The organism is Nocardia sp. NPDC003726 (assembly GCF_053586955.1).
The window spans coordinates 57672-115342 of the sequence record NZ_JBSFNF010000013.1; the positions used below are offsets into that span (position 1 = coordinate 57672).

At 68.6% G+C, this 57671-nt stretch carries 46 protein-coding genes (2 of these 46 cut by a window edge); 37 read left to right on the forward strand and 9 right to left on the reverse strand.

The window, feature by feature from the left end; translation table 11 throughout:
• The 18 genes from ACWDMM_RS18890 to ACWDMM_RS18975 all read left to right on the forward strand — a co-directional run.
• Nucleotides 1-593, forward strand: the final stretch of a protein-coding gene (locus ACWDMM_RS18890; protein ID WP_357106718.1) for a SidA/IucD/PvdA family monooxygenase. Its footprint begins 694 nt before the window's first position; only the last 593 of its 1287 coding nucleotides appear in the window; its start codon lies beyond the left edge, outside the window; its stop codon occupies nucleotides 591-593.
• 43 nt (nucleotides 594-636) lie between these two features.
• Entirely contained in the window at nucleotides 637-1575 is a 939-nt protein-coding gene (locus ACWDMM_RS18895; RefSeq protein WP_449938618.1) for a methionyl-tRNA formyltransferase, read from the forward strand.
• A 9-nt stretch (nucleotides 1576-1584) separates the two neighbouring features.
• Nucleotides 1585-5697 carry an amino acid adenylation domain-containing protein gene (locus tag ACWDMM_RS18900; RefSeq protein WP_449938620.1) on the forward strand — a complete coding sequence of 1371 codons (4113 nt, stop codon included), beginning with the start codon at nucleotides 1585-1587 and terminating at the stop codon, nucleotides 5695-5697.
• The gene (locus ACWDMM_RS18905) at nucleotides 5694-6689 is read left to right on the forward strand and encodes an ABC transporter substrate-binding protein (protein ID WP_195080358.1); all 996 of its coding nucleotides are present in this window, start codon (nucleotides 5694-5696) and stop codon (nucleotides 6687-6689) included. The genes ACWDMM_RS18900 and ACWDMM_RS18905 overlap by 4 nt, the downstream gene beginning before the upstream one ends.
• A 12-nt stretch (nucleotides 6690-6701) precedes the next feature.
• Nucleotides 6702-8333 (forward strand): condensation domain-containing protein, encoded by a 1632-nt coding sequence (locus ACWDMM_RS18910; protein ID WP_195080359.1) that lies wholly within the window; start codon nucleotides 6702-6704, stop codon nucleotides 8331-8333.
• Nucleotides 8330-12622: a non-ribosomal peptide synthetase gene (locus ACWDMM_RS18915; protein WP_449938623.1), complete on the forward strand. Its 4293-nt coding sequence runs from the start codon at nucleotides 8330-8332 to the stop codon at nucleotides 12620-12622. Before ACWDMM_RS18910 ends, ACWDMM_RS18915 begins: the two co-directional genes overlap by 4 nt.
• A gap of 143 nt (nucleotides 12623-12765) precedes the next feature.
• Complete coding sequence (locus tag ACWDMM_RS18920; RefSeq protein ID WP_449938625.1) at nucleotides 12766-16221, forward strand: non-ribosomal peptide synthetase; 3456 nt, start codon at nucleotides 12766-12768, stop codon at nucleotides 16219-16221.
• Nucleotides 16222-16263: 42 nt separating this feature from the next.
• Entirely contained in the window at nucleotides 16264-22386 is a 6123-nt protein-coding gene (locus tag ACWDMM_RS18925) for an amino acid adenylation domain-containing protein (RefSeq protein WP_449938710.1), read from the forward strand.
• A 7-nt stretch (nucleotides 22387-22393) separates the two neighbouring features.
• Complete coding sequence (locus ACWDMM_RS18930; RefSeq protein ID WP_357106701.1) at nucleotides 22394-23146, forward strand: thioesterase II family protein; 753 nt, start codon at nucleotides 22394-22396, stop codon at nucleotides 23144-23146.
• Nucleotides 23146-24465, forward strand: a complete 1320-nt coding sequence (locus ACWDMM_RS18935) for a beta-ketoacyl [acyl carrier protein] synthase domain-containing protein (RefSeq protein ID WP_449938628.1) — start codon at nucleotides 23146-23148, stop codon at nucleotides 24463-24465. Before ACWDMM_RS18930 ends, ACWDMM_RS18935 begins: the two co-directional genes overlap by 1 nt.
• Nucleotides 24458-27544 carry a nocobactin polyketide synthase NbtC gene (gene nbtC / locus ACWDMM_RS18940; protein ID WP_449938630.1) on the forward strand — a complete coding sequence of 1029 codons (3087 nt, stop codon included), beginning with the start codon at nucleotides 24458-24460 and terminating at the stop codon, nucleotides 27542-27544. The genes ACWDMM_RS18935 and nbtC overlap by 8 nt, the downstream gene beginning before the upstream one ends.
• 124 nt (nucleotides 27545-27668) lie before the next feature.
• A complete protein-coding gene (locus ACWDMM_RS18945; RefSeq protein ID WP_449938633.1) occupies nucleotides 27669-28640 on the forward strand; it encodes an ATP-binding cassette domain-containing protein in 972 nt (323 codons plus the stop codon).
• Nucleotides 28637-29416, forward strand: a complete 780-nt coding sequence (locus ACWDMM_RS18950; RefSeq protein WP_357106691.1) for an ABC transporter permease — start codon at nucleotides 28637-28639, stop codon at nucleotides 29414-29416. Before ACWDMM_RS18945 ends, ACWDMM_RS18950 begins: the two co-directional genes overlap by 4 nt.
• Entirely contained in the window at nucleotides 29413-30180 is a 768-nt protein-coding gene (locus tag ACWDMM_RS18955; protein WP_195080366.1) for an ABC transporter permease, read from the forward strand. Before ACWDMM_RS18950 ends, ACWDMM_RS18955 begins: the two co-directional genes overlap by 4 nt.
• Nucleotides 30181-30222: 42 nt before the next feature.
• Entirely contained in the window at nucleotides 30223-31332 is a 1110-nt protein-coding gene (locus ACWDMM_RS18960) for an MAB_1171c family putative transporter (protein WP_357106687.1), read from the forward strand.
• Between the two features lie 16 nt (nucleotides 31333-31348).
• On the forward strand, nucleotides 31349-32398 hold the full coding sequence (locus ACWDMM_RS18965) for a DUF6545 domain-containing protein (RefSeq protein ID WP_449938635.1): 1050 nt from the start codon (nucleotides 31349-31351) through the stop codon (nucleotides 32396-32398).
• A 98-nt stretch (nucleotides 32399-32496) separates the two neighbouring features.
• Nucleotides 32497-34227 carry an MFS transporter gene (locus ACWDMM_RS18970; protein ID WP_357207749.1) on the forward strand — a complete coding sequence of 577 codons (1731 nt, stop codon included), beginning with the start codon at nucleotides 32497-32499 and terminating at the stop codon, nucleotides 34225-34227.
• 60 nt (nucleotides 34228-34287) lie between these two features.
• Nucleotides 34288-35403 carry an MAB_1171c family putative transporter gene (locus tag ACWDMM_RS18975; protein WP_449938638.1) on the forward strand — a complete coding sequence of 372 codons (1116 nt, stop codon included), beginning with the start codon at nucleotides 34288-34290 and terminating at the stop codon, nucleotides 35401-35403.
• Nucleotides 35404-35475: 72 nt separating this feature from the next.
• Here ACWDMM_RS18975 and ACWDMM_RS18980 read toward each other — a convergent pair whose 3' ends face one another.
• Both ACWDMM_RS18980 and ACWDMM_RS18985 read right to left on the reverse strand, forming a co-directional pair.
• Nucleotides 35476-35865 (reverse strand): cupin domain-containing protein, encoded by a 390-nt coding sequence (locus ACWDMM_RS18980; protein ID WP_195080370.1) that lies wholly within the window; start codon nucleotides 35863-35865, stop codon nucleotides 35476-35478.
• 100 nt (nucleotides 35866-35965) lie between these two features.
• Nucleotides 35966-37414, reverse strand: coding sequence for an MFS transporter (locus ACWDMM_RS18985; protein ID WP_357207689.1), 1449 nt, complete (start codon nucleotides 37412-37414; stop codon nucleotides 35966-35968).
• Nucleotides 37415-37465: 51 nt separating this feature from the next.
• Here ACWDMM_RS18985 and ACWDMM_RS18990 point away from each other — a divergent pair, with 51 nt between their 5' ends.
• Nucleotides 37466-38143, forward strand: a complete 678-nt coding sequence (locus ACWDMM_RS18990; protein ID WP_323124521.1) for a TetR/AcrR family transcriptional regulator — start codon at nucleotides 37466-37468, stop codon at nucleotides 38141-38143.
• A 48-nt stretch (nucleotides 38144-38191) separates the two neighbouring features.
• On the opposite strand, the gene ACWDMM_RS18995 is transcribed toward ACWDMM_RS18990, so the two are convergent.
• Nucleotides 38192-40240, reverse strand: a complete 2049-nt coding sequence (locus tag ACWDMM_RS18995; RefSeq protein ID WP_449938643.1) for a M13 family metallopeptidase — start codon at nucleotides 40238-40240, stop codon at nucleotides 38192-38194.
• A gap of 337 nt (nucleotides 40241-40577) precedes the next feature.
• On the opposite strand from ACWDMM_RS18995, the gene rplN reads away from it, so the two are divergent.
• The 5 genes from rplN (at nucleotide 40578) to ACWDMM_RS19020 (ending at nucleotide 43973) form a co-directional block, all read left to right on the forward strand.
• Nucleotides 40578-40946, forward strand: coding sequence for a 50S ribosomal protein L14 (rplN, locus tag ACWDMM_RS19000; RefSeq protein WP_067807954.1), 369 nt, complete (start codon nucleotides 40578-40580; stop codon nucleotides 40944-40946).
• A 1-nt stretch (nucleotide 40947) separates the two neighbouring features.
• The gene (gene rplX, locus ACWDMM_RS19005; RefSeq protein WP_039795507.1) at nucleotides 40948-41265 is read left to right on the forward strand and encodes a 50S ribosomal protein L24; all 318 of its coding nucleotides are present in this window, start codon (nucleotides 40948-40950) and stop codon (nucleotides 41263-41265) included.
• Between the two features lies 1 nt (nucleotide 41266).
• The gene (gene rplE / locus ACWDMM_RS19010) at nucleotides 41267-41830 is read left to right on the forward strand and encodes a 50S ribosomal protein L5 (RefSeq protein WP_067807951.1); all 564 of its coding nucleotides are present in this window, start codon (nucleotides 41267-41269) and stop codon (nucleotides 41828-41830) included.
• 4 nt (nucleotides 41831-41834) lie between these two features.
• Nucleotides 41835-42020 (forward strand): type Z 30S ribosomal protein S14, encoded by a 186-nt coding sequence (locus ACWDMM_RS19015; RefSeq protein ID WP_067807946.1) that lies wholly within the window; start codon nucleotides 41835-41837, stop codon nucleotides 42018-42020.
• A 399-nt stretch (nucleotides 42021-42419) separates the two neighbouring features.
• Complete coding sequence (locus ACWDMM_RS19020; RefSeq protein WP_195080372.1) at nucleotides 42420-43973, forward strand: acyl-CoA carboxylase subunit beta; 1554 nt, start codon at nucleotides 42420-42422, stop codon at nucleotides 43971-43973.
• Between the two features lie 267 nt (nucleotides 43974-44240).
• On the opposite strand, the gene ACWDMM_RS19025 is transcribed toward ACWDMM_RS19020, so the two are convergent.
• The 3 genes from ACWDMM_RS19025 to ACWDMM_RS19035 all read right to left on the reverse strand — a co-directional run bounded on the left by ACWDMM_RS19025 (nucleotide 44241) and on the right by ACWDMM_RS19035 (nucleotide 46819).
• Complete coding sequence (locus ACWDMM_RS19025; protein WP_195080373.1) at nucleotides 44241-44900, reverse strand: hypothetical protein; 660 nt, start codon at nucleotides 44898-44900, stop codon at nucleotides 44241-44243.
• 592 nt (nucleotides 44901-45492) lie between these two features.
• Nucleotides 45493-46149 carry a hypothetical protein gene (locus ACWDMM_RS19030; RefSeq protein ID WP_449938647.1) on the reverse strand — a complete coding sequence of 219 codons (657 nt, stop codon included), beginning with the start codon at nucleotides 46147-46149 and terminating at the stop codon, nucleotides 45493-45495.
• Nucleotides 46150-46336: 187 nt separating this feature from the next.
• The gene (locus ACWDMM_RS19035; protein ID WP_281916614.1) at nucleotides 46337-46819 is read right to left on the reverse strand and encodes a DUF4352 domain-containing protein; all 483 of its coding nucleotides are present in this window, start codon (nucleotides 46817-46819) and stop codon (nucleotides 46337-46339) included.
• 579 nt (nucleotides 46820-47398) lie between these two features.
• Between ACWDMM_RS19035 and ACWDMM_RS19040 the strand changes: the two genes are divergently transcribed.
• The 6 genes from ACWDMM_RS19040 to ACWDMM_RS19065 all read left to right on the forward strand — a co-directional run bounded on the left by ACWDMM_RS19040 (nucleotide 47399) and on the right by ACWDMM_RS19065 (nucleotide 51818).
• Nucleotides 47399-47719, forward strand: a complete 321-nt coding sequence (locus ACWDMM_RS19040) for a hypothetical protein (protein ID WP_357106665.1) — start codon at nucleotides 47399-47401, stop codon at nucleotides 47717-47719.
• A gap of 3 nt (nucleotides 47720-47722) precedes the next feature.
• Nucleotides 47723-49150 carry a WXG100 family type VII secretion target gene (locus tag ACWDMM_RS19045; RefSeq protein WP_281916616.1) on the forward strand — a complete coding sequence of 476 codons (1428 nt, stop codon included), beginning with the start codon at nucleotides 47723-47725 and terminating at the stop codon, nucleotides 49148-49150.
• Between the two features lie 60 nt (nucleotides 49151-49210).
• A complete protein-coding gene (locus ACWDMM_RS19050; protein ID WP_357106661.1) occupies nucleotides 49211-49807 on the forward strand; it encodes a hypothetical protein in 597 nt (198 codons plus the stop codon).
• Nucleotides 49808-49968: 161 nt separating this feature from the next.
• Nucleotides 49969-51126 (forward strand): helix-turn-helix domain-containing protein, encoded by a 1158-nt coding sequence (locus ACWDMM_RS19055; RefSeq protein WP_357106658.1) that lies wholly within the window; start codon nucleotides 49969-49971, stop codon nucleotides 51124-51126.
• Nucleotides 51127-51293: 167 nt separating this feature from the next.
• A complete protein-coding gene (locus ACWDMM_RS19060; protein ID WP_449938650.1) occupies nucleotides 51294-51455 on the forward strand; it encodes a hypothetical protein in 162 nt (53 codons plus the stop codon).
• Nucleotides 51456-51464: 9 nt separating this feature from the next.
• Nucleotides 51465-51818, forward strand: a complete 354-nt coding sequence (locus ACWDMM_RS19065) for a hypothetical protein (protein ID WP_449938651.1) — start codon at nucleotides 51465-51467, stop codon at nucleotides 51816-51818.
• 187 nt (nucleotides 51819-52005) lie between these two features.
• Here the strand turns inward: ACWDMM_RS19065 and ACWDMM_RS19070 are convergent, their stop codons facing one another.
• Genes ACWDMM_RS19070 through ACWDMM_RS19080 form a run of 3 tightly spaced genes read right to left on the reverse strand, consistent with a single transcriptional unit; the run spans nucleotide 52006 to nucleotide 53376 of the window.
• On the reverse strand, nucleotides 52006-52464 hold the full coding sequence (locus tag ACWDMM_RS19070; RefSeq protein ID WP_449938653.1) for a type II toxin-antitoxin system VapC family toxin: 459 nt from the start codon (nucleotides 52462-52464) through the stop codon (nucleotides 52006-52008).
• On the reverse strand, nucleotides 52461-52709 hold the full coding sequence (locus ACWDMM_RS19075) for a CopG family transcriptional regulator (RefSeq protein WP_449938655.1): 249 nt from the start codon (nucleotides 52707-52709) through the stop codon (nucleotides 52461-52463). Before ACWDMM_RS19075 ends, ACWDMM_RS19070 begins: the two co-directional genes overlap by 4 nt.
• A gap of 55 nt (nucleotides 52710-52764) precedes the next feature.
• The gene (locus ACWDMM_RS19080) at nucleotides 52765-53376 is read right to left on the reverse strand and encodes a Uma2 family endonuclease (protein ID WP_449938656.1); all 612 of its coding nucleotides are present in this window, start codon (nucleotides 53374-53376) and stop codon (nucleotides 52765-52767) included.
• 325 nt (nucleotides 53377-53701) lie between these two features.
• On the opposite strand from ACWDMM_RS19080, the gene rpsH reads away from it, so the two are divergent.
• From rpsH to secY, 7 genes are all read left to right on the forward strand, one after another.
• A complete protein-coding gene (rpsH, locus tag ACWDMM_RS19085) occupies nucleotides 53702-54100 on the forward strand; it encodes a 30S ribosomal protein S8 (protein WP_159839642.1) in 399 nt (132 codons plus the stop codon).
• 13 nt (nucleotides 54101-54113) lie between these two features.
• Entirely contained in the window at nucleotides 54114-54653 is a 540-nt protein-coding gene (rplF, locus tag ACWDMM_RS19090) for a 50S ribosomal protein L6 (RefSeq protein ID WP_063021307.1), read from the forward strand.
• 2 nt (nucleotides 54654-54655) lie between these two features.
• Complete coding sequence (rplR, locus tag ACWDMM_RS19095) at nucleotides 54656-55063, forward strand: 50S ribosomal protein L18 (protein ID WP_323124516.1); 408 nt, start codon at nucleotides 54656-54658, stop codon at nucleotides 55061-55063.
• Between the two features lie 70 nt (nucleotides 55064-55133).
• Entirely contained in the window at nucleotides 55134-55793 is a 660-nt protein-coding gene (gene rpsE, locus ACWDMM_RS19100; RefSeq protein ID WP_039795557.1) for a 30S ribosomal protein S5, read from the forward strand.
• Nucleotides 55793-55972: a 50S ribosomal protein L30 gene (gene rpmD / locus ACWDMM_RS19105; RefSeq protein ID WP_039795559.1), complete on the forward strand. Its 180-nt coding sequence runs from the start codon at nucleotides 55793-55795 to the stop codon at nucleotides 55970-55972. Before rpsE ends, rpmD begins: the two co-directional genes overlap by 1 nt.
• Before the next feature lies 1 nt (nucleotide 55973).
• Nucleotides 55974-56417 carry a 50S ribosomal protein L15 gene (rplO, locus tag ACWDMM_RS19110; protein WP_039795561.1) on the forward strand — a complete coding sequence of 148 codons (444 nt, stop codon included), beginning with the start codon at nucleotides 55974-55976 and terminating at the stop codon, nucleotides 56415-56417.
• 173 nt (nucleotides 56418-56590) lie between these two features.
• A protein-coding gene (gene secY, locus ACWDMM_RS19115) for a preprotein translocase subunit SecY (protein ID WP_195045194.1) crosses the window boundary here: on the forward strand, nucleotides 56591-57671 show its 5' portion. 242 nt of this gene lie beyond the right edge of the window; only the first 1081 of its 1323 coding nucleotides appear in the window; it begins with the start codon at nucleotides 56591-56593; its stop codon lies beyond the right edge, outside the window.

Below are 57671 nucleotides of genomic sequence, written 5' to 3' on the forward strand. Positions count from 1 at the left end.
TCTCCCCGGCGGCCACGATCTACACCCGCGGCGAGAGCTTCTTCGAGAACTCGCTCTACAGCGATCCGGCCAAGTGGCGGGCGCTGAGCCTGGGGGAGCGGCGGGATGTGGTGCGGCGCACCGATCGCGGCGTCTTCTCGGTGCGGGTGCAGGAGAATCTGCTCGCCGACAGCCGGGTCCATCATCTGCAGGGCCGGGTGGTGCGGGTGGCCGATCAAGGTGATGGGGTCGCGTTGACCCTGCGCAACGATCTGCGCCCGGATCAGGTGCACGCGTTCGACTTGGTGGTCGACGCGACCGGCGGGCAGCCGCTGTGGTTTCTCGAACTGTTCGATTCCGACGCCGCCGATCTGCTGGAGCTGGCCATCGGCGGGCCGGTCACCCAGGCGCGGCTGGAGGCGGCCATCGGCCACGACCTCGCCGTCTCCGGACTCGAGGCGAAGCTCTATCTGCCGAATATGGCGGGGCTGGCACAGGGGCCGGGATTCCCGAATCTCAGCTGCCTGGGCGAACTTTCGGATCGAGTGCTGGCCGGTGCGCCGGTGCGCTCGACCACAGTGCGCCACTTCGGAGCGAACTCGGCATTTGCATAGGCTAGGCTAGCCTTACTTAGAGTTCGTCGAGGATAGGTTCGGTATGCGCATCGTGTCGTTCGGCTTCCAGACCTGGGGCCGCAAAACCCTGCAGGCCCTGATCGATTCCGGTCACGACGTGGTGCTCGCGGTGACGCATCCGGCCAGCGAACAGTCCTACAAGGCCATCTGGTCGGATTCGGTCGAGGAACTGGCGCGCGAGCACGGGATCCCGGTGCACCTGACCGAGCGCGCCGACGCGGAGACCATCGACCTGGTCAAGCGGGCCGAGCCGGACGTCATCGTGGTGAACAGCTGGTACACCTGGATGCCGCTGGAGCTGTACAACCTGCCTCCGCACGGCACGCTCAACCTGCACGATTCGCTGCTGCCCAAATTCACCGGCTTCTCGCCGGTGCTGTGGGCGCTGATCAGCGGGGAGACCGAGTTCGGGCTGACCGTGCACCGGATGGACGAGCAACTGGACACCGGCGACATCCTGGTGCAGCATTCGCTGCCGATCGGCCCGGAGGCCACCGGCACCGAACTCGTGCTCGCCGGAATGGAACTGATTCCCGGGGCCGTGCGGGAAGCGTTGCACGCGCTGGAGACCGGCACCGCGGTGTGGCGGCCGCAGGACAAGACGCAGCGAACCTACTTCCACAAGCGGTCCGAGCGCGACAGCCGCATCGACTGGCGCACCCACGCGGTCGATCTGGAGCGGTTCGTCCGCGCCCTCTCCGAGCCGTACCCGCGCGCGTTCAGCTACTACCGCGGCGAGAAGATCGAGGTGCTGGCGGCGCGCGTGTCGGAGGCGCGCTACGGCGGCACGCCCGGCCGGGTGATCGTGCAGGAGGGCGGCGGCACCGTGGTCTGCGGGCCGGACGCCTACCGGGGCAACCCCGGCTTGGTGCTGACCCGGGTGCGCACGTCGGACGGGGTGGAACGGTCGGGAGCCGAATTCTTCACGCGCGGGGGCTATCTCACCGATTCGCCGGAGTGATCCGCCGCCATGTCGACCATCGCCGATTCCGCGCGTCTACGCGACGGCGCGGAGCCCGCCCGCGCCGGTGACGAGCGGGTTCCGCTGTCCTCGGGCCAGCGCCGGGCCTGGTTCCTGCAGACCAGGGACCCCGACGACGCCACCCTGAACATCTGTTTCGCCTACCGGCTGACCGGCCCGCTGGACGCGGCCCGGCTGCGCGCGGCCGTCGATCGCGTGGTGGCGCGGCACGACATCCTGCGCACCACTTACGGATCCGGCCCGGACGGCGAGCCTTACCAGCTGGTCCACGACGATCTGTCCGCACCGTGGCTGGAAGTCGACATCGCCGATCTCCCGGAATCCAGCCGCAACCGCCGGGTCGAGGTGCTGGCGCGCCGCGCGGTCGGCGAACCGTTCGACCTCACCCGCGCCGCGCCGCTGCGGCTGCTGCTGTTGCGCACCGGCCCGGCGGAGTTCGTCTTCGTGCTGGTCATCCACACGATCTGCTGGGACGACGACTCCTGGAGCGTGTTCCGCGCCGAGGTCAACGCCGCCTATCGCGGCGCGCCGGCGACGACGCCGACCCAGTACGTGGACGTCGCGGTGCACGGCACCACCGGTGAGCCGGAGGACGCCGCCGTCGAGTTCTGGCGCCGCACGCTGCGGCCGCTGCCGGAACCACTGGAACTGCCGAACCGATCCCCGCTCGCGGGCACGGGGAACCGGCAGGCGGGCCACCGAGTGCTGGACGTGCCCGCCGAACTCGTGGACCAGGTGTACGCCTTCGCGGGCGACTACGACACCAAGCCGTTCGCGGTGCTGCTGGCCGCCTACTACACGGTGATCCACCGCTACACCGCCGCGACGGATTTCCTGGTGGCGGTGCCGGTGTCCAACCGAGGTCCCGCCGCGGTGTCGGCCATCGGGTACTTCGGCAACACGCTGCTGCTGCGCGCCGGGTTCGCTCCGGAACATTCCTTCGCCGATTTCGTCGCGCTCGTAGCCGAGAGCTGCGCGGCGGGATTCGCGCACCAGCATGTCGGCATCGATCGCGTTGTCCGTGAGGTCAACCCGGATCGCGCCGACGGACGCGACGGGCTGGAGCAGCTGGTGAGCGTCGGTTTCGGGGTGCGCGAGAGCGCGCGCGGATTCGACTTCGACGGCGTCACCGCGCACGGAGTGCAATTCGGCGGGTCGGTGGCCCAGTTGCCGCTGCGCCTGAACGTGGTGCTCGACGAGCGGGGCGTGCACCTGGAAGCCGAATATGCCGCGGACCTGCTGCCGGACGCGGTCGTCGAGCAGTTGCTGCGGCACTACCTGCATCTGGTCGGCGCGGCGGTGACCGAGCCGACCCGCGCGGTGGGCGATCTCGAGTTGTTCCCGGCGGCGGAGCGGGAACGCGTCGCGGCGCTGTCGCACGGCGAACTGGTCGGCACGCCGCCGACCACCGTGCCCGCGCTGCTGCAACGGCGCGTGGCCGCCACCCCGGACGCGGTCGCGATCATCGCGCCGGGCTTGGCGAACACGGCGCCGGTCACCCTCACCTACGCCGAGCTGCACAGCCGGGCCAACCGGCTGGCGCACTGGCTGATCCGGCAGGGAATCGGGACCGAGGACGTCGTCGTGCTGCGACTGACCACCTCCGTGGAGTTCGTCGTCGCGGTGCTCGCCGTGCTCGCGGCGGGCGCGGCCTACCTGCCGATCGACCCCGCCGACCCGGCCGATCGAGTCGACGCACTCGATCGCGCGGCCGGTCCCCGCCTGCGGCTCGGGCAGCACGAGCTGGCGGCCGCCGAGCAGGCCGCCGAGGGCCTGCCGTCGCACGCGCCGACCGACGCCGAACGCGTGCGCCCGCTGCGGCCGGACAATCTCGCCTACGTGCTCTACACCTCCGGCTCGACCGGCAAGCCCAAGGGCGTGCCGGTGCCGCACGCGGCGCTCGCCGAGCACCTGACCGGCTTCGCCGCGGAGGGCGGCATCACCGCGGCCGACCGGCTGCTGCAATCGGCGCCGCTGAGTTTCGACGCCTCGCTGCTGGACATCTTCGTGACCCTCACGGTAGGCGCGAGTCTGGTGATCCCCAAACCCGGTGCCTTCCGGGACATCCCGTACGTGGCGGACCTGATCGAACGCTGCGGTGTGACCGTGCTGCACATGGTGCCCTCCCAGTTGAGCACGTTCCTGATGCTGCCGGAAGTCAGCGAGTGGCAGGCGCTGCGCTACGTCCCGGTCGGCGGGGAAGCGCTGCTCGGCGAGGTCGCCGACCGATTCGCGGGTGTCTTCGATGCCGAGTTGCGCAACCACTACGGACCCACCGAGGCGGTGGTGTCGGCGACGCACTTCACCGTCGACGGCCCGCAGGGCACCGGGATCGTGCCGATCGGCGTGCCCAACCGCAACGTCCACGTCTATCTGCTCGATGCTCGCCTGCACCCGGTGCCCTCCGGCGTCGTCGGCGAAATATATCTGGGTGGAACGCAATTGGCGCGCGGATATCTCGACCGGCCGGGATCGAGCGCGGAGCGGTTCGTCGCCGATCCGTACCGGCCGGGCAGCCGCATGTACCGCACCGGCGATCTGGCCCGCAGGGACGAGGCGGGCGTGCTCGAATTCGTCGGCCGCGCCGACGAACAGGTGAAGGTGCGCGGTCACCGGATCGAACTCGGCGAAGTGCGGGCCGCCATCGCGGGCCATCCCGCGGTGGCGCGCTGCGAGGTCGTCGCGGTGACCGACGCCGCGATCGGTCCGATGCTCGCCGCCTACGTGGTGGCGGCCGAGGACGACATCGATCTCGACCAGATCCGGGCGCACGCGGCGGCCGTCCTGCCCGATCACATGGTGCCCGCCGCTTTCGCGGTCCTGGCGGAGATTCCGCTGACCGCGCACGGCAAGCTCGATCGCCGCGCGCTGCCGGAGCCGGTGCGCGGCGCGGCGCACGCGTACCGGGAACCGAGCACCGCAGGCGAGATCCGGCTCGCCGAGCAGTACGCCAGGATTCTCGGCCTGGACCGAGTGGGCGCGGACGACTCGTTCTTCGAACTCGGCGGGCATTCGCTGCTGGCCAATCGGCTGCTGGCCTGGATAAGGGAGGAGTTCGGCGTGGAGATCGATGTCCGCGTGCTGTTCGACACCCCGACGGTCGCCGAGCTCGCCGCCGCGCTGGAAGCGAGTTCCGCGGGAACGCGCGACGATCTGAGCGGGGAGCAGCGCAGGCGGGTGCTCGGCGAGTGGGCCAACGGCGTCGCGCTGTCGGACGTGCCGGGCGTCGAAGAGTTGATCCGCTCGGCGCGCACCGTTCCAGGCCCGCGTCGCGCCCTGCTGTGCGCGGGCGAATCTCTCACCTACGACGCGCTCTTCGAGCGACTGGCCGCGCCGCGCGCGACGTCGACGCATCCGGTGGACACGCTGGTCGCCTTGCTCGCGCGCACGATCGCGCACGGCGAGGACGACGCGCTCGCGGCCGCGGTCGCCGATCGCCGCGCCGTCGCCGCGCACCAGCGCTCGCGCAGCGCCGATCCCGCCTTCGCCGCGCCCGACGTGCGGCTGCTCGCGGTGACCGGCGACGCGCGGCGCGCCGTTGTGGAACTGCTCGCCGCGCTCGCCGACGGCGCCAGTCTGCTGGTCGCCACCGAGGCGCAACGGGTCGATCCGGTCGCGCTGGCCGAACTCGTCGCCGCGCACGCGGTGACCCACGTGGTGCTGGCGCCGGTGACCGCGGTCGCGCTCGCGGACGAACTGCCGCAACTGCCCAGTGTCCGGCGCTGGGACGTGGCGGGCGTCGACGCGCCCGCGACGCTGTCCACCCGGCTGGCGGCGATGTCGGCGGATTCGGTCGCGGTCGCCTGCTACGGCGTGCCCGAATACGCCGGGCCGGTGGCCAGGGGACCGCTGGACGGCAGCGGCCGGGTCAGGCCGATTCCGGGTGCGCGGGTGCTGGTGCTCGACGCCGCGCGGCGTCCGGTGCCGCCCGGGGTGATCGGCGATGTCTACGTGGGCGGAGCCGGGCTCGGCGCGCCGGCCGACGCGGCGCGGTGGGTCGCCGACCCCTATCTGGTGGGCGGCCGGCTGGTCCGCACCGGTGATCGCGGCTGGTGGGACACCGACGGGTGGCTGAATCTCGACAAGGAGCTGACGAAATGAACACGGTCCGAACTACGGGGCGTCCGCGCCGGGGCACGCTCGGCCGGATGGGTCTGGCCGCGCTCGCGCTGAGCCTGGTCTGCTCGCTGGCGGCCTGCGGCTCCAGCACCGGCGACGACAGCGCCGACGGCGCGGTGAAGATCACGCACAGCCTGGGGGAGACCGAGGTTTCCGGCACCCCGCAGCGCGTGGTCACCCTCGGCAACCAATGGCTCGACGCCACGCTCGCGCTGGGGGTGACGCCGGTCGGTTTCGCCGACAACATCTCCATCGGCGCGCAGTCCAAGCCCCCGTGGGCGCCGGACTCGCTCGCGCAGGCAAAGGCGCTGAGCATGGGCGGCGACATCGTCGAACAGATCGCGGCGCTGGAGCCGGACCTGATCCTGGTGCCCGGCTTCATGGTCGACAAAGCGATGTACGACAAGCTGTCCAAGCTGGCTCCGACCATCGGCCCGGTGACGCCGGGCGCGCAGGTCGACCGGTGGGCCGATCAGGTGAACACGCTCGGCAAGGTGCTGCACCGGGAAACCGAGGCGAGCAAGGTCGTCTCCGACGTCGAGGCCCGCATCGACGCGGTCGGCGCCAAGTACCCGAAGCTGCGCGGCAAGACCTTCTTGACCTGCATGCTGACCGGTCCCGCCCAGTTGATGGTGCTCGCCGACCCGAAGGACGGTTCGGCGGCGCTGTTCACCCGGCTCGGCATGGACATCCCCCAGAAGATCGCGCAGGAGGCGCCCGCGGGCGGCCGGTTGGCCCTGTCGCCGGAGCGGCTCGGCGACCTCACCTCCGACCTGCTGATCTGCGGCGCGATGCCGGTATTCGCGGAGAAGTTCAAGCAGCTGCCCGGATACGCGGAGCTGCCGTCGGTGCGCAACAACGGCATCGCGTTCGTCGACGTGACCACCATCAGCGCCATCAACACCCCCACGGCTCTTTCGGTGCCGTACGTGCTCGACAAGCTCGACCCGACGTTCGCGGCCGTCGGTAAGTAAGGAAGGAACGCAATGTCGGATTCGTCCGTGAACGGGGCCACCACCGGTGACCGGGGCACGCCGCTGTCGCTCGCACAGCAGGCGGCGCTGCTGCCCGAACGGTTGCGCCGGGTGCCCGCAGCCAATCTGTTCGTCGCGCTGGAGATCACCGGTGAACTCGACGGAGACGCCTTCGAGCAGGCCGCGGCCGCGCTGCTGGCCGAGCACGAGATTCTGCGCAGCGTCTTCCCGGACGACCGGCGCATGCCGTATCAGCGTGTGCTGCCGGTGCCGGACACGGTGGTCGAGGTGGTCCACGCCGACGCCGCCGCGCTCGGCCCCGCGCTGCACGCCGACGCCGAGCACCGATTCGACCTGGTGCGCGGCTTGCCGATCCGGATTCGCCGCTACGACTCGGGCGATCGCGCCGTCGTCTCGATCGCGGTGCATCCGGTGGCCGCCGACGACCGCAGTCTCGAACTGCTGACCGAGGCGCTGTTCGCGGCCTATGAACTCGGCACCGCGCAGCCGGCGACCTCGCAGTACCGCGCGTACGTCGCCACGCAGCTGCGCGCCCTGGCCAATCGGGACGCGCCCGAACTGGCCTACTGGACCGAACGGCTCGCGGAGCTGCCCGAGCGGGCTGTGCCGGTGCCGGGCGATGCCACCGGCCCTACGCGGCACAGCTTCACGGTTCCCGCCGCGACGCTGTCGGCGCTGCGCGGCGAGCAGGAGACGACGGCGGCGTTCGCCGCGGTGCTGGCGCGGGCGCTGCGGGACGCGGGCCTCGGTGATGACGTCCTGATCGGCGTCATCGATCCGGCCCGCACCGATCAGACCGAGCACAGCCTCGGCAATTTCGCCAATCACCTTGTGCTGCGCCTCGATCCGACCACAGGACCGCGCGAACTGCTGGCGGTCGCCGGGCAGCGCCTCGCCGAGGCCCGCGCGCACGCGACGGCCCGCATCGAGCGGCTCACCCACGAACTGAAGGGCGCGGCGGCGGTGACGACCGGTGCGCTGTTCCAAGCGCTGCTCGGGGTGCGCGCCGAGCGGCCCGGCATCGTGACCGCCGACTTCGCTGTGCGGGAGACGATGCGGCGCTCCGGCCGTCCACACGGCGTCGATCTGGTCGTCGACGTCGTGACCGGCGCGCAGGACGCCACCGTGACGATCGAGTTCACTTCCGCCTTCGCGGCGGCGGGCGAGTTCGCCGCCCACCTGGAGGCGCTGTGCGCCGCCTTCGCGCAGGGCCGCGACGAGCAGGCCGAGATCGCGCTGTTCGCGGCAGCGGCAGCGGGTGACGGGTTCGGCGGACCTGGTCTCGGCGGCCCGCCGCAGACCGAGGCGGAGACCTTGATCGCGGCGGCGATCAGGAAGGTGCTCGAGTTCGACGACGATGACGAGATCGGCCGCGCCGACACGTTCTTCGCACTCGGCGGCGACTCCATCGCCGCGTTGCGCCTGGTCACCGAACTCGGGGAGCAGGGGTACGCGCTGGACGTGCAAACAGTGTTCGCGCATCCGTCGATCCAGGAGCTGGCGTCGCAGCTGACCGACGCGGCGCCGGCGCAGCCGCAAACCGCCACTGTCGCGCCGATGGCCGCCTCCGGCCTCGATCCCGCGGCGCTGGCCACCCTCGGCAAGAGATTCGGCGCGTCGTGAGCGCACCGCGAATCCTCGATGTCGTAGCGCTCTCTCCGCTGCAACGCGGTCTGTACTCGGTCAGTTCCCTGTCCGGCCCGGTGGACCCGTATCTGGTCACCTTCGCGGTCCGGATCGAAAACCTGGCCGACATCGCGCCGCTGCGGACCGCATTCGATCAATTGCTGACCCGCTATCCCCATCTGGGCGGCGCGGTGGTCACCGACGGCCTGCCGCATCCGGTGCTCGTGATCACCTCGGCGGGCCGGATCGGCTGGCAGGAGGTGGATCTGCGCGACGCCGACGATCCCGCCGCCGCCGCCATGCTGCTGTACTGGGCGGAGGGCCGCAAGCGCATCGACCTGGACAACGGCCCCTTGTTCCGGGTGACCGCGGCACGGGTCGGCGCGCGCGACTACGAGCTGATCTGCACCGCCCATCACATCGTCGTGGACGGCTGGTCGATCCCGCTGCTGTTCGCCGACCTCATCGCACTGCACGCCGGGGCGGGCGCGACCCTGCCGCCCGCTCCGCCGCTGCGCGACCACGCGGCATGGCTGGCCTCGCGCGACACCGCGGAGTCGGTGCGGGCGTGGAGCGAAGCGCTCGCGGGGCTGGCCCCCATGCCGATGCTGGCCCCGCCCGCCCAGGCCGATATCCCGGTGCTGGGGCAGACCCGGCTGGATCGCGCGTCCACCGCGACGGTCACCGGCTGGGCGCGGCGCAACGGCCTGACGCTGAACACCGTGCTGCAAATGGCCTGGGCGCGAGTGCTTTCCGGGCTGACCGGCCGCGACGATGTCGTCTTCGGTCAGACCACCTCCGGCCGCGACGCCTCGTTGCCCAACGCCGACCGGCTGGTCGGCGCGCTGGTCACCACGATTCCGGTCCGGGTCCGCGCCGACGAGCGCGCGCCGGCGGCGATCGGCGCGCAACTGCAGCGCGAGGTGGCCCTGCTGCGCGCACACGAGTATCTGGGGGTCGCCGAGATCACCCGTCAGGCCGGTATCGGGCAGCTCTTCGACACCCTGCTGGTCTTCGAGAACACGCCGCTGGGCGCCGTGACGGAACGGATGCCGATGGCGGGCGGCGCGACGATGCTGCCGCGGCGGGTCGATTCGCCGAGCCACTATCCGATCGCGGTCGTCCCGGTGGTCGAGCAAGACGAGCTGATCGTGCGGGTCGAAGTCCGGCCCGACCTGGTGTCCCGATTCCAACCGGACCGGCTGGCACGGCGTTTCGCCGAGGTGGTGCGGCGCATGGTGACCGCGACCCGCGCGTGCGACGTGGACATCCTGCTGGACGACGAACCCGCGGCCCTGGTCGCGCCCGTGCCGCGCGCGGCGGAACATCCGACGGTGCCGGACGCGTTGTTCGCCGCGGCCGCGCGCGCGGGTGACGCGGTCGCCGTGGTGGACGAGGACGGCGAACAGACGTTCACCGAATTCGCCGCCGCCGTCACGGCACTGGCCGAAGGCTTGTGCAGCGCCGGAGTGCGCGCCGGTGACGCGGTCGCCGTCGTGTTGCCACGGGATCGCCGAGTGTTGCACGCTCCGTTCGCGATCGGGCGGATCGGCGCGCTGTGCGTGCACGTCGATCCCGCTACGCCCGCGGATCGGCTGGCCTACATCCTGGAAACGTCCGGTGCGCGAGTCGTGCTCGCCGATCAAGCCTTCGGCGATGTGCTCGCGGAGTGCGCGGACGTGCGGCATGCCGGTACCGGCCCGCACGGCGAACTGCACCTGGCCGGGGACCGCGAGCGACGTCCCGCCGAGGGACCACGGCCGGGCCCGACCACGCCGTTCTACGCCGTCTTCACCTCCGGCACCACCGGCAGGCCGAAAGGCGTTGCGGTGTCCCACGGCGCGCTGCTCAACCACTGGGCGAACCACGAGCGCCGCATCCTCGCGCCGGTGGCGGCGGAGGCGGGACGGCGGCTGCGCGTCGGGCACGGCTGGTCCACCGGCTTCGACGCGGCATGGCAGCCGACGGTGGCCCTGCTGAGCGGGCACACCGTCGTGTTGCTCGGCGACAAGGTGCGCACGGACGCCGAACAGGTGGTCGCGGCGATCGAACGCCATCGCATCGATGTCTTCGACACGTCGCCGTCGATGCTGAGCAGGCTGATCGTCTCCGGGCTCTTCCTCGAGCGCGACGGTCGCGAGCACTGCCCGCTGCGGGTGCTGGCGCTCGGCGGCGAGGCCATCTCGCTCGACACCTGGGCGCGGTTGCGCGCGCTCGACGGCACCAGGGTGATCAACTTCTACGGGCCCACCGAGACCACGGTGGAAGCGCTGATGGCCGACGTGCTCGAGCACGAGGCGCCCACCATCGGACGTCCGTTCGACGGCATGACCGCCGAAGTGCTCGATCATCGGCTGCGCCCGGTGCCGCCGGGCGGTCACGGGGAGCTGTACCTCTCGGGGCCGCAGCTCGCGCTGGGCTATCTCGGCAGGCCGGGCACCACCGCCGCGGCGTTCGTCGCGGGGCCGCGCGGAAGGCGCTATCGCACCGGTGATCTGGTGCGGCGCACCGACGCGGCGACCGTGGTGTACGAGGGACGGGCCGACAGTCAGGTCAAGATCAACGGCTACCGGGTCGAGCCGGACGAGGCCACCGTGGTGCTGCGGGAACTGCGCGGCGTCGAGCAGGCGGCGGCGCTAGCGTTCGTCGAGAACGGCCGGACCAGGCTCGGCGCGCTGGTGGTCGCGGATCGCTCGGTCGAGGAGATCCGCGCCGCGCTCGCCCGGCGGCTGCCCCAATTCCTCGTCCCGAGCCGCATCGTGCACGTCGATCGGATTCCGTTGAATCGCAACGACAAGCTCGACGTGCAGGCGGCGACGGCGTTGCTCGCCCGGCCCGCGCGCGAAACGCGGGGCGGTGCGCCCGCGACCGAGACCGAGCGCGCGCTGCTCGAGGTGATCGCCGCGATGGGCGACGCCACCGCGGGGGTCGGACTCGACGACAGCCTGCTGGACCTCGGCATCGACAGCATCGGCGTCATCGATCTGGTGTCGCGCCTGCGCGGCGCGGGCTTCCGGGTGCGCGCCGAGGACGTGCTCGCGGCGACGGATCTGCGGCAGCTGGCGGCGGTCCTGTCGAGCGCGGAGCAACCCGAGGAAGCGCCGCGGGTGCCTGCGGGTACGGTCATCCCCCTGACCGCGCTCGCGCACGAGATCATCGCCAACGGCGACTATCGCTACCTGGCGCAGAGCCAAGTGCTCACGGTGCCGGTGGACGCGACGCCCGCCGACATCGTCGACCGGCTGGAGGCGCTGGCCTCCGCGCATCCCACGCTGCGCTCCCGGCTGGACTGGACGGCGGAGCGGACACCCGTGCTGATGGTCGGCGAATCCTCCGGCGTCGCGGAGCAATTCGAGATCGCCGACGACGAATCGGGCGCCGCGGCGGCCCGGCTGGCCGCCACGGTGGACCGGCTCGACCCCGAGTCAGGCCGCATGATGGCCGCCACGTTGCTGAACGGCCGGGAAGGCAAGCGGCTGCTGCTGTCGATCCACCATCTCGCGGTGGACGTGGTCTCCTGGCTCATCCTGGGTGACGACCTGCGCAGGCTCGCCGAAGGGCAGCCGCCGGTCAACGAGTCCAGGCCCGAGCCGGGGCCGATCCACGCGCCAGCGGCGACCCCGCCGATACTGGGCACGCCACTGGGCGGCAGGTTGACCGACCCCGCCGTCGATCGAGCGGGCAAGGCGTGGCAGCGGGTGGTCGAGCTGGACGCGCGGCGGACCGCCCGGCTGCTGGACGCCGCCGCCGAGAACGACGTGCCGCTGGAGGATTTCCTGCTGCTGGCCTGTGCGCGCGGCTTCGCCGACAGCGCCGACGCCGCCGGGCGGGTCGCGGTGACCAGGGAATCGCACGGCAGGCCCGCCGACGACGACAGCAGGCAGGTCGGCTGGTTCACCGTCGAAGAGACCGTGCTCGTTCCGCTCGCCGCGGCCCAGGCGTGGACTCCCGGCTCGGGCGCGGCCCCGGTGCGGGAGCGCACGCTCGACGCGCGCGGCCAGTTGCGCCTCAATCACCTCGGCCGGTTCGATCTCTTGCGATTCGGCTCCGGTCCGTGGACACCCGCGCCGCTGGCGGAGTTCACCGCCGAGTTCGGCATCGCGGCGCATCCGGATCTGCCGCTGCGTTTCACCGTGGACATCACCACAGCGGTGGTGCCGAGGGCGGACGGGCCGGTGCTGGTCGCTCAATTCGACGTGAATTCAGCGGTGTTCGACGAGGCCGAGGTCGAAAAGCGCTTGACGCGCTGGACGGCGGTCCTCGCCGATCCGGAGGTAGCCGGGTGAATGCCGGAGCCGGAACGGTGCGTGCGTAGGTTAGGCAAACCACACTCTGCCGCATGACGGGGTCTATGGGTTAGGATCCATTAAGTTAGGCAAGGCTTGCCTTTGAAATGCGCAGGCCGGTGTTCGGTGCGGTGAGGAGTCTGATGCTCGGCAAGGCGGAAGTTCGCGAGATCGTTGCGACGGACCTGGGAGTGGCTCCGGAAACCATCGGCGACGACGACGATCTCGTCGGTCTGGGCATGCACTCGATGAAGCTGATGCGTCTGGCCGCGCAATGGCGCAAGCAGGGCTACGACGTGCGCAGCTCCCATCTGGCACTGCAACCGACCATCGCCGCGTGGGCCGAACTGCTCGCGGCGAGCCGGGCCGGGGAAACCGCAACCGAGGCCGCGGCGCAGGCCCCCACGACCGAAAGCGCCCCCGAGTCGGACGAATTCCCGCTCGCCACCATGCAGCACGCCTACTGGGTCGGCCGCAGGCAGGACCAGCGGCTCGGCGGCGTCGCCGCGCACCTGTACGTCGAATTCGACGGCGCCGGACTGGAAGCCGACCGTATGCGGCGCGCGGTCGGGCGGCTGCTGCGCAGGCACGACATGCTGCGGGCCCAGTTCTCCGACAGCGGCACCCAGCGGATTCTGCCCGAGCCGCTGGTGCCGGTCTTCCACGCGAACGACCTGCGCGACGGCCACGACACCGGCGCGATCGAAGCCGAGCTGGAGCGGATCCGGCAGGACAAGAGCCACCAGCGCATGGACGTCGCGGCAGGTCAGGTGGTGGACATCGCGGTCACCGTCCTGCCGGGCGGAAAGCACCGGCTGCATCTCGATGTGGACATGGTCGCCGCGGACGCCCAGAGCTACCGCAGGATTCTCGACGATCTGGCCGCGCTGTACGAGGCCGACGACGATGCGCTGACGCCCATCGGCTGCACCTTCCGCGAGTACCTCGCCGCGAAGGAGCGCACCGCCAAGGACAACTCGGCCGACGCGCGGTGGTGGGCGGACAAGATCGGCGACCTGCCCGACATCCCCTCGCTGCCGGTGGTGCCGGAGAGCGATCGTCCCGACCCGTCGCGCAGCATCCGCCTGCATCACTGGTTCGACGCCGAGGCGAAGGCGCGATTGCACGCGAACGCCCACGGCAACGGCGTGACCCCGGCGGTCGCCCTGGCCACCGTGTTCAGCGAGACCATCGCGCGCTGGTCGGCGCGGCAGCGCTTCCTGCTCAACCTGCCGCTGTTCAACCGCGAACCGCTGCACGACGACATCGACCGGGTCGTGGGCGATTTCACCAACTCGGTGCTGGTGGACGTGGACGCACGCGAGACCGAGTCGATGGTGGCGCGGGCCAAGCGGTTGCAGCGCGAACTGCACACCTGCGCGGCGCATTCCGCCTACGAGGGCTTGGACGTGCTGCGCGACCTCGGCCGCGAGCGCGGCGCCCCGGTCACCCCGTCGGTGGTGTTCACCTCGGGCCTGGATCTCGGTGAGCTGTTCTCCGAGCGCGTGACCCGGGTGTTCGGCGAGCCGGTGTGGATCATGTCGCAGGGTCCGCAGGTGGATCTGGACGCCCAGGTGGCGGAGTTGTCCGGTGGCCTGCTGGTGAACTGGGACATCCGCAGGGACGCGCTGCCAGAGGGCGTGGCCGAGGCCATGTTCGAGCAGTTCCGTCGCACGCTGGAGGCGCTGATCGAACCGGACGCCGACTGGACGGCGGATCTGCGCATCGAGTTGCCCGCGGCCCAGCGTGCGGTCCGGGCCGCGGCCGACGACACCGACGCCGACCTCGGCGCGCGCACCCTGCACGGCGCGTTCTTCGACGCGGCGCGCGACCACCCCGAGCGCATCGCGCTGTACTGGCGCGACAGCGGGACGAGCAGCTACGGCGAACTGGCGGACCAAGCTCTCGCGGTCGGACACGCGCTGACCGCGGCGGGCGTTCGTCCCGGCGACACGGTGGCCGTCATCGTGGCGAAGGGCCACCGGCAGATACCCGCCGTGCTCGGCGTGCTCGCGGCCGGAGCCGCCTACCTGCCGATCGGCACCGATCAACCGAACGCCCGGCGCGATCGCATCCTGCGGCGCGGCGCGGTCTCCGTGGCGCTGCTGGACGAACCGGCCGAGCTGCCCGATGGCGTCACCGGGCTGACGCTCGCCGACGCACTCGCAGGCCCGCGACTGGACCGCGCGCACGACACCGACCCGAACGCCGTGGCCTACGTGCTGTTCACCTCCGGCTCGACCGGCGAGCCCAAGGGCGTCGAAGTGAGCCACCGCGCCGCGGCGAACACCATCGACGCCATCGACACCCGGTTCGGCATCGGCGCGGACGACCGCACCATCGGCCTGTCCGCGCTCGGCTTCGATCTGTCCGTCTACGACATCTTCGCCCCGCTGTCCCATGGCGGCGCGCTGGCTTGCGTGGACGCCGACACCGAGCGCGACGCCGCGGCATGGGCGGCCTTGATCGCCGAGGCGGGCGTGACGGTACTGAACTGCGCGCCCGGCCTGGTCACCATGCTGGCCGACACCGCGAGCCCGCAACAGCTTCGCTCGCTGCGCGTCGTGCTGACCGGCGGCGATCGGGTGAAGACTCGACTCGCGCAGCGGATGCGCGCCGCCGTGCCCGGTCTGCGCTTCGCCGGGCTCGGCGGCACCACGGAGACCGCGATCCACTCGACGGTGTGCGAGGTGACCGACGACTTCCCCGCCGAATGGGACAACGTCCCCTACGGCGCCCCGCTGCCCAATGTCCGGCTGCGCGTGGTCAACGAGCGCGGCGAGGACTGCCCGGACTGGGTGCCCGGCGAGCTGTGGATCGGCGGGGCGAGCGTCGCCGACGGCTACCGCGGCGATCCCGAGCGCACCGCCGAACGGTTCGCCGAACGCGACGGCGTGCGCTGGTACCGCACCGGTGATCTGGCCCGCTACCTGCCGGACGGAACGGTCGACTTCCTCGGCCGCGCCGATCACCAGGTGAAGATCCGCGGCTACCGCGTCGAGCTGGGCGAAGTGGAGTCGGCGCTGGCCGCGCTGCCCGGCGTGGACGAGGCGGTCGCACTGCTCACCGAGGCGGGCAGGCTGGCCGCTGCGGTGCGCGCGGATGCCGAAGTGACCGCCGACGCCGTCGCCGCCGCACTGCGGGAGTTGTTGCCCGCCTACATGGTCCCCGACGTCATCGAGGTGCTGGCCGACATCCCGCTGACCGCCAACGGCAAGCTGGACCGCGCCGCGATCCGGCGCAGGCTGGGCGCGGACGACGCGGCGGCGCGCATCACCTATGTGCCGCCTGCCGACGAGGTGGAGGCGGCGGTCGAGTTCATCGCCGCCCAGGTGCTCGGCGTGGACCGGATCGGTGTCGCCACCGACTTCTTCGACGCGGGCGGCAATTCGATTCTGGCGACCACGTTCACCGGTCAGGTGCGCGGCCTGCTCGCGGTGTCCGGCTTCGGCGTCACCGGCGTCTTCGAGGGCAGGACGGTGCGCGGGATCGCCGCCGGACTGCGTGCCGCGGAAGCGGATCCGGCCCGGTTGGAGCGCGTCAGCCGGATTCTGCTCGAACTCGCGCAGGTGAGTGTTCCCGAGCCCGCCGCGGTCTGACGACCCGCTCGGTTCTGTCCCACAAGGATTGGTGTGACGCAGATGCGATCGCTGGAAGAGCTACAGGAAGCGATGCGGGCCCGGCTCGCGGAAGAAGGGCTGGCCGCGGCGCCCACGGTGCCGGTGCGCCGGGACCCGGCCCGCGCGCCGTTGTCGTTCGGGCAGCGTTATGTATGGGCGCATCTGCAGATCGCACCGGACAGCACTGCCTACAACCTCTGTCTCGCGCTCACTTTCGAAGGCGAGGTGGTCGACGACGCGCTGCGTCGCGCCTTCCTCGCGCTGGCGCGGCGTCACGAGGTGCTGCGCACCACCTACCACAACGACGAGCAGGGCGAGCCCTACCAGCTCATCCACGCCGACCTGCCGCCGCGGGTGCGCGAGGTCGATCTCACCGCACTGCCCGCGCCGCAGGCGCGCGCCGAACTGGACGCGCTGGTCGCCGCGGCCGCGCACGAGAGCTTCGATCTGTCCCGCGAGTCGTCCATGCGGCTGACGTTCGCGCGCACCGACGCGCGCACTCTGACGGTGGTGCTGGTGATCCAGCACATCGCCTGGGACGGCATGACGCTGCCCGCGTTGTCGCGCGACGTGGAGCGGTTCTACCGGGAAGCGCTGGCCGGTGCGATCCGGGTGGAGCCGCCGCGCCTGCAGGTCGCCGATTTCGCCGAGTGGGAGCAGGATCGTTTCGCCGAGCAGGACCACGCCGCCGACGAGGCGTTCTGGGCCGGGCGCTTCGACGGCGACGTGCCCGAACTCCAGCTGCCGTACAACCGGCGGCCGGTCACTGTCACCGAGCGCGGCGCACGGCTGGACCGGCTGCTCACGACCACCGCGGACGCGAATCTCCGTGCGCTGAGCGCCCGTTGTGGCGCGACGCCGTTCGCGGTGTTCCTGGCGGCGTACTACGTCGCGCTGCGCCAGATGACCGGGCAGACCGAGATCGTCGTCGGCACCACGGTCGCCAACCGGGAAGACTCCGGTATGGAGCTGCTGATCGGCAACTTCAGCAACATGCTGCCGCTGCGGTTCACCGGAGTACGCGGCGGCGACCGCCCGGCCACGTTCGGCGACCTGATCGAGCATGTGCGCGAGGTGACCACCGAAGCGTTCCGGCACAAGCACTTCCCGCAGGAAGCGCTGGTCCGCGCGGTGAACAAGGCGACGGGCAATGTCGGATCGCGGCTGTTCGACACCATGGTGCTGTTCCTGCACCAGAAGATCGACGGCCCGCAGTTGCCCGGCGCGGTCACCAGCTGGCAGCTGGCCGACCACGGCGCGTCGCTGCTGCCCGTCGCGGTCGAGGCGTTCATGCACGCCGACCGGGTGGACGTGCAGATCACCTATCGCACCGATCTCTTCGACGCCGCCACCATCGAGCGGCTGCACGACTACATCGACCGGACGCTGGCCGCCGCCGCGATCGATGTGCCGGTGGACCGGCTGCTGGTGCTGACCCCGTCGGACGAACTCGCCGTGCGGACCTGGTCGCGCGGCGATGTCGTGCCGATCGAGCGGGACACCGTGGACGCGATGATCCGGCATTCGGCCGCGACCCATCCGGACCGCGTCGCCGTGGTGTTCGGCGACATCGAACTGAGCTACGCCGAATTCGACGCGCGGGTCAACCGATTCGCCAGACTGTTGCTCGCGCACGGCGTCCGCAACGGCGACCGCGTCGGCGTCTACGCCGAACGCAGCGAGCGACTACCGGTGGCGTTCGCCGCCGTGCTGCGGGCCGGGGCGGTCTATGTTCCCGTCGACCCCAGCTATCCGGCCGATCGCGTCGAGTACATGCTCGGTGACGCCGAGCCGGCCCTGCTGGTGCTGGCCGCGGCGGAAACCGTGGCCGTCGAAGGCATCGCGGTGATCGACCTGGACGCGCCGGAAACCGTCGCCGAGCTCGCAGGCCACGACGATTCGCCGATCCGTGAAGTGGAGCTGTCCCGCCCGATCCACCCCCTGGACGCCGCCTACCTGCTCTACACCTCGGGCACCACCGGCAGGCCGAAAGGCGTGGTGATCAACCATCGCGCGGTCGCCAACCACGTGCAGTGGATGCGCGACTATCTCGGCTTCGGAGCCGAGCGCATCCTGCAGAAGGCCCCGATCGGCTTCGATGTGTCGGTGTTCGAGCTGGTGAACGCGCTGTGCACCGGCTCGGCCACGGTGCTGCCGCCGCCGGACTGGTGGCAGGCCGACGTGGAGGCGCTGGCCGCGATCATCCACCGGCACCGGATCACCCAGGTGTCGCTGGTGCCGAGCGTGGTGCGCGCCTTCCTCGACGCCGGACCGGATCCGGACCGGCTGCGCTCGATGCGTTTCGTCTACCTCGGTGGCGAGGCGGTGCCGCCGCCGCTGGTGGAGGAGACCAGCCGGGTCTTCGGCGGCACGGTGCTGAGCCTGTACGGACCGACCGAGGCCGCGATGGACCTCACCCACGAGAACTTCGCCGGTGCGCTGGCGCGGCCGCAGGAGTTCCGGTCGGCGTTGATCGGCTTGCCGGAGTGGAATTCGAACGTCTACGTGCTCGACGAGCACCTGCGTCAGGTGCCGCCCGGCGTCACCGGCGAGCTCTACCTCGGCGGGATCCAGCTGGCGCAGGGCTATCACCGCAGGCCCGGCCTGAGCGCGGCCGCTTTCGTCGCCTGCCCGTTCGCCGACGAGCCCGGCGCGCGGATGTACCGCACCGGCGACATCGTGCGCTGGCATCCCAGCGGCAGCCTGGAATACCTCGGCCGGGCCGACGATCAGGTCAAGATCCGCGGGCACCGCATCGAACTCGGCGAGGTCGGCACGGTGTTGCGTCAGGTGCCGGGCATCGCCTCGGCCGCCGCCGTCGCGATCGAACGCGAAACGGACACGGTGCTGGTGGCCTACTACGTGGCCGAGCCGGGATCGGCGCTCGCCGCGGGTACCGACGCCGCGAACACCGAGGCCGTCAAAGCGCAGCTCGCCGAGCGGTTGCCGGACTACATGATCCCTTCCGCCCTGGTGAAACTGGCGGCGCTGCCGCTGACCGCGAACGGAAAGCTCGACCGGAAGGCGCTGCCGGTGCCCGACCTGGGCGGCAGCACCGGGCAGGGCCGGGCGCTGCGCGCGGGCGCCGAACTGGCGGTGGCCGAGGCGATGCGGCAGGTGCTGGGCATCGCCGAGCACACCCACCTCGCGGCCGACGACGATTTCCTCGCGCTCGGCGGCGACTCCATCACCGCGATCCGGATGGCGTCGGCGCTGAAGAAGCGGGGATGGCTGATCACGACCAGCGCGCTGTTCGAGGCGCGCACCATCGCGGCGATCGCCGCCGCCACCGAGCCGCTGGACGCGCTCGCCGCGCCCGCGCTGACCGAGGTGGGCGACGGCACGGGCTGGATTCCGCTCAATCCGATCGCCACGCTGCTCGTCGAGCGGCGCGCCGACCACTCCGCCTACAGCCAGGCGATCGCGGTGGTCACTCCGGCGGACAGCTCGCCGCGGCGGCTGCAGACCGTGATCAACGGCATCATCGACCGTCATCCGCTGCTGCGGGCGCGCATCGCGACCGGCCCGGAAGGCGCGCCCGCGTACTACGTCCCGACTCCGGGCGAACCGATCGTCTACCCGGTCGTGGCGGAAGTCGAGATCGCCGATGCCGCTTGGGAACAGGACGCCGAGCCCGCGCTGCGCGAACAGCTGCGCAAGCTGAGCGCCGAACTGGACCCTGCCGCCGGTCGCATGGTGGGCGCCGCGTGGGTGCGCAGCGCGGATCGTCGCGCCGGGCGGCTGCTGCTCGTCGCGCACCACCTCGTGGTGGACGGCGTCTCGTGGCGAATCATCACCGACGACCTGCGTCACCTGTGGGCCGGTGACGGGGCGTCCGATGAAGGCACTTCGGTGCAGACGTGGAACACCAACCTGGTGCGGCTGGCGCAGTCGGATGCGATCGTGGCCGGACTCCCGGCTTGGCAGGCCGTCGCCGAGCGTCCCGATCCGCCGCTCGGCGCCCGCGCGTTCGACGGCGCGCTGGACACCGTCGCCACGGTGCGCGAGGTCACCGCGGAGCTGACCGCCGCCGACACCCAGTACTTGATGACGACCGCCGCACAGGCTTTCGGCTGCGACTTCCTGGACATCCAGGTGGCGGCGCTCGCCGTCGCGACCCACCGGTTCCGGCGGGCCAGGGACACCGACGCCGACACGGTCTCGCTCACCATGGAGCGGCACGGCCGCGTCGAAACGCTGTTCCCCGGTGTGGATCTGGCCAACACCGTCGGCTGGTTCACCACGGCGTATCCGGTCGCGCTCGACATCGCGGCGGGCGCGGCGGAGCCCGACATGGTGGCCGCGGTGAAGGCGGTCAAGGAGCAGTTGCTCGCCGTGCCGGATTCCGGCATCGGATGGGGCCTGCTGCGCTACCTCAGCCCGGTGGGCAGGCAGGCGCTGGAGCGGTATCCCGCGCCGCAGCTGAGCTTCAACTACATGGGGCGGTTCGCGGTCCCCGCGCGGACCGACGCGCTCGACGACTGGGCCGCCGCACCGGAATTCGGGTATCTGGGCGGCCACGCCGACGACTCGATGCAGGCTCCCGCCTTGCTGGACGTCAACACCGTCGCCGTGCTCGACGGCGACACCCCGACGCTGCACGCCTCGTTCCGGTTCCCGTCCGGCCCGCTGGCCGAGGAGGCGGTGCGCGAGTTCGCCGGGCTGTGGACGGCGGCGCTGCGCGAGCTGGTCGCGGCCGTGCGGGACAACCCCGATGTCGGGCTCACGCCGAGCGATGTGCTGGCCCGCGACGTCACGCAGCTGGATTTGGACCGCTGGCGCGCGCTCTACGGCCGCTACGTCGATGTGTACCCGCTCGCCCCGCTGCAGGCCGGGCTGTACTTCACCGCGCTGAGCACGGCGGGCCGCGACGCCTACACGGTGCAGACCACCATCACCGTGCGCGGTGAACTGGACGTGCCGCGGCTGGCCGGCGCGCTGGACACGGTGCTGAACCGGTACCCCAATCTGCGTATGGCCGTATCGGTCTCGCATGCCGGTCAGCCGTACGCCGTCATCGCCGAACGGATGGACTTCCCGGTCGCCGAAGTGGACTACAGCGGGTACGCAGATGCGGCCGAACGCCTCACCGCTTTCCTCGACACCGACCAGGCGGGCGCGTTCGATCTGTCCCTCGGGCCGCTGATGCGCGCGACCGTCGTCCACCTGCCGGACGCCGAGCACATGCTCGTGCTCACCTCGCACCACATCCTCACCGACGGTTGGTCCGGCCAGTTGCTGCCGCGGGAGATCTTCGCCGCCTACGCGGGCCGCGCCGCGCAGGAGCCGCAGGGCAATCCGGCCACCTTCGCGGAGTTCCTGCGGCTGACCGAGGAACGCGAGCAGCGGACGGAGGCGGTGTGGGACGCCTATCTGGCCGCCGCGCAACCGTGCCTGGTCGCGCCGAACCGGGTGCCGGGCGGCTCGATGCCGGTGCTGCATCGCTTCCCGGTGCCGGACGAGGTGGCCGGCGGCCTCGCCGAACTGGCCGCGGCGACCGGCACCACCGTGAGCGTGGTGTGCCAGCTGGCCTGGGCGAACGTGCTCGCCCTCGTGACCGGCGGCGACGCGGCGGTCTTCGGCGAGGTGGTCTCCGGCAGGCCCGCCGATCTCGACGAGGTGGACAGCGCCATCGGGTGCTTCGTCAACACCGTCCCGGTCGCGGTGGGACTGCCCGCCGACCGCAGCTGGCGGGCGCAACTGACCGAGATGCAGTCGCGCCGCTGGGAACTGATGGAGTACCAGCAGTACCGGCTCACCTCGGCGAATCGCGCGGCGGGCGCGCGCAGGCTGTTCGACAGCATGTTCGTGTTCCAGTCCTACCCCTCCGGGCGGGCGGACCTGGTGCGGCTGCTCGGCAGCGCCGGGCTCGAGCTGACCGGCTTCGAGGGCCGCGGCGCCACCGACAACGCGCTGCTGCTCATGATCTTCCCCGCCGACCTGCTGTTCCCGGGCGAACCGCTGCAGGTCGCGCTGTTCTACGCCGAGGACTCCTTCGACGACAACGACGCCCGAATCATCGAGACCGCGTTCAGCAACACCCTGCGCGCGATCGCGACCGACCCCGACCGCCGCATCGGCGACACCGAGGTCGTCGACGACGCCGACCTCGGGATGTTGGTGATGCGCCGGATGTGGCAGTGAGGAAATGATGGCCAGTTCACCCGGATGGATCCGGAAATTCCACAAACCCCGCGCCGCGGGCAACCCGCCGCTGGTGATCTGCCCGCACGCGGGTGGCGGCGCATCGACCTATCGGCCGTTCTCCAAGGCGCTCAGCGAGCATTTCGACGTCGTGGTCTTCCAGTACCCGGGACGGCAGGACCGGGCGGGCGAGCCGGTCAAGGAGACGATTCAGGAGATCGCCGCGGAGGCCTTCGACGAATACCTCCGCTCGCCGCTGCCGCGGGATGTCCCGGTCACGGTCTTCGGTCACAGCATGGGCACCATGGTGGCCTTCGAATTCACCCGGCTCGCCGAATCGGCGGGCGTTCCGGTACGGCTGCTCGGCGTCTCCGGCGCGGTGGCCCCGTGGCAGGTCGCCGACATGCCGCCGCATCCCACCGAGGACGAGGCGCTGCTCGACCACGTCGGCGCGCTCGGCGGCACCGGCGCGGACGCGTTGGCCAACCGGGATCTGATGCGCATGGCGCTGCCCGCGCTGAAGGCCGACTACGCCGCGTTCGACGCCTACACCTGCCCCGAGGACGTGACGGTGCGCGCCCGCATCCACGCCATGGGCGGCAGCGCGGACGAGTTCGTCGGAATCGGCGATCTGTTCGCCTGGGACGCGCACACCGAACAGGACCTGACCGTGACGATGTTCGACGGCGGGCACTTCTATCTGCACGATCACGTACCGGCGATCACGGACGTGCTCTCCGGCGAGCGAGCGGCGGCATGATGACGGCGAACAACCACGAAGATCCGATCGTCATCGTCGGGATGGCCGTGGAAGCGCCTGGCGGCGTCGACACGCTGGGCGACTACTGGACGGCGCTGGCCGAGTCGCGCGACCTGATCGGGCCGTTCCCGCGTGACCGTGGCTGGCCCGTGGAACGACTGATGGGCATGGCCGACACCGACGGATGGGGCCGGATCGCGGACGCGGGCGGATTCCTCACCGGCGCGGCGCACTTCGATCCGGCGTTCTTCGGGCTCAGCCCGCGTGAGGCGGTGGCGATGGACCCGCAGCACCGGGTCGCTCTGCGGGTGGCCTGGCGGGCGCTGGAGAACACCGGCGTCAACCCCGACGCGCTCGCCGGTGCGGAAGCCGGTTGCTTCATGGGCGTTTCGTACACCGAGTACGGTCCACGAGGCGACGAACCGAACGAATACACCGGTTATCGGGCCACCGGGGCCGCGCTCGGTGCGACGGCGGGCCGGATCTCGCATGTGCTCGGTTTGGTCGGCCCTTCGATCAGCGTGGACACCGCGTGCGCCTCGTCGCTGTCGGCGCTGCACTTGGCGGCCAACGCGATCCGCGCCGACGAGTGCGAATGGGCGCTGGCGGGCGGCGTCTGCGTGATGGGCTCGGCGGCGGGCTTCTTCGAGTTCGCCAGGGCGAACGCGCTCGCGCCGGACGGTCAGTGCAGGCCCTACTCCGCGCACGCGCAAGGAACGCTGTGGGGCGAGGGCGCGGGTGTGGTCGTGCTGGAACGCGAGTCGCGAGCGCGCGAACTCGGGCACCGGATCTACGGCCGGGTGCTGGCCACCCGGGTGAACCACAACGGCAAGGGCGCGCCGATCGCGGTGCCCAGCAGTGCCGCGCAGGAGCGGCTGATCCGCAAGACGGTCGCGGCGGCGGGCATCCCGGCCGAGTACGTCGGGATGATCGAGGGCCACGGCACCGGCACCGCGGTGGGCGATCCCATCGAGCTGGTCGCCTTGCAGAACGTGTACGGCGCGGGTGCGGACGCGGGGCCGCTGCTCGGTTCGGTGAAGTCGAATCTCGGTCACGCACAAGCCGCCTCGGGCATGCTCGGCTTGATCAAGGTGCTGCTCAGCGGCCTGCACGGCAGGATAGCGCCGACCAGGTTCGCCGAGGAACCGACCACGGAGGTGGATTGGGACGCCGCCTCCCTACGCCTGGCCGACCGGCTGTCGGACTGGGCTCCGCGCGACGGCGTCCGCTACGGGGCGGTCTCCTCGTTCGGTGTCGCGGGCACCAACGCGCACGCCGTCATCGCCATGCCCGCGCTGGAGGAGGAGATCCATGTCTAGTCACCGGCTTCCGGACGGCAGCATTCCCGTCCTGCTGTCCTCCGACGGCGTCGAGTCGCTGCGCGCCGAGGCCGCCGCGATCCTCGCCTACTTGCAACGGTGGCCCGGCGTCACGCCGGATCAGGTGTCGGACATGCTGCTGCGGACCAGATCGGCGCGACGGCATCGGGCGCTGGCCATGGTGCGCGACCGCGCGGAACTGACCGACGCGCTGCGCGCGGTGGCGGCGGGGCAGCCGCACCCCGCCGTGCTCGGCAACAGCGCCGCGGCGAGCGCGCGCAGGATCGGATTCGTGTTCCCCGGTCAAGGTAGCCAGCGGGCGGGCATGGGCAAGCTCTACTACGAGAAGTCGCCGGAATTCCGCGCGGCGGTCGAGGAATGCGATCTGGTGTTCCAAGAGCTGTTCCAGCTGTCCCCCCTGGAGTACCTGCTCGACGACTCCCTCTCCGACGACGTGCTGCGCACCGTGCAGCCCGCGCTGCTGATGCAGATGCTCGGGCTCGCCGCGATGTGGCAGGCGGCCGGCGTTCGCCCCGCCGTGACCATCGGCCACAGCCAGGGCGAGCTGGCGGCGGCCGTGGTCGCCGGGGTGATGCCGCTGGCCGACGCGGTGCGCGTGGTCACGTTGCGCGGCGGGCTCGTCGATACCCTGGGCGAGCAGGAACGCACCAAGGGCCGGGTGTTCTCGATGGCCGTGCTCGGCATCGATCGGGAGGAATGCGAGGCGCTGCTGGCCCGCAATTCCGGATTCGCCGAACTGTCGGTGATCAATTCGGCGCACGTGCTGGTGATCGGCGGGGATCGCTCGACGGTCGGCGAGATGGTCGCCGAACTGACCGCCCAGGGCAAGTTCGCCAAGGAGATCCGCGTCGCCTATCCGGCGCACACCTCGGTGGTCAGCGAGTTCCGCGACGAGTTCTGCGACAGCACGCTGGTGGACAAGCTGGATCGCGCGCAGTTCGCCGCGACCGACATCGAATGCATCGGCGGCACGCTGGGCGCCGCGATCACCCCGGACCTGCCGGTCGGTGACTACTGGTACTGGAACCTGCGCAACCGCGTGCGATTCGATCTGGCCATCGCCGCCGGTGTGGACAGCGGCGTCGATACGTTCATCGAGATCTCCGAGCATCCGGCGCTGGTACTGGCCCTGATGGAGAACCTGGGCACCGCGACCGTCCAGCGTGATTTCCAGGTGATCGGCACCTCGCGCCGCACCGCCGAGGGCTTGGAGGACTTCACCCGCAACCTCGCGACCGTCGCGGTCAACGACGCCGGATACGACTGGTCGGCCTTGCGCGTGAAATCCCATGCGCGCGAAGGACTTCCGCTGCTCGACTTCCCGAACACCCGGATGAACGAGAAACACCTCTGGGCGCCGTACGAGCGGACCGAGAGCGTCGCGCGACCGACGACCACGCCGGAAGCGCCGACCGCGCCCCCGGCCCGGGTGCGGGAGACGTGGGTGCGGCTGCCCGCGCGCACCCTGGTGCCGCCACGCACGGTGGCCATCGTCGACGGCACCGGACGCTGCGCGGAGCTGGCCGGTGCCCTGCGGACCGCCGCGGCCCGGCACGGCGTGCCGGTCGTCGATCACGACGGCGGCAGCGTGGCTTTCGACACCGTCCTCGTGCTCGCGCCCGCGCCGAGCGACGGCGAGATCGAGTCCGCCGTCACGGCGCTGGCCGAGTTCGTCGGCGGAAGCGCTTGGCTGCCCGACCTGACCGGGGTGGGCGATGCCTGGCTGGTGACCGTCGGCGGGGAACAGGTGCTCGCCGCCGACACCCCCGACCTGTTCGGCGCCGCCGCCCAGGCGGGATTCCGTTGCCTGGCCGCCGAGCATCTCGGCGTGCGCTTGCGCCACCTCGATCTGCCCGCGGACCAACCGGCCGCGGCCATGGCCCGGCAGGCGATCGGCGCGATCCACACCGCGGCCGAGCCGGAACTCGCGCTGCGCGAGGACGGCGTCTACGCCAAACGCCTGATCGCCGACGACTCAGCACCCGAGCCGCTGCACGACGACCGGCTCGCCGAGGTGCTGATCACCGGCGGCACCGGCAAACTCGGACTGGACTTCTGCGAGCAGTTCGTGCGCGCGGGCGCGAAACGAATCACCCTGCTCGGCCGGTCGGGCGGATCGCCGGAGGTGCGCGCCCGGATCGCGCGCATCGGCGAACTGGGGCCCGCCGAGATCGTCGTGCGGGCCTGCGATGTGCGCGACGAGGCGGCCGTGGCCGCGCTGGCCGCGGACTATCGCGACACGCCCATCGACCTGATCGTGCACGCCGCGGTCGATTACGTCGCCGCGGCCGAGCCCGGCCCGGAGGCCGTGCGCGCGGCCGCCGCGCCGAAGATCGTGGCCCTCGACCATCTGGTGCGGCATCTGCCGCGCGGCGAGGCGGGCCGGATCGTGCTGTGCTCGTCGCTGTCGGCGACCATCGGCGGGCGAGGTCACCTGCTGTATTCGGCGGTCAACCGCATGCTCGATGCCGCCGCGGCGCGGTATCGCGGTCGCGGCGTCGCGTGCTCGTCGGTGCAGTGGGGCTTGTGGCGCGAGGTCGGAGCGGATCAGGCCGAGGCGCTGGCGAAGATCAGCGGCACCGGCCTGGCGCCGATGAACCCGGCGGCCGCGACCGCCGCGGGCATCACCACGGCGGCGGAGAACGTCATCGTCGCGGCGGCGGATTGGGAGCGGATCGCGGACATCTTCACGATCTTCGGCTTCGGTCCGCTGTTCGCGGGCCTCGAGGTCGAGCCGCTGCCGGAGCTGGCGCGGGTTCCCGAGACGCGGACCGTCGCACCGCAGGTCGAGGCGGCGCCAGAGCCAGAGCCGGAGGACGTGCCCGAACCCGGCGGCGCCGACACCGCGGAACGGGTCCGGTTCGCCCTGCGCGCGGTGATGGGCATGGACACCTCGGAGTCGATCGACGGATCGATGCCGCTGGTGGCGCTCGGCCTCGACTCGCTGCAGGCGCTGGATCTGCGCAAGCGCATCGAAGCGGAACTGCGGCGCGAACTCCCGGTCACGGCGATCCTCGGCGGGGCGTCGCTGGACGAAGTGGTCACCATGCTCGGCTAGTGGCGACCCTGCGGGGCCGGTGTGGGGCGACCGCACCGGCCATGGACCAAGGGCTCGCGCCGCCAGTCGATTTAGGTTAGCTTTACCAAAGTAACTGCGGGGCAATCGGAAAACGGAGGCTGGTGTGGAGGCGAGCAGGGGCGCGACAACGCGCACCGATCCGGCGATCGTCGTGGAAGCCGTGGAGAAATCGTTCGGCGAGGTGAAGGCGCTGCGCGGGATCAGCTTCAGCGCGCCCGCGGGCAGCGTGCTCGGGGTGCTCGGCCCCAACGGCGCGGGCAAGACCACCACCGTGTCGGTAGTGTCGACGCTGGTGAAGCCGGACGCGGGCCGGGCGACAGTCGCCGGCTTCGACGTGGTTCGCGAGGCCGAGCAGGTGCGCGCCTCGATCATGCTCACCGGCCAGTACGCCGCGCTCGACGAAATGCTCACCGGCCGCGAGAATCTGGTGCTGTTCGGCAGGCTGATGGGGTTGCGCCGCAAACAGGCGCGGACGCGGGCCGAGGAACTGCTCGCCCAGTTCGAGTTGGAGCACGCCGCCGACCGCCGCGTCGGACAGTACTCGGGCGGTATGCGCCGGCGCATCGACATCGCCTGCGGCCTGGTGCGCCCACCGCAGGTGGTGTTCCTCGACGAGCCGACCACCGGTCTGGACCCGGTGAGCAGACAGAGTCTGTGGGCGCTGGTGCGCTCGCTCAAGGACCAGGGCGTCACGATCCTGCTGACCACGCAATACCTCGAAGAAGCCGACGTGCTCAGCGACAACATCATCGTCGTCGACAAGGGCACGGTGATCGCCGAGGGCACCGCCGACGAACTCAAGGCGCGCACCGGAACCAGCTTCTGCGAGGTGGTTCCCGCCGACGCGGGCCGGGTGCCCGCCGTGGTGGCGGCGCTCACCGGACTCGGTGAACTCACCGTCGCCGAATCGGCCGATCGGGTCTCGCTGCCCGCGCCGGACGGCGCCGTCACGCTCGGCGAGGCGCTGCGCAGGCTCAACGAAGCCGAGATCGAGCTGATCGACATCGCACTGCGCAGGCCGTCGCTGGACGAGGTCTTCATCGAACTGACCAAGCCCACCGAGGTCGTGGCGTGACGACGTCGAACCCCGCGGCGGTACTGCGTGTTCCGCCACTGTCGCAGTGGAGCGCGCTGAGCGAGCGCGGTATTCGCGCCGCGGTGCGGGAGGGCGACCTGATCCTGGCCTTCACCGCGCCGGTGACGTTCTTCGTCTGCGTGTACGTTCCGCTGCGCCGCTCCATGGAAGCGTCCGGACTGGACTACGCGCAATTCCTGCTGCCGCTCATCGCGTTGCAGGCGATGTTCTTCACCGCCATGTTCGCCGGTGACCGCGCCGCCAGGGAAGTGGCCGGCGGCATGGGCGCCAGGTTGCGCTCGCTGCCCGTGCGAGCCTGGGTGCCGCCGGCGGCCCGGATCTCGGCGAACGTCGTGCGCGCGAGCGCGGCCCTGGCGGGCGCGCTGGTCATCGGCGCGCTGTTCGGTTTCCGTTTCCACGGGGTGCCCGGCGCCATCGCCTTCCTGGGCTTGACCCTGGCCTTCGGCGCGGCGCTGGTGCTCGGCGCGGACGCGCTCGGCACCAAGACCGCCAATCCGGAACTCGGCGCGACCGTGCTGTTCGCACCGCAACTGCTGCTGCTGATGATGTCCACGGGTTTCGTTCCCGCCGAGAGTTTTCCCGGCTGGATCCAGCCGTTCGTGCGCAACCAGCCGGTGTCCCAGGTGGCGGGCGCGCTGCGGGAGATGTCGGAAGGACGCTTCGGGGCCGCCTCGGCCATCGCCGCGGTCTGGGTCGCCGGTCTGCTCGTCGCGGCGATCGTGGTGTCGATCCGGGTGGAGAGGAAGCGGCGATGATCGCACTGCTCGACCAGAGCCTGGTGGAGACCGGGCGGCTGCTGCGGCGCTGGAGCAGGCAGCAGGAGGTGGTGACCACCACGCTCGTGCTGCCGATCCTGCTGCTGCTCATGTACAAGCTGGTGCTCGGCAAGGCGCTCACCCCGGCCGGTGGCGGCGCCGAGCCGATCTACGGTTTCGTGCCGATGATCGCGGTGGCCGGGGCGATGTACGGCGCGATGGGCACGGGCCTTTCGCTCTACGGGGAGCGGGAAAGCGGTCTGCTGCGCCGGTTCTGGGTGCTGCCGGTGCACCGCTCGGCCGGACTGATCGGCCGGCTGCTCGCCGAATGCCTGCGCGCGCTCGCTGCCACCGCGATCGTGCTGATCGTCGGCGTGCTGCTCGGGCTGCGGTTCCACAACGGTCTCGCCGGGGTGCTCGGCGCGCTGCTGGTGCCCGCGCTCGTCATCGCGGGTTTCACCCCGATGGTGATCGTGGTCGGCGTGAGCCGCATCGGCGACAAGGTGGTCCAGATCTTCGCCGCCGTCGTGCTCTTGGCGATGTTCTTCAACTCCGGCTTCGTCCCGGTGGAGAACTATCCCGAGTGGTTGCGGCCGATCGTGCGCGGCCAGCCGATGAGCTGCGCGATCGAGGCGATGCGCGGGTTCATCCTCGGCGGGCCGCTGCTCACCCCGCTGGTGCAGGTCATCGCGTGGTCGGTGGGGTTGACGGCGGTCTTCGGACTGCTCGCCGTCCGCGGCTACCGCGATGCCGCCCGGCACTGATCGGCTTGGCCGCGGCGCCGCGGCGAATTACTGTCTGTCGCGATGAATTCCGTACCCGCGCCGCTGCTGCTGTCGATCGGTGTGTTCGCCGCGGTGGTCACGGTCGGTCGCTGGGTGTTGGTGCGCCACACCATGATCGACCGGTTGATCAACCGCATCTGGACGTGGGAACTGTCCGGGTTCCTGGCCGGCGGCATCGGCGCCGGGTTGGGCGCGCCTGTGCTGGGGGAGCGGTTGTTCATGGGTTGCGGTCTGCTGGCGGGCGCGAGCGCCATCGGCTTCGCGATGGTGCTTGCCGGCCGCGAGCCCGAGCGGGCCCGAGGCGACCAGCGGCGATACGACACGGTCGCGGCGATCGCCGCGGTATCGCTGCTGGCGGAACTGCCGGTGCACGATCATCTCGACTGGCTGCACTGGCCCAGCGTCGTATGGACCGCCGGTTCGGGCGCGACGGCGATGGGCGGAATCTTGATCGCCCGCACCTGCGTTGTCGAGATGTTGCGCGCGGATCTGTCGGTGTGGGAACGGATGCTGTACGGCACGCTGTTCGCACTCGCCGTGTACTGGTTCGCGGGCTCGGTCGTCGGCATGGTCCGGACCGCCACGGGCACGCCACCGACCGAACCCGGTGCGCGGTGGGTACTGGTGGTGCTCGCCAGCTTCGTGGTCACCACCGGACTGGTGACCGTGCGGCTGGTCGACGTGATCATGGCGCGCTGCGCGTGGGACCGGGCGAGCAGGCGGTGCCGCCGGTTGCGGCCGTTGTGGCGGGATTTGACCGCAGCGGTGCCGGAAGTCGTGCTGCAACACGGCCCTTCGGACCGTGACTCGGCTTCACGGCTGTATCGCATGTCGGTCGAACTCTGGGACGCGGTGCTGCATCTGAAGGCGTACGTGCCGCCGGACGTCGCGGGCGAGCGCGACCTCGCCGTGCTGATGGCGCACGCCCACCAGGTCAAGATGGCGGGTGGCGGGCCGTCGGGCGCGGCAGACGTGCGCCTGCCGGGACCGGTCGATCGCGGCTCGGAATTGAGCGTGCTGCTCGACCTGGCTCGCAAATGGCCCTCGGTCCGTGCCGCGAGCGGTGCGCCGGCCCTGGACGGCGTGGACCGGCTCCCCGTGCGCCGTGCCCGGCTGCGCGAATCCTGGTAGTGGACGGGGTTCGCCGATGAATTCCACGCCGCCGACCGTGTCGGTCGTGGTCTCCGTCTTCGCGGTACTGGTCACCGCGGGACGGTGGTGGCTGGTGAACGACGCTCCGGCCGATCGGTTGATCAATCGCGCGCTGAGCTGGAATCTGGCCTCGCTGGCCGGATACTCGATCGCCGCGGCCACGGGTAACGAGCAACTGGGGCAGCAGGTGCTGCTGGGCATCGGAGCCGCTTCCTTGTCCCACGCCTACGGTCTGGCGAAACTGCTGGACGGCGCGAGTCCGGCCGGCGCGGGCGCGCGGCAACGGCGGTACAACGCTGCCGCGGGGGTGTACGCGCTGATCACCGCCGGCTGCACCGTGGCCGACGCGCTCGGCGCCGGCCTCGGCTCGGTGCTGGACTGGGAGGGGCTGTTGTGGTCGGCGGCCGGTGTGTTCATCGGCTTCGTCGGCCTGCTGCTCGCGCGCGCCTGCATCCGGGAACTGCGACTGGTCGCGTCGTCCCTCCGGGAGCGCCTGACCTACTCGGCGTTGCTGCTGCTCGGCCTCTACTGCGCGGTGTCGACGGTCGGCGGTATCACCCAGGTCGCCGCAGGCGCTGTGCCGGGCGACCCTGGACCGGCATGGGCTGCGGCGTCGATCGTGGCGTTCGGTGTGCTCGCCGCCCTGGTATCGATCCCGCTGCTGGAGGCGTTGGCGCTGCGGGCGGGCCTGGATCGCGACGCCCGCGCTTGCAGGCGGCTGCGACCACTGTGGCGAGATCTCACCACGGCGGTTCCGGAAGTGGTGCTGCCCCCGCACGATTCCGGGTCCGCGTCGCGGTTGTACCGGATGAGCGTCGAGATCGAGGACGCGCTGGTGGTGCTGCGGAATTACACACCGGCCCCGGGCCGCTACCCAGCCGACGACCGCCACGCGGTCCGTGCCGCCTATGCGGCGTGGCTCGAGCGCTGCGGCCCGATCGGCCCGTCCACTCGCGGCGACGACCACGCCGGTCGGTTGCGTTTCCTGCTCGACCTCGCGCGTCGATGGCCACGCCGCCCGGCGTTTGATGGTTACATCGGCTAACTATATAGTTTGCGGTGGTAACTATGTGGTGAGGGGCTGCCGTGACGAATCCATCCGCCGAAGTCGACCCGGGCGACGTCCGAACCATCCGGCGCAGAATGCGCTACGACCGGGACCATCCGGGGTACAAGTGGATCGTTCTGACCAACACCACGCTCGGTGTGCTGCTCACGGCGGTCAATTCCTCGATCGTGCTCATCTCGCTGCCCGCGATCTTCCGCGGCGTCGGGCTCAATCCGCTCGAAGCGGGCAACGTCGGATACCTGCTGTGGATGTTGATGGGCTACCTGCTGGCCACCGCCGTGCTCGTGGTGATGTTCGGCCGGCTCGGTGACATCTTCGGCCGGGTGCGGGTCTACAACCTCGGGTTCACGGTGTTCGCGCTGTCGGCGGTCGCCCTGTCCTTCGATCCGTGGCACGGGGGCGCGGGCGCGATGTGGATCATCGTCTGGCGAGTGATCCAAGGGATCGGCGGCGCGATGCTGACGGCCAACTCCTCGGCGATTCTCACCGACGCGTTCCCGGCGCGCCAGCGCGGCACCGCGCTCGGCATCAACATGGTCGCCGCGGTGGCCGGTTCGTTCTTCGGCCTGCTCATCGGAGGCGTGCTGTCGGAATGGGACTGGCGAGCGGTGTTCTGGGTGAGCGTTCCGATCGGCATCCTCGGCGCGGTCTGGTCCTATCGCTCGCTGCACGAGGTCGGCGTCCGCTCCGCGGGCAAGGTGGACTGGGCGGGCACCGTCACCTTCGGTCTCGGGCTCACCGCGCTGCTCACCGGCATCACCTACGGCATCCAGCCCTACGGCGGGCACGCCACCGGCTGGACCAGCCCGTGGGTGCTGTCCGCCGTGCTCGGCGGGATCGCGCTGCTCGCGGTGTTCTGCCTGGTGGAGACGCGGGTTCCCGATCCCATGTTCCATCTCGGGCTGTTCCGCGATCGCGCCTTCGGACTCGGCAACTTCGCCAATCTGATGGTCTCCATCGGACGCGGCGGCATGCAGTTCATGCTGATCATCTGGTTGCAGGGCATCTGGCTTCCCCTGCACGGCTACGACTTCGAATCCACCCCGCTGTGGGCCGGTATCTACCTGCTGCCCTTGACCATCGGCTTCCTCGCCGCCGGACCGGTTTCCGGCTGGCTGTCCGACCGCTACGGCCCGCGGCCCTTCACCACCAGCGGCGCGTTGCTGGCCGGCGCGACCTTCCTGCTGCTGCTGGTCATCCCCGTCGACTTCGACTACTGGCTGTTCGCGCTGATCACCCTGCTCAACGGCATCGGCAGCGGCTTGTTCTTCTCCCCGAACACCGCCGCCATCATGTCCAGCGTCCCCGCCGCCCAGCGCGGCGCCGCCTCCGGCATGCGCGGCACCCTCTTCAACGGCGGCAACGCCCTGTCGATGGGCATCTTCTTCTCCCTCATGGTCGTCGGCTTGGCGGCGAGCCTGCCATCGGCGCTGGACTCCGGTCTGCGCGCGCAGGGCGTTTCCGCCGCAGCCGCGGCGGAACTGGCCGGAATGCCGCCGGTGGCCAGCATGTTCGCGGCGTTCCTCGGGTACAACCCGATCCAGGAGCTGCTCGGGCCGTCGGGTGAACTGAGCAAGCCGGGAGTCGACGCGCAGACCCTCACCGGACAAGAGTTCTTCCCGCACCTGCTCACCGGGCCGTTCCATGCCGGATTGGTCGTGGTGTTCGTGTCGGCGGCCGTGATGATGTTCCTGGCCGCGGCCGCGTCGTGGTTCCTCGGCGACAAGTACGTCTACGACGAGGCGGCCGAGCTGGCCGAGGCGGACAAGCGGGCGCAGCGGCCGGTCACGGTGCCGGTCCGCTGATCCGCCGATGCCCTGGCTCGCGGTGGCCGGGCGGGCTCCGGAGGATTTACAGTCACCACGATGTACGTCGTACCGGCCTGGTTGGTGATCACGGTCATCGTCTTCGTCGCGCTCATGACCATCGGGCGGTGGTTGTTCGTGAACGAGACCAGCTCCGACCGGCTGATCAACCGGACCTGGAGCTGGACCGTGGCCGCTGTGTCGGTGTACGCGGTCGTGCCCGCGCTTGGGCATCCGTACTTCGCCCGGTGCCTGTATCTGGGGCTGGATCTGATCGCGCTCGCGAGCTTCTACGGGTTGGCCCGGCTGCTCGACGACGCCGATTCCGCCGCCGCACCGGCGCGTCAGCGCCGATACGATGCGACCGCGGTCACGGCCGCCGTTTGTCTGGTCTGCGGCGCACCTGTCGCGTACCGGCTGCTGCGGATCGATTACACCGAGATCGTCTGGACCTTGTCGGCGGTCCCCGCATCGTTCGCGGGGTTGCTGTTCGGCCGGGCCTGTGTTCGGGAACTGCGCGTCGCGGGCTCCGCCGCGCGAGAGAAGATCACCTACGCGCTGTTGCTGATGTTCTCGATCCATTGGTCGGTCTCGTGGTCTTTCATGCTCTGCCGTTCGCTCGCGGGCACGCCGCCGAGCGAACCGGGGACCGTCGCGGCCGTCTCGTCCTTCCTCATGTTGTCGGTGGTGACGCTGCTGACCGCGATCCCGCTGTGCACCGTGCTGCTGGCGCGCGCGGCGTGGGACCGGACCGGCCGTCGCTGTCGCCGGTTGCGCCCGCTGTGGCGCGAATTGACCGCCGCGGTGCCGGAAGTGGTCCTGCTCTGCGATCCCTCCGCACCGCGCGAGCCCGCCTCACAGCTCTACCGGATGACGGTCGAGATCTGGGACGCGCTCCTGCATTTGAAGCAGTACGCCCCCGACGGGCTCGGCTCGCCCGGCGCGACGGAAGACCAGGTGCGCGCTTACGCGCTGCGCGTGGCGTCGGCTGTTCGAGCGAAACGCGACGGCAGCGCGCCGATGCCCGGGTTCCCCGCACGTGCTGTCGGGCAGGAGGAGAAACGCGATCGCGCGGAGGATTTGGCGTTCTTGATCCGATTGGCTCGCGAATGGCCCAAGGCTGTGGCGATCGCCGACCGCTGTGCGGATACGCAACCAATGCCGTATCCCCGGTAGCACGATCGAACACTGTCGGTGACCATCCCGGCGCCCGCGCGCGACGCGCACGCGGGCACCGTGGCGGCGCGATCACCGCGCGGTGACGGGCTCCTGACGGGTCTCGTGGCGCAGGCCGACGGACATGATGGCGGATGGTTCGTCCAGTTCGATGCGGTGCCAGCGGTTGCGGGGGACGACGAAAGCGGTGCCCGCGGTGAGGCGCACCATCGATTCCTCGTCGCCGGGCCGCTCGGGTCGCAGGTAGAGGCGCAGCGCGCCGGTCAAGCAGCACACCGCCTCATCGCCGCTCGGGTGGACTTCCCAATGATCGGCATGCACGTCGGCGTCGGATTCGACATGGAACGTCGCGAGTTGCCAGTCGCCGTCGCCGCTGCTCATCCGCCGTTCACCGGCCGCTACGCGGCCGTCGTGGCCGAAATGGATGGCGCGGCCGAACAAGTCGATCGGGGCCTGGTTCATGATGGGTTCCTCTCGTTGCGATGGGTGAAACTTTCGGGTTGATCGAGTGCGGCTCGGTGGCGATCCGAGCCGTTCCGGCTCGCAGGCGGTATTTCGCTCTTCATGGGCGCGCTGCGGACATTTCGGCTTCCGGCCGCATCAGGTCCGCTCCGGCCGTGGGACTCACCCGGCTCGTCCTCGGCAGCACAGTCGCGGCAACGACGCTCGCCACGGCGAAAAGTCCCGCCGCACAGCACAACGCGAGCGCGTAACCGCTGTTCAGCGCCGCGGGCGCGGTGCTGTCGCCGGTGCGCGCCGCCGCGACCGTGGCGAGCGCGGCTACCCCGACACACCCGCCGAGCTGCCGCGCGCTGTTGAACACGCCGGAAGCCATTCCCGCTTCCTGCGGCGCGACGCCCATGGTCGCCGCGGCGGCCACCGGAGCCAGGCACAGCCCGAGACCGAAGCCGCCGAGCAGCGAAGGGCCGAGGACATCGGCGACGAAGCTGCCGTCGACGCTGATGAAGGCGAACCAGCCGATCCCGGCCGTGGTCAGCGCCCCGCCGAGAACGAGCGCCGCTTTCGGGGAGCGCCGCCCGCCCACGCGGGTGGCCACCACAGTGCCGACGATGACGCTGAGGGAGAAGGGCACGAAAGCCGCACCCGCCGCGCCCGCGCTCATGGCCAGCACCTGCTGCTGGTACAGCGACAGGAAATAGAACGCGCTGAACTGCCCGGCCGCGGCGAAGAATACGAAGAGATTCGCGCCCGCCACCCAGCGGTTGCCGAACAGCCCGAGCCGCACCAAAGGCGTCGATGTCCGTGCCTCCACCGCGAGAAAAGCCGCGAGCAGCACCACCCCGGACCCGAGGGTCACGGCCGTGGCGGCGGAGAGCCAGCCGTAGTGTTCGGTCCGCACCACGCCCACGACCAGCAAACCGATTCCGCCGGTGGCGAGGACAGCGCCGGGCACGTCGATCCGCGCTCGGCCGCTCACTCGATCGGCCGCCACACCGGCCACCGCCGCGACCGACGCGATCACCACGATCGGAACGTTGATCAGCATCACCCAGCGCCAGTTGGCGTACTCGGTCAGCAATCCGCCCACCAGCACGCCGATCGCGCCGCCCGCCGCGTTCACCGCGCTCCATACGCCGAGCGCTCGCACCCGGGCGGGACCTTCCGGAAACGTCGTGGTCAATGTGGCCAGCGCGGCGGGAGCCACGGCCGCCGCGGCCAGACCCTGTACTGCCCGCGCGGCGACGAGTTGCCAGGGCTCCTGCGCGAACCCGCCCGCCAGGGAGGCGATGCCGAACACGACAAGCCCGGTGGTGAACAACCTGCGCCGCCCGAACAGATCGCACGCCTTTCCGCCCAACAGCAGGAACCCGCCGAAGGTCAGCGCGTAGACGTGCACCACCCAGGCCAGATCGACCGGAGCGAAGCCCAGATCCGCGCGGATGGCAGGCAGCGCGACATTCACCACCGCCAGGTCCAGCGCGACCATGAACTGCGCGACGGCCACCGCCGTCAGGGCGAAGGCCGGCCGCCCATGAGAGTTTTTATACATGTATAGAAAGTAACCGTGCGAGCCGCCCCGTGTCCACATCCGATGCGGCGGATGAGTGAAGATGGACCCATGCCGAGTTCGTCGCAACCACAGCGCACCGGTCGCCCCGCGCGTATCTCCCGCACGGAGATCCTCGCGGCGGCCAACTCGGTGATCGAGGCCGAGGGCGTGGCGAAACTGACCATGCGCCGCCTCGCCGCCGAACTCGGCTGCACGCCGATGGCGCTCTACCACCACGTCCGGGACAAAGAAGACCTACTGCGGCTACTGCTCAACGAGTACGCCGACCAGGTGGTCTGGCCGGACCTGCCGGAGGAACCCCGCGACCGCGTGCGCGTCGCGGCGCGCGCCATGCGCGACGCTCTCGCCGCGCGGCCGTGGATCGTGGACATCCTCGCTGCGGACGATCTTCTGGGCGTCTCGGCGCTGTGGGTCAGCGAATCCATCGTCGACGGATTCGTCGCGGGCGGCCTGCCGCTGGACCGCGCCGCCCAGGCGTACCGCGTCATCTGGCACTACACGGCGGGCGACCTCATCGTGCGCGCCCGATCCGCCCGCCGGGCCGCGGAGGACCGTCCCACCTTCCGCGCACAGGTTTTCGCCGACCTCGACGCCGAGACCTACCCTCGCCTCGCCGCACTCGGCTCCGACTACCTCTCCCTCGCCGCCCGCGACACCTACGACCTCGGCCTCGCCGCGCTCATCGACGGCCTGCTCCGGTCCGCATAGCGATCGAGCCCGCCACGAAGGACGGGCTCGAATGCGCGATCGGAAGGCTCAGAAGGTCACTCGCTGATCGGGCGGCATGTACAACTTGTCGCCTTCCTTCACATCGAAGGTCTTGTAGAACTCGTCGAGGTTGCGCACGACCTGATTGCAGCGGAATTCGTTGGGGGAGTGGGTATCGATGCCGAGGTAGCGGACGGTGAGTTCCTTGGTCTGCTTCTCGCGCCAGCTGCGGGCCCAGGACAGGAACATGGTGCGGTAGTCGGGATTGTCGATGCCCCTGCGCTTCTCGGCGATGCGGAAGGCGGCCAGGGTGATCTGGAGTCCGCGCAGATCGGCGAGGTTCTCGCCGACGGTGAGTTCGCCGTTGACGTGCTGGTTCGGCTCCAGGCCCTCCGGGACGAGCGCGTTGTACTGGTCGACCAGCTGTTTCGCCTTGGCGTCGAACGCGGCGCGGTCCTCCGGCGTCCACCAGTCGCGGCGATTGCCGTCACCGTCGTACTTGGAGCCCTGGTCGTCGAAGCCGTGGCCGATCTCGTGCCCGATGGTGGACCCGACCGCGCCGTAGTTGACGGCGGGCAGGGCGTCCTTGTCGAAGAACGGCGGCTGGAGGTAGGCGGCGGGGAAGACGATCTGATTGGAGGTCGCCAAGTAGTAAGCGTTCACCGTCTGCGGCGACATGCCCCATTCGGTCTTGTCGACCGGCTTGCCGAGTTTGGCGAATGCGCGCTTGGTCTCGAATTCGTTGATGGCGAGCAGTGATTCGATGAGCTTGCCCTTGGTGATCTTCAGCTTCGAGTAGTCGACCCACTTGTCCGGATAGCCGATCTTCGGATCGATCTTGTCCAGCTTCGCCAGCGACGCGGCCCTGGTGGCGGGGGACATCCAGGTCGAATTGGTGAAGTTCTCGCGGTAGGCCGCGATCACGTCGTCGAGCATTTCCTTGGCCCGTTCCTTGGCCTCCGGCGGAAAGTGCTTGGCGACATACAATTTCCCGAGCTGCTCGCCCAGCTTGTCGTCGACGATGCTCACGCCGTACTTCCAGCGTTCCGGGCGCTCGTCCTGCCCGTTGAGGATCTTGCCCTTGAACTCGAAATTCGCGTCGTTGACGGCCCGGGGCAAGTAGGGCGCGAACTCCCGCAGCACACTGAGCTTCAGGTAGTCACGCCACGTGGCGATATCGACTTCCGACCACAACTGTCCCGCCGTCGTGAGATAGGACGGCTGCCCCACCACCATGGTCGCGAATAGCTCACGGGGACGATCGGTGTTACCGGCCAGCCACGGATCCCAGTCGAACCCGGGGGCGAGGGCGGTCATGTCCGCCCAGCTGTAGACGTTGTAGGTCGCGTCGACGTCGCGGGTGCGGACGTTGTCCCAGTGCCCGGGGGCGATCCGTCTCTCCAGGTCGAATACTCGCTGAGCCATACCCGCCGGATCGGGGAACCCCGCACCGGCCGCGATGCGTTCGAGGAACACCCGGTACTGCGTGAGCACCTCCGCGTACTCCGGCTTCCGGTAGTACTGCTCGCCGAGTCCGAGGCCGGATTGGCCGACCCACGGGAGGTAGGCGTTGGAATTCTTCCGGTCGACGGCGATGCTGATGCCGATCAGCCCGCTGATCGGCAGCTCGGCCATCACCTTGGCCAACTCCGGCTTGGTGGCCGCGCCGTCGATCTTGGCCAGCAGCGGCGCCAGCGGCGTCATGCCGAGCCGTTCGATCTCGTCCCAGTCCACTCTGGCGTCGTAGAGATCCCTGATCTGCTGTTCTTCCGAGCCGGGCTTCGGGTCTTTGATGCCGTCGATGATCTCCCGCAACTGCTGCTCGGTGCGTTCGCCCGCCTCGCTGCCCGAGCCGTAGCTGACCTTGTCCGGCGGCAGTTGGTACTCCCGCAGCCACTTCCCGTTGACGTGCCGGTACAGGTCGTCCTGGGGCCGGATCGCCTCGTCCGCTCCGCTGAGATCCACGCCGGTGAGCGTGCGGCTCGCGGGTTCGGCGTCGTCCGAGCACGCGACCAGCGCTGCGGCGGCCGGGACGGCTCCGAGGGCGATCAGGAAGGCACGACGATCCAGCTTCGCTGGCCGACCGGTAGATGTCACGAGAATCCTCTCCCCGACGCGGCGGTGCCGCTGATGTACGAAGGCAGCCTTGCAGGACACGAGGCTACCGGCGCCGCGCCGGACCGGCCGGGATTGGGGAAACGGGTAGCGCCGCGTGGCCCCGATTTGGGAACGACCTGCGGATTCCCCTACACTAGACCGGTTGCCTGCGGGAGCTGTGCCCGCAATCCGGCAGTGAACCCCCAGAGGTTGGTTCCGCGTTTCTGGCTCGAACCGAGAAAACCGCTGGCAGGCGCGCGTCCGGAGGGCAACCGACCATGCCCGTCGGGTCGGCAATCCGGCGTGCACATACGTCCAGGTCAAGGAGGACGCTGAAGTGATTCAGCAGGAGTCGCGACTGCGCGTCGCCGACAACACGGGCGCGAAGGAGATCCTTTGCATCCGCGTTCTCGGCGGTTCGTCGCGTCGCTATGCCGGTATCGGCGACATCATCGTCGCTACCGTCAAGGACGCCATCCCCGGCGGCAACGTGAAGCGGGGTGACGTCGTCAAGGCCGTCGTCGTGCGCACCACCAAGGAGCGCCGCCGTCCGGACGGTTCCTACATCCGTTTCGACGAGAACGCGGCCGTGCTCATCAAGGCGGACAACGACCCGCGCGGCACCCGCATCTTCGGCCCGGTCGGGCGCGAGCTGCGCGACAAGAAGTTCATGAAGATCGTCTCGCTGGCCCCGGAGGTGCTCTGACATGAAGGTGCACAAGGGCGACACCGTGCTCGTCATCTCGGGCAAGGACAAGGGTGCCAAGGGCAAGGTCATCCAGGCCTACCCGAAGGAGAACCGGGTTCTCGTCGAGGGCGTGAACCGGATCAAGAAGCACGTCGCGAACTCCGCCAACCAGCGCGGCGCCTCCTCGGGCGGCATCGTGACCCAGGAAGCCCCCATCCACGTCTCCAACGTGATGGTCGTCGACTCCGACGGCAAGCCGGCCCGCGTCGGCTACCGGACCGACGAGGAGAGCGGCAAGCGGGTCCGGATCTCCCGTAAGAACGGGAAGGACATCTGACATGACCACGACCGAAAAAGTGCAGCCCCGGCTGAAGCAGCGCTACCGCGAAGAGATCAAGGACGCGCTGAACAAGGAATTCGGCTACGCCAATGTGATGCAGATCCCCGGCGTGGTGAAGGTCGTCGTCAACATGGGTGTCGGCGACGCCGCCCGCGACGCGAAGCTGATCAACGGCGCCGTCGAGGACCTGGCCCTGATCACCGGTCAGAAGCCGCAGATCCGCAAGGCGACCAAGTCCATCGCGCAGTTCAAGCTGCGTGAGGGCATGCCGATCGGCGCCAAGGTCACCCTGCGCGGCGACCGGATGTGGGAGTTCCTGGACCGCCTGGTCTCCATCGCGCTGCCCCGTATCCGCGACTTCCGCGGCCTGTCGCCGAAGCAGTTCGACGGCAACGGCAACTACACGTTCGGCCTGAGCGAGCAGTCGATGTTCCACGAGATCGACGTCGACAAGATCGACCGCCCGCGTGGTATGGACATCACCGTGGTGACCACCGCGACCAACAACGAAGAAGGCCGTGCCCTGCTCAAGCACCTCGGCTTCCCGTTCAAGGAGAACTGAGCACATGGCTAAGAAAGCACTGGTCAACAAGGCCAACGCCAAGCCGAAGTTCGCTGTCCGCGCCTACACCCGCTGCCAGCGCTGCGCCCGCCCCCACGCGGTCTACCGCAAGTTCGGCCTCTGCCGCGTGTGCCTGCGCGAAATGGCGCACCGCGGCGAGCTGCCCGGCGTGCACAAGAGCTCCTGGTGAGCTCGCGCTCCTCGTGAGCGCACTTGAATAGCAAGACGCCGAGGGCACGGACTCATACTGAGTCCGTGCCCTCGCCTTTCATGGAGGCGCTTACACCGCGGCAACACTGATCGGACGCGGTTTCCCGCCGCTGACGCCGCCGTCGAGTGTTCGACCGAAGGTGGAATCCTGCGCCGGCTCACCGTCGGCCGCCGCGACCGTGCCTTCGAATCGCCCGAAACGATCATCGCCATGCAACGGCGTCTTGCCAGTCCTTCGTTCCCCTGACTGTCGAGGATCTGATGTGTGGCCGACCTCGGCTGTGATTTGTCCGGGATATCCAGTTCGATGACACGTTTTGTGTCGATAACGCTTAACGTCGCGGGGGCACAACAGTTGGTTCGGAAGGTGGCGGCGAGCGTGACAGGTACCGAGGCGAAGCTCGAGGAACTGGTCAAGATCCTGACGATTGCTGCGGAACCGGCGGGTGAGGCCGGTGTCGCCAAGCGGGAGAAGAAGGGCGTTCCGAGCGTTCGCCAGCGTGTGAACATGCTGCTCGACCCCGGGACATTCATCGAGACCGGTGCGTTGGCTCGTCAGCCCGACCGACCGGATGCTCTCTACGGTGACGGGCTTGTCACCGGTCGCGGCCTGATCGGGGGCCGTCCGGTGGTGGTGATCGCCCACGATCAGACCGTGTACGGAGGGTCGGTCGGTATCACGTCCGCCCGAAAGTTCATGCGGGCGCTGCAACTCGCGTTCGACAACGCATGCCCGGTGGTGACGATCAATGATTCCGGCGGTGCGCGTATCCAGGACGCGGTGGGTTCGATCGCTTCGTTCGGTGATATTTCGCGGGTGTTGGAGAAACTGTCCGGGTATGTGCCGCAGGTGTCGATCATTCTCGGCAAGTGCGCGGCGGGTTCGGTGTACGGGCCGATCAACACCGACGTGCTCATCGGCACCAAGGATTCCTACATGTTCGTCACCGGGCCGGAGGTGATCAAAGCCGTCAACGGTGAGGACATCACCGCCGAGGAGCTCGGGGGCGCCGAGGTCCAAGCCAAACGCGGCACCCTGCATCACGTGGCCGACACCGAGCAGGAAGCCTACGAGTGGGCGCGCAACTACCTGAGCTACATGCCGACGAGCTGTCTCGAGCAGCCGCCGATCGTGAACCCCGGCCTGGAGCCGGAGATCACTGCTACCGACCGGGAGCTCGATACAATCATCCCGGATTCCGATCGCGCCGGTTACGACATGCACGAGATCCTGCTGCGGATTTTCGACGACGGTGAATTCCACGAGATCCGCGCCGCGTTCGCCCCGAATCTGATCACCGGGTTCGCCAGGGTCGACGGTTATCCGGTCGGTGTGATCGCCAACCAGCCGCTGGTGCTGGGCGGTTCCATCGACGCCGCCTGCTCGGACAAGTCGACCTACTTCATCCGGCTCTGCGACGCGTTCAATATCCCGCTGGTGTTCGTCGCGGACACCCCGGGCGTGCTGCCGGGCCTCGAGCAGGAAGCCAACGGTGTGATCATCCGCGGCGGGCGGGTACCGCGCGCGATCATCGAGGCGACGGTCCCGATCATCAACCTGGTCGTGCGCAAGTCTTACGGTGGCGCCTACGGCATGATGGCGGCCCGACAGGTGGGCGCCGATATCAGTTTCGCCTGGCCGACGGCCCGGATCGCGGTCATCGGCGCCGAGAGCGCGGTCGACCTCATCGGCAAGCGGCAATTGGCGGCGGTGCCCGAGGAGCATCGGGCAGCGGCGCGCGAGTTCATGATCAACCAGTACAACGAGACGATCGCCACCCCGTGGATCGCCGCCGAACGCGGCTACATCGACGCGGTCATCGAACCGTCGCGGACCCGTCTGGAGATCCGGAACGCGCTACGCCTGTTGCGGGACAAGCCGCCGGTCAAGCCGGAGTTCAACCCGCGCAAGCATCCGGTGTACCCGATGTGATCTCCCGTTGACTCCGCAGCTGGGCGTATGGCACGCCGAACGCTGTCACACCGACAGGTTGCCGGAAGAGGCATCTGGCGACCTCCTCGACCGATGTCAGCCCTGAGGTCACCGGTAATCGCGGACGCGACAGAGCCCGCGCGGCTGTGTGACCACCGAGCGTGCGCCAAGTAGCGAACCATGGACGACCAGAAGCAAGGCGCTGCGGCGGATCGTGTCCGCCGCAGCGCCTTTCGCGTTTCAGCTCAGCAGATCAATCGCTGATTGTCAGGGCAGCACCTGCGGAATGACATCCGGCGCGACCGTACCCACGACCGCGCCGACCACGGCACCCAGGATGGCGGTGGTCACCACGCCGACCACGGCGCACAGCGCGTAACCGACCACGAAGATCGCCAGGGTCGGAATGCAGGTGATAAGGGCGGCGACCGCACCGACGCCCGCGCCCGCGGCCGCACCGTTCATGACCGGATCCGGGTACTGCGCGCCCGGATTGGTCGCGATGTCCTTCAGTTCCGCGCCCGTCGCCGCCGAGACCTCAGGTGTCGTCACCGACAGCGTGCGGCCGTCTTCGGACACCTTGGCATCCAGGGCGATGGTGGTACCGGACGGCGTGGCCAGCGTGCGCGGAAGCTCGGTGACCGCCGCGCCGGCCTTGTCCACGACCTTGATCGAGGCATCGCCGAGCTGGAACGTGCCCGCGTCCAGCGTGGCGGACACGCTGCGCAGGTCCGGCGCGACCGTGGTGCGGTAGCCGATGTCCGCGGACGTGCCCGACGTAGAAATCGCCTGCGCCAGCTGCGCCTGCTGCTCGGCGTAGTTGGTGGCCGATGCGGCTCCGGCACCGGCGAACGTAGTCGCCACGGCCAGTGGCAGCGCACCGATGAGCGCCTTACGACCGACCCGAATTGCAGCGCGATAGACCATTGATTTTCTTCTCCTCCCCGACCCCCGACACCCCCACGTGGACGAATCGAACGTCGTTTCGTGTGATGTGAACGCACTATTGGTAGCGACTGCACGACCGTCAAGGCAAACCTTGTGAGATTGTCCACAATGTGGAACCGATTGAGCAGCACGGTAATTCGATCCGAAATGAGGTCTCGGCAAACTGGAAGCGATGCTGTCGCCGACCCAGTCGTTGCCTCGGGCGACTGCCGGGAAGCTCTCGTTTCGGCCCCATCAAGACGCACTGCTTCCCGGCCACATGTTGATATCGTTCAGTGCGTCCCCGGTCTACCTGTGCGTCTCGACGTCGTGCAGAAATTCGATACTCCAGCCGGACCGCGTGATCAGTCGAGTTGGCGGCGATGTCGCCGGTGTGGGGGTGAAGGTCGGCGGCGCCAGGTCGACCAAAAGCAGCCGGTGCCAGAGGCCGTGAGCGGGCTGCTGGATCAGGACCAAGAACATGTGCCGAATCCTGCTGCGAGTAGCTGCGATCAGCTCGGCCGTTGTGGTGCTGGTGTGTTGCGAAGAGGGCCGACTTCGACCTTCGGCCCCCATCGACTGCCGCCGCAAACTACCAGCAGTAGCGGTACGGCCCGCTGTTGTGGCACTCCTCCTGGTAGTCCCACTGGTCGGGAACATCGGAGTTGGGGATCGACGCGCCCGCAGCACCGCCGACCGCCATGCCGCCGAGCACACCGACGATCAGGCTCACCGGCAGGCTGATCGGAAGCAGCAGTCCACCCGCGGCGATGCCGATGACGAGGCCGACAATGGCGCCGCCGACGCCGCCGATCAGACCGCCCATCGCGATGCCCGCCTCGATGCTGCGCTGCCGTGGCGAGGTCTTGCGCCAATAGCCGACCTCCTGGGCGGAGACATCGGCGACCAGCGTGGTGCCGTTGACATCCACACGCGGCTCCAACGTGATCACGTGCTGGTCGAGCGTGAGCGCGCGCGGAACGCTCGCGATGGAGCTGCCGTCGGCGGCGACGATGTCGATCGTGTCATCGGTGACGCGGAAGATCCCGCTCATTAGCGTGGCGGTGAAACTGCTTCCGTCGCGGTGGGCCTCGTAGCGGACACCGCGATCGATCCCCTGCACGCTGTCAGGCAGGGCTGCCACAGCTTCGGCGGTCGTTACGGGAGGCGCGGCGAAGGCGGTGTTCTGCGCCAAGCCGATCGCGGCGATTGCGAAAGCGGTGGTGACAACCAGCTTTTTGATTCTCATGGCGGCTTGTGTTCCTTGGTATCTGGTAACTAGAAGGTTGTGCAATAAGGGCTGGACTCTGCGCTACCCGCTTCATGCAAAACACTACTGCGAAGCGAAGATTCGGTTCGGTACGACGACCAGCTGCCGGGGTTCGACGGTGTCTGCGTGAAGTCTCGTCCGACATGTGCCGCCGAACCCCGGAGCATTATCGAAGTGCGACCTTGACACCGCCAGAAAGCATGCTGTCGTGCAGCTCCAACACGGCAGGAACCGTGCCCGGTGGCACGTCGAACACGATCTTTACCTGAATCGTGAACCCGGGGTTCAAATCCGACGTCCATGTATCCGCGCCCAACCGTCGCGCGGCGGCCGAGTTGTTCGCGTACTCGCGGCCCTGATCATCGATCAGCTTCTGATTGCTGTCGAAGTACGATCGCGGCTCCTTGCCAGTGTTGGTGATGTCGACGTGCATCACCAGGAACTCTCCGCGCGCCTTCTCCTCCAGCACGCCGCTACCAACAGATGCGACCGGGGGATCGATGGCGGTCACCTTGAATTCGAACTGGCCGTCGCGGACGGCAGATCCAACGGCGGCAACGTTCTTGCCAGCGGGGCTTTTTCCGTCCGTTTTGGATTCGTTGACGGAGAGTCCGACGATGCCGAAGCAGCCTCCGCAGAGCAGGATCATGGCGCCGATGAGGATCCATGGCCAGATAGCTCGCTTCTTTGGCTGCTGGGGCGGAGCGTATCCGGGCGGGGGAGGAAAACCGGGTTGCTGAAAACCTGGCTGCTGGTAGCCCGGTGGCGGCGTCGGCACTCCTTGTGTGGGGTAGCCGGAGCCGGTGTCGGGTCCGGGGGACGGTGGCGGCGGTTGGGACACGGGTTGACCCCCTGAGTGATGGTGGATGTTGCTGGATTGATCGCTTCGGGCGGGACACTGTTACGAAGCTCTCAAACTGTATTGGTTTGACGCGGCTTCCGGAGGGGTAAAGAAAATCGTTCCGCTCGGTCTGGTTTAGTGCTGGATTCCCAACAATCAGTGCTAACTAAGAAGTTTTCGCTGACGTGCAGTCCATGATGCTCACCATTCGACGCGCCGCCCCTGCGCACCCTCCTGAACTCCACCGAGGGAGTGGCTTGGTCACGCGAGGTAGCTCTGAGGATGCCAGCGGCCGCCGGATAAGCTGTTCGAGCTCGGTCGGCCTGGACAGCAGTTGTACTTGCAGGAGAGGTGCGACATCCCGAGTGCAGGATCGAAGGGGGAGGCATGGCATTCGAAGTAGACCCGGACACGCTGCGCGCGGCGGCAGGTTCTATGGCGCTGTTGCCGGGAGAAATCGATCGGGCACCGCGCTTGGGCGCTGAGCCGGTCGCCGACAAGTTGAAGGGCTCTGCCGTCGGGGCAGCCCTCAGCGGTAGCGACGGCAGAAGCAAGATAGCCAAAGAAGTTTTGCGGGCGCGCTTCAATCAGTTCTCGGCACTGCTGGCGTTGTCTGCCGACAAGTTCCAGAACACAGATATCGACGCGGCCAATCGGCTCGCGGCCGTATCCGATATCAACTCCGGCGACCCACACGGGGGACGGTAAGTCATGCCTACCCCTATCGAAGTCCTGAACTGGGATGTTTCCGGTCTCCAAGCGGTTGCCGACAACGCGACTCGCATCGCGGAAGCGATCATTACGGCATCCAACACGATGCACGGCACCATCTACGGCCTCGCTTGGAAAGGCGATGCGAGAAGTGCAGCCGAGGGGCGGGCTGATCGAGAGCAGAACCAGATGCGCGCTATCGCAATTGCTTACGATGACCTCGGTACCGCTTGTGCTGGGGCCGCTCGCGATATGGCCCACCCGCTGTCCGAGATCCGGTCGATCTTTCAGCACTACGTCGCGCTTCCGGTCACGGTCGGTGACGACTGGAGCATCAGTGGTGTAGAAGACTGGAATTCCGAAGCAGGAGTGCAACTTTCCAGGCTCAGCGGCCTGGCCTCGACGCTCGAGACGTTCGACGCGCAGTGGGGCGCGAAGATCGCGGCCGCGAATGACGAACTCGCGGCCATGGCGCCTGAGTCGGTGCTAGCAGCGGCCAACGCCGCGATCCAGGCCAACCGGTCCGAGGATTCGAGGGCAGACCCTGAACGCATACGCACCTCTGCTGCGGCGTTTCAGCAGGTGTTCGGTCGGCCACCGGCCAGCCCTAACGACTGGACCACTGCAGAGGCGCTGAACCCGAAAAGCTTCGACCCGAAGTATCAGGGAGTAGGGCCGGAGATCCGGGTGGTACGCATCAATCCTGTCCAAGACCAAGGTGTGGTCCGGACCAGCCAGTACATCGAGCAGCGCGATGTGACAAGCTTCCCGCCTACGAACCGGGACATGGGTGACAATAGGACGGCTGATCCGAACTTCGATCCCGAGCACACGCGCGTCGCTACGTATGTGGACTACGAGAACGGCATCGTCGTCATCCGGCAGAATCCGTCGGTCGATCAGAATCCCGACGGTAGTCCTGGAGTTTCCAAGGTCGGCGCTCCCGAGGCGACCGTATGGCAGACGGACGACGGCACAGTTCGTATCCGCTATGACGCCGCTAATCCGTTTGCGCCCGACATAGCCAGGAATCCTCCGGGGCCGATGTCCGAACATCCGATATCGGTCAACGGCGACTTGGTATTCGTTCCCGGCCAGGACGGTGTCCAGATACAAGGTGCTCGGTCGGATTACCCTTCTCTCGAGGCTTACCAGGACCGCCCGGATGGCAGCACTCGCACTATTGCCGTGGATCCGGCGGCGTCCGGCCGTTCGTGGGGCCCGGGGGTGAACCTGCCGTTCCATCATGAGCTTCCCGGTACCGATCCGAATATCTTCGACCAGTTCAGGACGTACCAGGAATACCCGGGCGATCAGCCTCCCGGCTTCCCGGTGACGACTGATCTTCCAGGCACTGCGGCTGGGACGCCGGACAAGGCTCCGTCGGTTCGCACGATTACCGAGGACGATCATCCGTTGGGCAGGTAGGCTCCGCCGTCCGATTCAGCACCAAGGGCCGCGGCTCATGTTTCAGAGGGAGGATGAACTATGGTCGGCCTCCGCGCTCTGCGGACGGGTTCCGGGTATTGGACTGCCGCGACTTGGACCACTTCGCTGTGGTTCATTCCTCAGCTGATCGCCGTGGCAGCCGCGATGGCGGTGATCTACCCGGATCGCAATGAGCCACCGGTCGGCTGCTACTTGGCCATATCCGCGCTCGGCGCGCTCATCGGAGTTGGACTGACATGGTCGAGTTCTCCCAGACACAGAGGTGTCGCGCTCGGCGTGGTCACCGCGTCCTCGGTGCTGCTTTGTGTCCCGGCACTGCGGTTCTTTCCCTTGGCGCTGCCGCTGGCGGCGATTTGGATCACGATCGCTTCCGCTGATGAGGACGAAGGTTCGACCTCCGGTTTCGGTCGAGCGTCCTTCGCCGGATGCTCGGTGGCCATGCTGGTCAATGCGGTTCCCCTGATCGCCACGGCGTACTATCTGCTCTTCCTGTACGCCTTCGTCTTGGCGGCTGAGGTAGTGCTAGTCGCCATCCTGTTGCTGTTGAAGGGCAGGGCTCGGCAGTTCGGAACAGGTGTCGCGATCTCCTGGCTCGGCCTGGGCGTTTCGATCCTTGTGTCACTGCCCGTGTGGTGACGATAGCGCTTGTATTCCTGCTACTCGGGAACAGCAACTCTGGGGTTTCGAACAGCGACGCGATCTGTGCCTCTGCGATGGTTCGCGGGGATGCGCTTCTGCTAGGGCAGTCGTTGCACGAATCCCTGCATGCGCGAACCGATCAGTCGTAGCCTCGGGGTATGAGTGTGGATGGTGGGGACCGGCTGAAGAATGCCCGAAAGCGGGCCGGTATGACTCAACGCGACTTGGCCAATGCATCTGGGGTGTCCCTGTCACAGATCAGGAAGATCGAGCAAGGCGATTACGAACCACGTCTCGAGACGCTGCGCAAGTTTGCGGTGGTGCTGAAGGTGCGTACTTCGCAGCTACAGGACCAACCCGACTACCAGATCGCCGATACCGATACCGAGGCGCAATGGGAACCCGTGTGGCCGGTGTTGTTCGGGAACTCACCGGCGGCCGACGAGCCAGCGACGGCCGCCGGAGTGCAGGCAACGCTCGACGCCGTGCAAGCGATGATCAGCGCCGACAAGTACCGCGAGGTCACTGCGCTACTCCCCGGCCTGATCCGCGACGCCGACAGTGTCGAAGACGGGCGCTTGATCCGGTTCCGTGTCTTGAACATGACGGCCTCATTGCTGGTCCAGACCAGGCAGTTCGAGGCCGCCGACGCCGTGCTCGAGCGTGCGATGGACGCTGCCGAGACCCATATCGAGGCGGCCACGGTCATCGACACCATGCTCTGGGCGTTGCTGCGGCAAGGGCTTCTGGATGGCGCTCGGGCACTGGCGACCAAATGGGCCGACGACATCGAGCCGCGATTCTCGCGGGCGAGCGTGTCGACGGTGGCGATGTGGGGTCGACTGTGGCTGAAGGTCGCCAACGCCGCCGTGCGCGACAACCAGCCAGGCGAGGCTGAAGACGCGATGTCGATGGCGCGTGCGGCCGCATACCGGATCGGCCGTGAGATCTATATAGAACGGCTGCTCGGCCGCACGTTCGGGCCGTTGGAGGTTGCCTATATCTCGGCCGAGTCGTTTGCCATTGCCGGTGAGCCGGAGAAGACGCTCGCTATTGCTAACCAAGTCCCTGTACCGACTATCGAACCGAACGGGGCCAGCAGGCTTCGGCATCGACTGGACGTGGCCAATGCCCAGGTGCAGCTCGGTCAGTTCGGCGAAGCCCTGGACGGATTGTGGGGTGTGCAGAGGGCAGCTCCAGAATGGCTTGTGCAGCAGCGCTATGCGCGCGACATCCTCGGCAAGATCGTGACAACCAGGCGGACGCTGACATGGGAGATGCGAGAGCTGGCAGACCGGGTCAAGCTCGAATACTGATATCCCTCAACACATTCGGATGGCACTTCGGGCGATTCGTTCCAGAAGTGCCATGGTCATTCCGATGCCCCCAGTGCGACTCTCGAGCCAGCACCGCCGCCAGGATCTCGACCTTGTTTCCCGGCGCCGGGCTGTCCACGCCACATCGCGTCAAGGGGGTTCTGCGCATGTCCGAACTTGGTGTTGTCCTCGTCGTCATGGCTGCGGTCGCCGGGGTGTTGATATTGATCTTTTGGGTGTTGCCATGGGTGATCGACCTGGGCGGCGATCCGGATGAGTCGATACCGGCGAGCGAGATCATGCGGCGGGTCGAAGACGAGCAGCGGTGACCGGACCGTATGGATGGGGTCGGAATACAGCAAGCTGAGTTGCGTCTTCCTGGCACTCGCGCTTTCTTCGACCTCTTCAACGCTCGTACCGAGCCCACGGGCGCGATGATGGTGGCGGCCATCGGGCTGCTCGGAGTGTGGGTTCGGCACTACGAGGACGGGAGGCCGGGCCGATCGATGAGCCGTCGGCTCGCGGATCTGATGGATCTGCATAGCCTGGACTTCGCCGCTTGCCACACCGCAGCCGTGCGATTCATCCGAGAGTGGTGCGCCGTACGCGCCGCTGCCGACCTCGTCGTTGTTCCCGGCGATACCGCCGGGCTGCCGCGTTTGCCGTGCGAGCGCCTCTACTTGCAACCGTGAAGACGGGCGCATCCCAAGCTGCGGACCAATCCTCGACCCGGGCACAACCACCCCCGTGTGAATGGGACCGCGAGTGGCGCACCATCGAGAGGCTTACTCGGCTGATGGCGCAGTGGTGTGCCACTCGTGAGTCAAAACTGTGGGCGTCGAGTGCGCGGGAGGGTTGAGCCAGGGGCGGTCTGTGCGGCTATAGGTCGTCCGGTAGCACTCGGAAGGATTTGTGCTCGGTGAGCGGGGTCACCGCGCGGAAGTCCCTCCGGTCGAGTGTGAGGACTTCGTTGGTCTCGTAGTCGGCGGCCAGGGCGACTGTCACGGCGTCCGCGAGATCCAGACGCAGGTCGGGATAGAGCCTTCGGACGGCGTTGGCCTGCTCGAGAACGTCGGCAGTCACCACAGCGACTTCGAAGTGCTTGGTACGCGCCTGGGCGGTGAGATCTTCGATCATCTCCGTGCAGACGCGAGGGCCGAGTTCCCGGCGTGCGACGTGGTCGACCTCGGCGAGAACCAGGGGCGACAGGACCACGAGCCCAGCCTGTTCGAGTACCCGAAAGGCGCCGTCGCTGTCCGGTGACGAGGTGTCGAATGCGGCGATGAGTCCGGAAGTGTCGGCGAAAACGATTCCCGGTCGCTCGAAGTCCGATGTCACCGGCGGTCTGCGTCGTCGCCGAAGTTGTCGGCGAGGATGTCGTCGACGCGTTCGGCCAGAGTGGGATCGCCGCTCGCGAAACGCCTCAAACGCAATGGTTCGGATCGGCGGCGCACCCGCATCGCGGCCAGATGGATTGCATTACGGATGATCTCCGCCTCACTGACATCACTCCGTGCAGCGGCGTCTTTGATGACGGCTAAATCTTCAGCGTCGGCGTAAACCATCGTGCGCTTGAGGGGCATATGAGTATTGTGGCATATATGCCGGGGTCTGGAACTCAGGCAGCGTCCATCCGTGTCAGAACTCCAACTCCGACCAGGGGATGTGGATGGGGAACGGGAAGTCGATGGTGATGGCGTCGGAATCGTTCGGTGACCATTTGCCGATCAGGAGATAGTTCGTCGGATAGAGCGGGCGTACGCCGGGTGGGAGTTCGCCGGGGACGGTTTCCAGGGCGTATGCGCGGACTGTCGCGATGGCACTCTTCTTACGCGCGAGCGTCACCTCCCAATACCAAGGGATGCCCCCATCGGCGTAGCGTCGCTGCTCCTCGTGCGGATCGATTTCGATGTTCGCCGGAGAACTGATGTGGCCGACAAGCAGCACGTCGTCGGCGCGGATGTCCTGGTAGGGGGTATCGAGGCGGCGGTAGACGAGGACGTCGGGGGTGGCGAAGTCCGACTTGCCGGTCTTGCCGAAGAAGACGTTGGTTTCGAAGTCGACGCGCCACCAGCTTTGTGGCTGCTCGGCCATGCCATCGCGGGCGCAGCGCTTGAGTGCGCTGGTCAGCGCGAATGTGAACGCTTGATATTCGGCGGGTCCCCGCTGTCGCCAGACGACGCGCCCGTTGCGGAGTTCGATCTGTCCGGCGATCTCCTCGGGTAGCTGCTCTGGCTCCTCCCAGGTCATGGACTCCGGAAGGTCGGGTCGTTCGACGCCTGGGCTCGACATAGGCCCATGTTAGCCCGGCTAAGGGCTATTTCCGCTGGTCATGAGTCCAGCGAAGCGGGCACCTCACCGACCCCGATTTTGCCCCGGTGAACCCCTTGCCTACACTAGAGCGGTTGCCTGGGCACCTCCATGCCCGCATGCGTGCGCCCGGGTGATCGAACCTCCTCCGGTCGGCAAGGGTCGGCCGGACCATCCGAATTGTCGTAGGCCCACCGCTGGGCGTGCCGATGTGCATGTCAGCGCTGTATGGGAACCGCGGCGAGAAAGGTGTCTAGGTCGAACCATGACCATGACTGATCCGATCGCAGACTTCCTGACACGTCTGCGCAACGCCAACTCGGCGTACCACGATCAGGTGAAGGCTCCGCACTCGAAGCTCAAGGCGAACATCGCCGAGATCCTCAAGCGCGAGGGCTACATCGCCGATTACCGGACCGAGGACGCGCAGGTGGGCAAGACCCTCGTCGTCGACCTCAAGTACGGCCCGAGCCGTGAGCGCAGCCTCGCCGGCGTGCGCCGTGTCTCCAAGCCCGGTCTGCGCGTGTACGCGAAATCCACCAACCTGCCCAAGGTGCTCGGCGGCCTCGGCGTGGCGATCATCTCCACGTCCTCCGGCCTGCTCACCGACAAGCAGGCGGCCAAGCAGGGCGTGGGCGGCGAAGTCCTCGCTTACGTCTGGTAAGGGAGCAGGGACAATGTCGCGTATTGGTAAGAAGCCCATCGCCCTTCCGGCCGGTGTGGATGTGACCATCGACGGCCAGGACATCTCGGTGAAGGGGCCCAAGGGCACCCTGTCGCTCACCGTCGCCGAGCCGATCACCGTCGCCAAGGGCGAGGACGGCCAGCTCGAGGTCGCCCGTCCGGACGACGAGCGCCGCAGCCGCGCGCTGCACGGCCTGACCCGCACCCTCGTGTCGAACATGATCGTCGGTGTGACCCAGGGCTACGAGAAGAAGATGGAAATCTTCGGCGTCGGTTACCGCGTCGCGCTGAAGGGCCAGAACCTCGAGTTCGCCCTCGGCTACAGCCACCCGGTGCCGATCGAGGCTCCCGAGGGCATCACGTTCGCGGTGGAGTCGCCCACCAAGTTCTCCGTGTCCGGGATCGACAAGCAGAAGGTCGGCCAGATTTCGGCGGTCATCCACGGCCTGCGCAAGCCCGACCCGTACAAGGGCAAGGGCATCCGCTACGCCGGCGAGGTCGTTCGCCGCAAGGTCGGAAAGACGGGTAAGTGATCATGGCGCAAACCGAAAACCAGAAGGCCAAGCGCATCCCCCTGGGCAAGGACGTGGCGACCCAGCGTCGCCTGTCGAAGGTGCGCCGTCACCTCCGCCTGCGCAAGAAGGTCGCCGGCACCACCGAGCGCCCGCGCCTGGTGGTCAACCGCTCCTCGCGGCACCTGCACGCGCAGCTGGTCGACGACTCGGTCGGCAAGACCATCGCCGCCGCGTCGACCATCGAGGCCGACGTGCGTGCGCTGGACGGCGACAAGTCGGCCAAGAGCAAGAAGGTCGGCGCCCTGCTGGCCGAGCGTGCCAAGGCCGCCGGTATCGAGGCCGTCGTGTTCGACCGTGGTGGGCACGACTACCACGGCCGGATCGCCGCACTGGCCGACGCCGCTCGCGAAGGTGGGTTGAAATTCTGATGCGTAGCCTGCGAAGCATCCAGGAAACACAGCTGAGCGTTCAGCTGATCATGAACGGAAGGAACGTCTGATGCCGGGACGTCAGAGGCGTGACGGCGGAAGCGGACCCGCCGGACAGAATGGCAGCGCCCCCGAGGGCGGCCGCGGCGACCGTCGCGGTGGCGGCGACCGTCGGGGCGGTGGCGACCGTCGCGACAACGCCGCGGAGAAGAACCAGCTCGAGCGGGTCGTCGCGATCAACCGCGTCTCCAAGGTCGTGAAGGGTGGTCGGCGCTTCAGCTTCACCGCCCTCGTGATCGTCGGTGACGGCAACGGCCTGGTCGGCGTCGGCTACGGCAAGGCCAAGGAAGTTCCCGCGGCCATCCAGAAGGGCGTCGAAGAGGCTCGCAAGAACTTCTTCCGCGTCCCGATGATCGGCTCCACCATCACGCACCCGGTTCAGGGTGAGGCGGCCGCCGGTGTGGTCATGCTGCGTCCGGCTTCGCCCGGTACCGGTGTGATCGCGGGCGGCGCGGCCCGTGCCGTGCTGGAATGCGCCGGTATCCACGACATTCTGGCGAAGTCGCTCGGTAGCGACAACGCCATCAACGTTGTGCACGCGACTGTCACCGCCCTCAAGCAGCTGCAGCGTCCGGAAGAGGTCGCGGCCCGCCGTGGCCTGCCGCTCGAGGACGTCGCCCCTGCGGGCATGCTGCGTGCGCGCGCCCAGGCTGCCGGAGGTGTCAAGTAATGGCAGATCTCAAGGTGACCCAGATCAAGAGCTCGATCGGCGCCAAGAAGAATCAGCGGGACAGCCTTCGGACCCTTGGTCTGCGCGGTATCCGCAAGACCGTGGTCCGCGAGGACAACGCCCAGAACCGCGGGCTGATCAACGTCGTGCGCCACCTCGTGACCGTTGAGGAGGTCTGACATGACCATCAAGTTGCATCACCTGCGTCCGGCTCCCGGCGCCAAGACCGAGAAGATCCGTGTCGGTCGCGGTGAGGGCTCCAAGGGCAAGACCGCGGGCCGTGGTACCAAGGGCACCAAGGCGCGCAAGAACGTTCCCGCCGCCTTCGAGGGCGGGCAGATGCCGATCCACATGCGGCTGCCCAAGCTGAAGGGCTTCACGAACCCGTTCCGCACGGAATACCAGGTCGTGAACGTCGGCAAGATCGCGAAGCTGTTCCCGGAGGGCGGCGAGGTCGGCAAGGCCGAGCTGGTGGCCGCAGGCGCGGTTCGCAAGAACCAGCTGGTCAAGGTCCTCGGCGATGGTGAGATCGGCGTCGCGGTCCAGGTGACCGCGGACAAGGTCACCGGCGCGGCGAAGGAGAAGATCACCGCCGCCGGTGGCACCGTCACCGAGCTGGGCTGACGGTACTCTGCATGACAGCGGCGCCGGACGAGTGAGCAGCTCGTCCGGTGCCACTGTTAGAGTTCAATTGTTGTCTGCCCAAGCCTCGTCGTGGTTTTCGGCGTCCCATCAGTGTCGAGCAGGGACATCGCTGAACATCCATGTCATGACCATGTCGTTCGCCAGGAGGATCAGTGCTTTCCGCCTTCGTATCGGCCTTCCGGACTCCGGACTTACGGCGGAAGATTCTCTTCACGCTGGGGTTGATCGCGTTGTACCGGCTCGGTGCCTCGCTGCCGTCCCCCGGCGTCGACTACAAGGCGGTCCAGGAGTGCATCGACCTGGTCTCCGGCGGTGAGTCCGGCGGCATCTACCAGCTGATCAACCTGTTCTCCGGTGGTGCGCTGCTGCAGCTGTCGGTCTTCGCGATCGGCATCATGCCCTACATCACCGCGAGCATCATCATCCAGCTGCTCACCGTCGTCATCCCGCGGTTCGAGGAACTGCGCAAGGAAGGCCAATCCGGCCAGACCAAGATGACGCAGTACACCAGATACCTGTCGATCGCCTTGGCGATCCTGCAGGCCACCGGTCTGGTCGCGCTCGCGGCCCGCCGCCAGCTGCTGCAGGGCTGCCAGAAGGACATCCTGGCCGACACCAGCATCTTCGGCATGATCATCATCGTGCTCGTGATGACCGCGGGCGCGGCGCTGGTGATGTGGTTCGGCGAGCAGATCACCGAGCGCGGCATCGGCAACGGCATGTCCCTGCTGATCTTCGCGGGCATCGCCGCCCGCATCCCGAGCGAGGGCAAGGCGATCCTGGACAGCCGGGGCGGTCTGGTCTTCGGTCTGGTGTGCGTCGCCGCGCTGGCGATCATCACCGCGGTGATCTTCGTCGAGCAGGGCCAGCGCCGGATCCCGGTCCAGTACGCCAAGCGCGTGGTCGGCCGGAAGATGTACGGCGGCTCCTCGACCTACCTGCCGCTGAAGGTGAACCAGGCGGGTGTCATCCCGGTCATCTTCGCCTCGTCGCTGCTGTATCTGCCGAACCTGATCGCGCAGCTGACCGGGTCGCAGAACAACCAGAATCCGAGCTGGTGGCAGGAGATCATCCAGAAATACCTGGTGAATCCGGGCAACCCGGTGTACATCGCGATCTACTTCAGTTTGATCGTGTTCTTCACCTACTTCTACGTCGCGATCACCTTCAACCCGGAGGAGCGCGCCGACGAGATGAAGAAGTTCGGCGGCTTCATCCCGGGCTACCGTCCCG

What these genes read in the sequence shown, in the direction of transcription:
- ACWDMM_RS18990 (WP_323124521.1), top strand. Translation starts at nt 37,466, where the DNA reads ATGAGTGAAGATGGACCCATGCCGAGTTCGTCGCAACCACAGCGCACC.
- nbtC (WP_449938630.1), top strand. Translation starts at nt 24,458, where the DNA reads ATGTCTAGTCACCGGCTTCCGGACGGCAGCATTCCCGTCCTGCTGTCC.
- ACWDMM_RS18970 (WP_357207749.1), top strand. Translation starts at nt 32,497, where the DNA reads ATGCGCTACGACCGGGACCATCCGGGGTACAAGTGGATCGTTCTGACC.
- rplR (WP_323124516.1), top strand. Translation starts at nt 54,656, where the DNA reads ATGGCGCAAACCGAAAACCAGAAGGCCAAGCGCATCCCCCTGGGCAAG.
- ACWDMM_RS18920 (WP_449938625.1), top strand. Translation starts at nt 12,766, where the DNA reads ATGCTCGGCAAGGCGGAAGTTCGCGAGATCGTTGCGACGGACCTGGGA.
- ACWDMM_RS19015 (WP_067807946.1), top strand. Translation starts at nt 41,835, where the DNA reads ATGGCTAAGAAAGCACTGGTCAACAAGGCCAACGCCAAGCCGAAGTTC.
- ACWDMM_RS19080 (WP_449938656.1), bottom strand. Translation starts at nt 53,376, where the DNA reads ATGACCTGGGAGGAGCCAGAGCAGCTACCCGAGGAGATCGCCGGACAG.
- ACWDMM_RS19075 (WP_449938655.1), bottom strand. Translation starts at nt 52,709, where the DNA reads ATGCCCCTCAAGCGCACGATGGTTTACGCCGACGCTGAAGATTTAGCC.
- ACWDMM_RS18975 (WP_449938638.1), top strand. Translation starts at nt 34,288, where the DNA reads ATGTACGTCGTACCGGCCTGGTTGGTGATCACGGTCATCGTCTTCGTC.
- rplO (WP_039795561.1), top strand. Translation starts at nt 55,974, where the DNA reads ATGACCATCAAGTTGCATCACCTGCGTCCGGCTCCCGGCGCCAAGACC.
- ACWDMM_RS19065 (WP_449938651.1), top strand. Translation starts at nt 51,465, where the DNA reads ATGGATGGGGTCGGAATACAGCAAGCTGAGTTGCGTCTTCCTGGCACT.
- ACWDMM_RS18930 (WP_357106701.1), top strand. Translation starts at nt 22,394, where the DNA reads ATGGCCAGTTCACCCGGATGGATCCGGAAATTCCACAAACCCCGCGCC.
- rplX (WP_039795507.1), top strand. Translation starts at nt 40,948, where the DNA reads ATGAAGGTGCACAAGGGCGACACCGTGCTCGTCATCTCGGGCAAGGAC.
- ACWDMM_RS18985 (WP_357207689.1), bottom strand. Translation starts at nt 37,414, where the DNA reads ATGTATAAAAACTCTCATGGGCGGCCGGCCTTCGCCCTGACGGCGGTG.
- ACWDMM_RS18955 (WP_195080366.1), top strand. Translation starts at nt 29,413, where the DNA reads ATGATCGCACTGCTCGACCAGAGCCTGGTGGAGACCGGGCGGCTGCTG.
- ACWDMM_RS19060 (WP_449938650.1), top strand. Translation starts at nt 51,294, where the DNA reads ATGTCCGAACTTGGTGTTGTCCTCGTCGTCATGGCTGCGGTCGCCGGG.
- ACWDMM_RS18925 (WP_449938710.1), top strand. Translation starts at nt 16,264, where the DNA reads ATGCGATCGCTGGAAGAGCTACAGGAAGCGATGCGGGCCCGGCTCGCG.
- rplF (WP_063021307.1), top strand. Translation starts at nt 54,114, where the DNA reads ATGTCGCGTATTGGTAAGAAGCCCATCGCCCTTCCGGCCGGTGTGGAT.
- ACWDMM_RS18895 (WP_449938618.1), top strand. Translation starts at nt 637, where the DNA reads ATGCGCATCGTGTCGTTCGGCTTCCAGACCTGGGGCCGCAAAACCCTG.
- ACWDMM_RS18900 (WP_449938620.1), top strand. Translation starts at nt 1,585, where the DNA reads ATGTCGACCATCGCCGATTCCGCGCGTCTACGCGACGGCGCGGAGCCC.
- ACWDMM_RS19040 (WP_357106665.1), top strand. Translation starts at nt 47,399, where the DNA reads ATGGCATTCGAAGTAGACCCGGACACGCTGCGCGCGGCGGCAGGTTCT.
- ACWDMM_RS19045 (WP_281916616.1), top strand. Translation starts at nt 47,723, where the DNA reads ATGCCTACCCCTATCGAAGTCCTGAACTGGGATGTTTCCGGTCTCCAA.
- ACWDMM_RS18905 (WP_195080358.1), top strand. Translation starts at nt 5,694, where the DNA reads ATGAACACGGTCCGAACTACGGGGCGTCCGCGCCGGGGCACGCTCGGC.
- ACWDMM_RS19025 (WP_195080373.1), bottom strand. Translation starts at nt 44,900, where the DNA reads ATGGTCTATCGCGCTGCAATTCGGGTCGGTCGTAAGGCGCTCATCGGT.
- rpmD (WP_039795559.1), top strand. Translation starts at nt 55,793, where the DNA reads ATGGCAGATCTCAAGGTGACCCAGATCAAGAGCTCGATCGGCGCCAAG.
- rplE (WP_067807951.1), top strand. Translation starts at nt 41,267, where the DNA reads ATGACCACGACCGAAAAAGTGCAGCCCCGGCTGAAGCAGCGCTACCGC.
- ACWDMM_RS19050 (WP_357106661.1), top strand. Translation starts at nt 49,211, where the DNA reads ATGGTCGGCCTCCGCGCTCTGCGGACGGGTTCCGGGTATTGGACTGCC.
- ACWDMM_RS18935 (WP_449938628.1), top strand. Translation starts at nt 23,146, where the DNA reads ATGACGGCGAACAACCACGAAGATCCGATCGTCATCGTCGGGATGGCC.
- ACWDMM_RS18910 (WP_195080359.1), top strand. Translation starts at nt 6,702, where the DNA reads ATGTCGGATTCGTCCGTGAACGGGGCCACCACCGGTGACCGGGGCACG.
- rpsH (WP_159839642.1), top strand. Translation starts at nt 53,702, where the DNA reads ATGACCATGACTGATCCGATCGCAGACTTCCTGACACGTCTGCGCAAC.
- ACWDMM_RS18980 (WP_195080370.1), bottom strand. Translation starts at nt 35,865, where the DNA reads ATGAACCAGGCCCCGATCGACTTGTTCGGCCGCGCCATCCATTTCGGC.
- ACWDMM_RS18965 (WP_449938635.1), top strand. Translation starts at nt 31,349, where the DNA reads ATGAATTCCACGCCGCCGACCGTGTCGGTCGTGGTCTCCGTCTTCGCG.
- ACWDMM_RS19035 (WP_281916614.1), bottom strand. Translation starts at nt 46,819, where the DNA reads ATGATCCTGCTCTGCGGAGGCTGCTTCGGCATCGTCGGACTCTCCGTC.
- ACWDMM_RS19055 (WP_357106658.1), top strand. Translation starts at nt 49,969, where the DNA reads ATGAGTGTGGATGGTGGGGACCGGCTGAAGAATGCCCGAAAGCGGGCC.
- ACWDMM_RS18960 (WP_357106687.1), top strand. Translation starts at nt 30,223, where the DNA reads ATGAATTCCGTACCCGCGCCGCTGCTGCTGTCGATCGGTGTGTTCGCC.
- ACWDMM_RS19030 (WP_449938647.1), bottom strand. Translation starts at nt 46,149, where the DNA reads ATGAGAATCAAAAAGCTGGTTGTCACCACCGCTTTCGCAATCGCCGCG.
- rpsE (WP_039795557.1), top strand. Translation starts at nt 55,134, where the DNA reads ATGCCGGGACGTCAGAGGCGTGACGGCGGAAGCGGACCCGCCGGACAG.